General features: G+C 59.3%; 52 protein-coding genes, 1 tRNA gene and 2 pseudogenes (2 of these 55 only partly in view). 31 read left to right on the top strand and 24 right to left on the bottom strand.

What is annotated here, in order from left to right:
* Positions 1-1790, top strand: partial view of a Tc toxin subunit A-related protein gene (locus ACEN8E_RS23785; protein ID WP_495590098.1) — the 3' end only. Its footprint begins 2806 nt before the window's first position; only the last 1790 of its 4596 coding nucleotides appear in the window; its start codon lies off the left edge, out of view; the stop codon is at positions 1788-1790.
* A gap of 79 nt (positions 1791-1869) precedes the next feature.
* The gene (locus tag ACEN8E_RS23780; RefSeq protein WP_495590097.1) at positions 1870-2475 is read left to right on the top strand and encodes a hypothetical protein; all 606 of its coding nucleotides are present in this window, start codon (positions 1870-1872) and stop codon (positions 2473-2475) included.
* A 15-nt stretch (positions 2476-2490) separates the two neighbouring features.
* On the opposite strand, the gene ACEN8E_RS23775 is transcribed toward ACEN8E_RS23780, so the two are convergent.
* From ACEN8E_RS23775 to ACEN8E_RS23750, 6 genes are read right to left on the bottom strand one after another with little or no spacing between them, the layout of a single operon-like run.
* Positions 2491-3822 carry a DUF58 domain-containing protein gene (locus ACEN8E_RS23775; protein WP_495590096.1) on the bottom strand — a complete coding sequence of 444 codons (1332 nt, stop codon included), beginning with the start codon at positions 3820-3822 and terminating at the stop codon, positions 2491-2493.
* Complete coding sequence (locus ACEN8E_RS23770; RefSeq protein WP_495590095.1) at positions 3819-4820, bottom strand: AAA family ATPase; 1002 nt, start codon at positions 4818-4820, stop codon at positions 3819-3821. The genes ACEN8E_RS23775 and ACEN8E_RS23770 overlap by 4 nt, the downstream gene beginning before the upstream one ends.
* On the bottom strand, positions 4817-5959 hold the full coding sequence (locus ACEN8E_RS23765; protein WP_495593385.1) for a DUF4350 domain-containing protein: 1143 nt from the start codon (positions 5957-5959) through the stop codon (positions 4817-4819). The genes ACEN8E_RS23770 and ACEN8E_RS23765 overlap by 4 nt, the downstream gene beginning before the upstream one ends.
* Before the next feature lie 17 nt (positions 5960-5976).
* Positions 5977-7521, bottom strand: a complete 1545-nt coding sequence (locus tag ACEN8E_RS23760; protein ID WP_495590094.1) for a DUF4129 domain-containing protein — start codon at positions 7519-7521, stop codon at positions 5977-5979.
* On the bottom strand, positions 7508-8485 hold the full coding sequence (locus tag ACEN8E_RS23755) for a stage II sporulation protein M (RefSeq protein ID WP_495590093.1): 978 nt from the start codon (positions 8483-8485) through the stop codon (positions 7508-7510). Before ACEN8E_RS23755 ends, ACEN8E_RS23760 begins: the two co-directional genes overlap by 14 nt.
* Positions 8482-9207, bottom strand: coding sequence for an RDD family protein (locus ACEN8E_RS23750; protein WP_495590092.1), 726 nt, complete (start codon positions 9205-9207; stop codon positions 8482-8484). The genes ACEN8E_RS23755 and ACEN8E_RS23750 overlap by 4 nt, the downstream gene beginning before the upstream one ends.
* 197 nt (positions 9208-9404) lie before the next feature.
* On the opposite strand from ACEN8E_RS23750, the gene sbcB reads away from it, so the two are divergent.
* A complete protein-coding gene (sbcB, locus tag ACEN8E_RS23745; RefSeq protein WP_495590091.1) occupies positions 9405-10835 on the top strand; it encodes an exodeoxyribonuclease I in 1431 nt (476 codons plus the stop codon).
* A gap of 99 nt (positions 10836-10934) precedes the next feature.
* Here the strand turns inward: sbcB and mvaT are convergent, their stop codons facing one another.
* A complete protein-coding gene (gene mvaT / locus ACEN8E_RS23740; RefSeq protein WP_007933316.1) occupies positions 10935-11312 on the bottom strand; it encodes a histone-like nucleoid-structuring protein MvaT in 378 nt (125 codons plus the stop codon).
* A 337-nt stretch (positions 11313-11649) separates the two neighbouring features.
* Between mvaT and purU the strand changes: the two genes are divergently transcribed.
* A complete protein-coding gene (purU, locus tag ACEN8E_RS23735; protein WP_007993692.1) occupies positions 11650-12498 on the top strand; it encodes a formyltetrahydrofolate deformylase in 849 nt (282 codons plus the stop codon).
* A gap of 283 nt (positions 12499-12781) precedes the next feature.
* On the opposite strand, the pseudogene gpgD reads toward purU, so the two are convergent.
* The 4 genes and pseudogenes from gpgD to ACEN8E_RS23715 form a co-directional block, all read right to left on the bottom strand.
* A pseudogene (gpgD, locus tag ACEN8E_RS23730) lies at positions 12782-13555 on the bottom strand (N-acetylglucosaminyl phosphatidylglycerol deacetylase); the annotation flags it as partial.
* On the bottom strand, positions 13548-14660 hold the full coding sequence (gene gpgS, locus ACEN8E_RS23725; protein ID WP_495590090.1) for an N-acetylglucosaminyl phosphatidylglycerol synthase: 1113 nt from the start codon (positions 14658-14660) through the stop codon (positions 13548-13550). The pseudogene gpgD and the gene gpgS, both read right to left, overlap by 8 nt.
* A 187-nt stretch (positions 14661-14847) precedes the next feature.
* On the bottom strand, positions 14848-15612 hold the full coding sequence (locus ACEN8E_RS23720; protein ID WP_495593384.1) for a methyl-accepting chemotaxis protein: 765 nt from the start codon (positions 15610-15612) through the stop codon (positions 14848-14850).
* Positions 15613-15705: 93 nt separating this feature from the next.
* Positions 15706-16737: pseudogene (locus ACEN8E_RS23715) on the bottom strand (HAMP domain-containing protein); the annotation flags it as partial.
* Positions 16738-16925: 188 nt separating this feature from the next.
* Between ACEN8E_RS23715 and ACEN8E_RS23710 the strand changes: the two are divergent.
* Positions 16926-18413 carry a helicase HerA-like domain-containing protein gene (locus tag ACEN8E_RS23710; RefSeq protein ID WP_495590089.1) on the top strand — a complete coding sequence of 496 codons (1488 nt, stop codon included), beginning with the start codon at positions 16926-16928 and terminating at the stop codon, positions 18411-18413.
* Positions 18414-18532: 119 nt separating this feature from the next.
* Here the strand turns inward: ACEN8E_RS23710 and ACEN8E_RS23705 are convergent, their stop codons facing one another.
* The gene (locus ACEN8E_RS23705; protein WP_495590088.1) at positions 18533-18988 is read right to left on the bottom strand and encodes a DUF721 domain-containing protein; all 456 of its coding nucleotides are present in this window, start codon (positions 18986-18988) and stop codon (positions 18533-18535) included.
* Positions 18989-19295: 307 nt separating this feature from the next.
* Between ACEN8E_RS23705 and secA the strand changes: the two genes are divergently transcribed.
* The 4 genes from secA to ACEN8E_RS23685 all read left to right on the top strand — a co-directional run bounded on the left by secA (position 19296) and on the right by ACEN8E_RS23685 (position 25084).
* On the top strand, positions 19296-22031 hold the full coding sequence (gene secA, locus ACEN8E_RS23700) for a preprotein translocase subunit SecA (protein ID WP_495590087.1): 2736 nt from the start codon (positions 19296-19298) through the stop codon (positions 22029-22031).
* A gap of 120 nt (positions 22032-22151) precedes the next feature.
* Positions 22152-23369, top strand: coding sequence for a bifunctional glutamate N-acetyltransferase/amino-acid acetyltransferase ArgJ (gene argJ, locus ACEN8E_RS23695; protein ID WP_495590086.1), 1218 nt, complete (start codon positions 22152-22154; stop codon positions 23367-23369).
* 147 nt (positions 23370-23516) lie between these two features.
* The gene (locus ACEN8E_RS23690; RefSeq protein ID WP_495590085.1) at positions 23517-24143 is read left to right on the top strand and encodes a glutathione S-transferase family protein; all 627 of its coding nucleotides are present in this window, start codon (positions 23517-23519) and stop codon (positions 24141-24143) included.
* A complete protein-coding gene (locus tag ACEN8E_RS23685) occupies positions 24140-25084 on the top strand; it encodes a Nudix family hydrolase (RefSeq protein WP_495590084.1) in 945 nt (314 codons plus the stop codon). Before ACEN8E_RS23690 ends, ACEN8E_RS23685 begins: the two co-directional genes overlap by 4 nt.
* Positions 25085-25211: 127 nt before the next feature.
* Here ACEN8E_RS23685 and ACEN8E_RS23680 read toward each other — a convergent pair whose 3' ends face one another.
* The 3 genes from ACEN8E_RS23680 to ACEN8E_RS23670 are packed head-to-tail and all read right to left on the bottom strand — an operon-like array spanning position 25212 to position 28795.
* Entirely contained in the window at positions 25212-25793 is a 582-nt protein-coding gene (locus ACEN8E_RS23680) for a cob(I)yrinic acid a,c-diamide adenosyltransferase (RefSeq protein WP_495590083.1), read from the bottom strand.
* Between the two features lie 2 nt (positions 25794-25795).
* The gene (locus tag ACEN8E_RS23675; RefSeq protein WP_495590082.1) at positions 25796-27832 is read right to left on the bottom strand and encodes a sensor histidine kinase; all 2037 of its coding nucleotides are present in this window, start codon (positions 27830-27832) and stop codon (positions 25796-25798) included.
* 45 nt (positions 27833-27877) lie between these two features.
* Positions 27878-28795: a putative 2-dehydropantoate 2-reductase gene (locus tag ACEN8E_RS23670; protein ID WP_495590081.1), complete on the bottom strand. Its 918-nt coding sequence runs from the start codon at positions 28793-28795 to the stop codon at positions 27878-27880.
* A 135-nt stretch (positions 28796-28930) separates the two neighbouring features.
* On the opposite strand from ACEN8E_RS23670, the gene ACEN8E_RS23665 reads away from it, so the two are divergent.
* Together ACEN8E_RS23665 and ACEN8E_RS23660 are read left to right on the top strand one after the other, a co-directional pair.
* A complete protein-coding gene (locus ACEN8E_RS23665; RefSeq protein ID WP_007977344.1) occupies positions 28931-29416 on the top strand; it encodes a YajQ family cyclic di-GMP-binding protein in 486 nt (161 codons plus the stop codon).
* Between the two features lie 135 nt (positions 29417-29551).
* The gene (locus tag ACEN8E_RS23660) at positions 29552-30394 is read left to right on the top strand and encodes a mechanosensitive ion channel family protein (RefSeq protein WP_495590080.1); all 843 of its coding nucleotides are present in this window, start codon (positions 29552-29554) and stop codon (positions 30392-30394) included.
* Positions 30395-30535: 141 nt separating this feature from the next.
* Here the strand turns inward: ACEN8E_RS23660 and ACEN8E_RS23655 are convergent, their stop codons facing one another.
* Positions 30536-31864 (bottom strand): OprD family porin, encoded by a 1329-nt coding sequence (locus ACEN8E_RS23655; RefSeq protein ID WP_495590079.1) that lies wholly within the window; start codon positions 31862-31864, stop codon positions 30536-30538.
* Between the two features lie 909 nt (positions 31865-32773).
* On the opposite strand from ACEN8E_RS23655, the gene ACEN8E_RS23650 reads away from it, so the two are divergent.
* On the top strand, positions 32774-33199 hold the full coding sequence (locus ACEN8E_RS23650) for an HIT domain-containing protein (protein ID WP_495593383.1): 426 nt from the start codon (positions 32774-32776) through the stop codon (positions 33197-33199).
* Between the two features lie 3 nt (positions 33200-33202).
* Positions 33203-33409 carry a SlyX family protein gene (locus ACEN8E_RS23645; RefSeq protein WP_023966910.1) on the top strand — a complete coding sequence of 69 codons (207 nt, stop codon included), beginning with the start codon at positions 33203-33205 and terminating at the stop codon, positions 33407-33409.
* Positions 33410-33473: 64 nt separating this feature from the next.
* On the opposite strand, the gene ACEN8E_RS23640 is transcribed toward ACEN8E_RS23645, so the two are convergent.
* Positions 33474-34076 carry a cold-shock protein gene (locus ACEN8E_RS23640; protein ID WP_495590078.1) on the bottom strand — a complete coding sequence of 201 codons (603 nt, stop codon included), beginning with the start codon at positions 34074-34076 and terminating at the stop codon, positions 33474-33476.
* Between the two features lie 589 nt (positions 34077-34665).
* On the opposite strand from ACEN8E_RS23640, the gene ACEN8E_RS23635 reads away from it, so the two are divergent.
* From ACEN8E_RS23635 to ACEN8E_RS23555, 17 genes are all read left to right on the top strand, one after another.
* Positions 34666-35001 carry a ribbon-helix-helix domain-containing protein gene (locus ACEN8E_RS23635; protein ID WP_495590077.1) on the top strand — a complete coding sequence of 112 codons (336 nt, stop codon included), beginning with the start codon at positions 34666-34668 and terminating at the stop codon, positions 34999-35001.
* Positions 35002-35137: 136 nt separating this feature from the next.
* Positions 35138-35359 (top strand): FmdB family zinc ribbon protein, encoded by a 222-nt coding sequence (locus ACEN8E_RS23630; RefSeq protein ID WP_007977333.1) that lies wholly within the window; start codon positions 35138-35140, stop codon positions 35357-35359.
* A 109-nt stretch (positions 35360-35468) separates the two neighbouring features.
* Entirely contained in the window at positions 35469-37244 is a 1776-nt protein-coding gene (gene aspS, locus ACEN8E_RS23625) for an aspartate--tRNA ligase (RefSeq protein ID WP_102670359.1), read from the top strand.
* Positions 37245-37372: 128 nt separating this feature from the next.
* Positions 37373-38119: a YebC/PmpR family DNA-binding transcriptional regulator gene (locus ACEN8E_RS23620; RefSeq protein ID WP_007995641.1), complete on the top strand. Its 747-nt coding sequence runs from the start codon at positions 37373-37375 to the stop codon at positions 38117-38119.
* A 159-nt stretch (positions 38120-38278) separates the two neighbouring features.
* Positions 38279-38803, top strand: a complete 525-nt coding sequence (ruvC, locus tag ACEN8E_RS23615; protein ID WP_008015799.1) for a crossover junction endodeoxyribonuclease RuvC — start codon at positions 38279-38281, stop codon at positions 38801-38803.
* A 114-nt stretch (positions 38804-38917) separates the two neighbouring features.
* Positions 38918-39526: a Holliday junction branch migration protein RuvA gene (gene ruvA / locus ACEN8E_RS23610; RefSeq protein ID WP_007995640.1), complete on the top strand. Its 609-nt coding sequence runs from the start codon at positions 38918-38920 to the stop codon at positions 39524-39526.
* Positions 39527-40588, top strand: coding sequence for a Holliday junction branch migration DNA helicase RuvB (gene ruvB / locus ACEN8E_RS23605; RefSeq protein ID WP_495590076.1), 1062 nt, complete (start codon positions 39527-39529; stop codon positions 40586-40588). It abuts the gene before it with no gap.
* 127 nt (positions 40589-40715) lie between these two features.
* Positions 40716-41183, top strand: coding sequence for a tol-pal system-associated acyl-CoA thioesterase (ybgC, locus tag ACEN8E_RS23600; protein ID WP_085714501.1), 468 nt, complete (start codon positions 40716-40718; stop codon positions 41181-41183).
* Positions 41173-41868 (top strand): protein TolQ, encoded by a 696-nt coding sequence (tolQ, locus tag ACEN8E_RS23595; RefSeq protein WP_007995636.1) that lies wholly within the window; start codon positions 41173-41175, stop codon positions 41866-41868. Before ybgC ends, tolQ begins: the two co-directional genes overlap by 11 nt.
* Before the next feature lie 23 nt (positions 41869-41891).
* Entirely contained in the window at positions 41892-42344 is a 453-nt protein-coding gene (gene tolR / locus ACEN8E_RS23590) for a protein TolR (RefSeq protein ID WP_162130292.1), read from the top strand.
* A complete protein-coding gene (gene tolA / locus ACEN8E_RS23585; RefSeq protein WP_495590075.1) occupies positions 42344-43423 on the top strand; it encodes a cell envelope integrity protein TolA in 1080 nt (359 codons plus the stop codon). The genes tolR and tolA overlap by 1 nt, the downstream gene beginning before the upstream one ends.
* Positions 43424-43440: 17 nt before the next feature.
* Positions 43441-44721, top strand: coding sequence for a Tol-Pal system beta propeller repeat protein TolB (gene tolB / locus ACEN8E_RS23580; protein WP_177323544.1), 1281 nt, complete (start codon positions 43441-43443; stop codon positions 44719-44721).
* A gap of 52 nt (positions 44722-44773) precedes the next feature.
* Positions 44774-45271: a peptidoglycan-associated lipoprotein Pal gene (pal, locus tag ACEN8E_RS23575; protein ID WP_003178634.1), complete on the top strand. Its 498-nt coding sequence runs from the start codon at positions 44774-44776 to the stop codon at positions 45269-45271.
* Between the two features lie 6 nt (positions 45272-45277).
* Positions 45278-46126, top strand: coding sequence for a tol-pal system protein YbgF (ybgF, locus tag ACEN8E_RS23570; RefSeq protein ID WP_495590074.1), 849 nt, complete (start codon positions 45278-45280; stop codon positions 46124-46126).
* 166 nt (positions 46127-46292) lie between these two features.
* Complete coding sequence (gene queE / locus ACEN8E_RS23565) at positions 46293-46940, top strand: 7-carboxy-7-deazaguanine synthase QueE (protein WP_007995628.1); 648 nt, start codon at positions 46293-46295, stop codon at positions 46938-46940.
* Between the two features lies 1 nt (position 46941).
* Positions 46942-47634 carry a 7-cyano-7-deazaguanine synthase QueC gene (queC, locus tag ACEN8E_RS23560; protein WP_495590073.1) on the top strand — a complete coding sequence of 231 codons (693 nt, stop codon included), beginning with the start codon at positions 46942-46944 and terminating at the stop codon, positions 47632-47634.
* A gap of 63 nt (positions 47635-47697) precedes the next feature.
* A tRNA-Lys gene (locus ACEN8E_RS23555) sits at positions 47698-47773 on the top strand.
* A 97-nt stretch (positions 47774-47870) separates the two neighbouring features.
* Here ACEN8E_RS23555 and ACEN8E_RS23550 read toward each other — a convergent pair.
* Entirely contained in the window at positions 47871-48827 is a 957-nt protein-coding gene (locus tag ACEN8E_RS23550) for an alpha/beta fold hydrolase (RefSeq protein WP_495590072.1), read from the bottom strand.
* 352 nt (positions 48828-49179) lie between these two features.
* Here ACEN8E_RS23550 and nadA point away from each other — a divergent pair, with 352 nt between their 5' ends.
* Entirely contained in the window at positions 49180-50238 is a 1059-nt protein-coding gene (gene nadA / locus ACEN8E_RS23545; protein WP_007995624.1) for a quinolinate synthase NadA, read from the top strand.
* A gap of 124 nt (positions 50239-50362) precedes the next feature.
* Here nadA and ACEN8E_RS23540 read toward each other — a convergent pair whose 3' ends face one another.
* The 6 genes from ACEN8E_RS23540 to gcvH form a co-directional block, all read right to left on the bottom strand.
* Positions 50363-50860: an RDD family protein gene (locus ACEN8E_RS23540; RefSeq protein WP_495590071.1), complete on the bottom strand. Its 498-nt coding sequence runs from the start codon at positions 50858-50860 to the stop codon at positions 50363-50365.
* A 94-nt stretch (positions 50861-50954) separates the two neighbouring features.
* Positions 50955-51167, bottom strand: coding sequence for a cold-shock protein (locus tag ACEN8E_RS23535; protein WP_007977299.1), 213 nt, complete (start codon positions 51165-51167; stop codon positions 50955-50957).
* A gap of 403 nt (positions 51168-51570) precedes the next feature.
* Positions 51571-52695 carry a glycine cleavage system aminomethyltransferase GcvT gene (gcvT, locus tag ACEN8E_RS23530; protein WP_495590070.1) on the bottom strand — a complete coding sequence of 375 codons (1125 nt, stop codon included), beginning with the start codon at positions 52693-52695 and terminating at the stop codon, positions 51571-51573.
* 36 nt (positions 52696-52731) lie between these two features.
* Positions 52732-54108, bottom strand: a complete 1377-nt coding sequence (locus tag ACEN8E_RS23525) for an L-serine ammonia-lyase (protein WP_429365676.1) — start codon at positions 54106-54108, stop codon at positions 52732-52734.
* 207 nt (positions 54109-54315) lie between these two features.
* A complete protein-coding gene (gene gcvP, locus ACEN8E_RS23520) occupies positions 54316-57168 on the bottom strand; it encodes an aminomethyl-transferring glycine dehydrogenase (protein WP_495590069.1) in 2853 nt (950 codons plus the stop codon).
* 11 nt (positions 57169-57179) lie between these two features.
* On the bottom strand, positions 57180-57329 hold the 3' end of the coding sequence (gene gcvH, locus ACEN8E_RS23515) for a glycine cleavage system protein GcvH (protein WP_007996035.1). The gene runs 234 nt beyond the window's last position; only the last 150 of its 384 coding nucleotides appear in the window; its start codon lies off the right edge, out of view; its stop codon occupies positions 57180-57182.

The raw sequence follows: 57329 nt of genomic DNA, 5'->3' as shown, positions 1-57329 counted from the left end.
AGATGCTGTTGGACTTGTGGCGGCATATTGAACAATGCCTGTGGAACATGTCGAACAACCTGACCATTGATGGCAAACCGATGTGGCTCCCGTTGTTTGCACCGCCGACCAATCCGCTGGACTTGCTCCGCGCCCAGGCCGGTGGATCGTCCGGAGCTTCGCGCAGTGCGGGTGGCTGGTTGAACATTCCGCACTATCGATTCCGAACCATGCTGGCATCGTCGCAAAATGCGGTGCAGACCTTGATGCGTTTCGGCCAGCAAGTACTGCAGTTCATGGAGCAACGCGATCGGGGACAACTGGAAGAACTTCAGCAAAGTCACTTGATTGAATTGAGTACGTTTGCCAGGGAAATACAACAGGCAACTATCGACCAGTTGAAGGTGGCCAAAGAGGGATTGGGGAAAAGCAGGGCAGTGCTGGAGAAGCGCGAGGCTTTTTACAAGGAGCAGCAAGCATCAGGTTTGTTGGGTCTTGAGGTTGCTGGTGATGTGCTGGGAGGCGCGGGGCGGTTATTGGGGGCGGCGGCGTTCATCCCAAAGGTGGCGGCGGGGGCTGCAACTTTGGCTGGGAAAATTGGGGCATTTGGTGGCACTGTTGCTCCGTTTCCTGTCGCAATCGTAACCAAGGAATCAGGAGATATGGGCGCGCCCTCAAGGAGCGCGGCATCTGTCCTGGCCGGATCAGGGGCACTTTCCTTTGAAATGTCCGAGGCTCTGCGTCTGACGGCTCACTACAATCGACGCTCGGCCGAGTGGAGCTTTCAGGAACAACAGGCTGCCGCAGAAATAGAAGTCATCAACGAGCAAATCCTCGCCCAGGACCATGCCATCGCTGGCGCTCAAGCCAGTCTGCGTCAAGCTGTAAAAGCGGCTGAGCAGGCCCAGGCGATCTATTCCTTCCACAAGACCCGAACCACCAACGTCGAGCTGTATCGCTGGCTGTTGAGCCAGATGGCCACCCACTATTATCAGGCGCACGACGCCGTGGTCGGGCTGTGCCTGAGCGCCCAGGCCTCCTGGCAATACGAAATGGGTGATTACGACACCACCTTCGTTCGGCCCAACGTGTGGATGGACAACTACCACGGGTTGATGGCCGGCGAATCGATGGCCCTGGATCTGTTGCGCATGGAATCGGCTTTCCTCCATCGTCACGAACGGCGTCTGGAGTTGACCAAGACCATTTCTCTGCGCCAGTTGTTCGATGCCAATGCCAAGGAAGACCCCTCCAGGGATGACTGGGCAAAGGCCTTGGACCAATTCAAAGTGGAAGGAAGCCTGGACTTCGAGTTTCCCCAACAACTGTTCGATCGCGATTATCCCGGCCATTACTGCCGCCAGATCACCAGCGTGGATGTGACGTTGCCGGTGACCCTGGGGCCGTATCAAGACGTGCGTCTGATGCTCACCCAGATTTCGAGCACCACGGCGGTCAAGCCTGTGGTGTCTTCACTGGATTATCTCTATGCCCCCGATGCCTCACGTACGCCAGCAGACATCAAGCTCAATTTGCGCAATAGCCAGCAAGTAGCGGTGTCCACCGGCATCGATGACAGCGGCCAGCACATGCAGAATTTTGGTGACGAGCGTTACCAGCCTTTCGAAGGCACCGGCGCAGTTGCGAGGTGGCGGCTTGAGTTGCCGATGGGCAAGGAAGACAACCAGGAGGAACTCAAGAACAGCCTGACGGACATCATTGTGTGTGTTCGCTACCTGGCCTTCGTGGGTAACTCGACATACACGCAGAAAGTGATTGAGAAACTCAAAGGCCAGGTCTTGAGTTCCTGAGTGGCTTGGCCCCCGACAGTACCGAATAAACAGGTTTTTTGAGCCTGGAAATGTCAACGTCTATAGAGGTGTAGCAACCATGAGCAGTGATGAACTGATTGAAGAAAGAAACTTGATTGAAGAAAGAAACTTGATTGAAGGAGGAAACCTGATTGAAGGAAGAAACCTGATTGAGTACGGCGATTTCAGCGATAACTGGCGTACGGTATGGACAGTCACTGGAAACCCGCTTGAGCGTGAAGACAGTGTATCGGGTAAGACTTACCTACAGATGACCAAGGGCGCCACGATCGCGTATACCTTCCCCTTACCGGTTCGCCCCGATACTGATGCGGTTTACTGGTTTTCGTTTGCCTATGAGGTCGTGGGCAAAAAACCGAGCCAGGTGAGCCTGACGACAGACAAAGGCAAAGTGCTCTTCAACGAGTCTTTTCTGAGCAGAAAAAGTACCGCTGATACTGGAATGTCAGACAATCAACCTCTGGTTGACCTCAGGCCCTACGAGCCTATTGCGATTCAGAGGCTTGAGCGAACTAACACGGAGGTGACCCTGCAGGTCACCAGTGCCGACGGGGGGACGCTGGAGGGTATTCACGTGACAGATTTCAAGATTGATTTGCGTCTTGCGCCTTTGGAGTTAAGTGGGCTTTGGATTGATGGTCGGTCGATTCCAGTGACGGCTTAGCGTTGGCACACCAGGTTAAAGTTTTCCGTCCCGCTTCCAGCCCAAATACCGCGTCACCAACTCTGCCCCCAACTCACCGGGCCGCGCATCCATCACCAGCACTCCATGAGCATTCAACCGCTCATGGAGTTCCGCTCGCGCATTCAAATAATCTACCGTGCCGCAATAAGCCAACGCCTCAGGCAAGGTTTGTACCGGGGCCTGACGCAGGTTGTCGAGCACCTCTTCACGCAGGCTCGCGACCAGCACCTGATGCTGCTGGCTCAGGCGTTTGACTGCCGAGAGCAACTCATCATCGTCCTCTTCACGCAGGTTGGTCACCAGCACCACCAGTGCCCGGCGTTTTTGCCGTGCCAGCAGTTGCGTCACCGCTGCTTGATAGTCGGCGCTGCGTTGGGTGCTGTTCAAGTCATAAACGCTGTTGAGCAGTGTGTTGAGATGGCTGGTGCCTTTCACCGGCGCAAGGTAGCGCGGCTGTTCACTGGCAAAGGTACTCAGGCCCACCGCGTCGCCCTGACGTAACGCGACGTAGCTGAGCAACAGACAGGCATTGAGGGCGTGATCGAAGTGCGACAGCTCATCATCCTGGCTGCGCATGTGCCGGCCGCAGTCGAGCATGAAGATGATCTGCTGGTCGCGCTCGTCCTGGTACTCCCGGGCAATTGGCGTGCGCTGGCGGGCGGTGGCCTTCCAGTCGATCTGGCGCAGGCTGTCACCCTCGCGAAATTCGCGCAATTGATGAAACTCCAGGCCCAGGCCCCGTCGTTGTTTCTGGCGAACGCCAAGCTGGCTGAGCCAGTTGTCCACCGCCAGCAACTGCCCTTCATAGAGACGGGCGAAGTCGGGGTAGACGCGGGTGGCGTCGGGCAGCTCGAGTAGGCGCTTGTCCGACCATAGTCCCAAGGGACTTGGCAGGTTGATTTCGCAGCGTTCGAAGCTGAAGTGGCCGCGCTTGAGCGGACGCAGGCGATAACCGGCTAGGCTGTGCTGGCCGGGTTGCAGTTCGACTGACAGTGGCAGGTTTTCGAAGCTCAGGCCCGCTGGCACATGGTCGAAGACTTGCACGTTCAGAGGTTGGGCAAAGTCGTGTTCAAGGGTCAGTTGCACTTCGCTCCATCGGCCCAGCGCCAGGCTGCCGGGTATTTGTCGTTTCAGCCGGGGCGAAGGCAGGCGCTTCACGCGAATACCATCCAGCAGGGCCAAGGCCAGCAGCGCCAGGAGCAACCCCCAGTTGATCGCCATGAGATTCGCCGGCACCGTGAACTCCAGCGCCCGCAAAGTGCCCGACACAATGCCGCAGGCCAGCAGGATCAACAGCCAGGCGAGCATCAGGCGCGACGGTTTCACAGGCGCGGCGCCGGCACTTGGTCGAGCATCTGCTGGAGCACCTGATCGACATCCAGGCCTTCGATATCCAGCTCCGGTGCGATGCGCACACGATGGCGCAGCACGGCCAGGGCGCAACCCTTGATGTCATCCGGAATCACGAACTCACCGCCGCGCAGCAGCGCACGGGCCCGGGCACATCGCACCAGCGCGATGGACGCGCGGGGCCCGGCGCCGAGGATCAAGCCGGGCCAGTTGCGGGTGGAGCGGGCCAGGCGCACGGCGTAATCGAGCACCTGATCGTCCAGTGGCAGGTCGCTGGCGATACGTTGCAAGGCCTGTACATCCCTGGCCTGCAATAACGTGCGCATCGGTTGAACATCGAGCATGTCGGCCCGGGTCGAGCGGCTGACCTGACGCACCATGTTCAGTTCTTGCTCGGCGTCGGGGTAATCCATGCGCACCTTGAGCATGAAGCGGTCAAGTTCGGCCTCCGGCAGAGGGTAAGTGCCTTCCTGCTCGATCGGGTTTTGCGTGGCAAGCACCATGAACGGTTGCGCAATCGGCAATGGACGGCCTTCGAGGGTGACTTGCCGTTCCTGCATGGCTTCGAGCAGCGCCGCCTGGGTTTTCGCCGGGGCGCGGTTGATTTCGTCGGCCAACAACAGGTTGGTGAACAGCGGGCCTTTGCGCAGTTTGAATTGCTCGGTCTGCAAGTCGTACACCGCGTGCCCGGTGACGTCGCTGGGCATCAGGTCGGGGGTGAACTGGATGCGCGCAAATTCGCCGCCGAAGCAGCGGGCGAGGGCGCGCACCAACAGGGTCTTGCCCAAACCCGGTACGCCTTCGAGCAGCACATGACCGCCCGCGATCAGCGCGGTCAGGACGTCGTCGATCACGCTGTCCTGGCCGATCAAGGCTTTTTGCAATTCATTGCGCACGGCCTGGGCCAGTTGGCTGGCACGCTGACGTTGTTGAGCGGCATGGCTCGGTACGTCGGGCTCGATCGGTTGACTCATAGGGCATTCCTCAAGGATTGCAGGTGGGCGACCTGGCGGCTGAATTCAACGCTGGAAAGCCGTTGCTGCGGTCGCGGGCTCATGGCCTGGCTGATAGCGCGTGTGGGTTGGCCGGTCAGGCGTGCGAGCACCAGCCATTGTTCGGCAACGCCGAGTTGTTCAAAGCCGGGATGGCGCCGCCGCACGCGCCGCAGGATGTCTTGCTGCAAGGCTTGCAGCAGGCCGGCCTGACCGTTGCGACGCAACAGGAAGTCGGCACTGGCGCGCAGGTGCTCCTGCAGTTGCCGGCGTGCTTTCGGCGCCGGTTCTTGCAGTGGTCCCTGGCGCACGCCAAAGTGCCAGAAACCCAGGCCGATCAAGGCGAACAATGCGACCAGCGCCTGGGGGAAATAACGCAGCAGCAAGGTCGGCAGGCTGTCGTGATCGCTGTTGAAGATCAGTGTCACGCGGGTGTCGGCGGTCAGGTACCAGAGCAGCCAGGCGTTGTCGTACTGGTCGATGGCCGGGGTTTTCCACAGGTCGGCATCGGTGACCACGATGACCGAGCCGAGCCCGTGATCGAGTTGCATCATGTGCGTGGCCCTGGCGCTGTTGGCCCAGGCCCAGGCGAGGTTTTTCGGGTCTTCGAGATGGAACGCCGTATCGAAACCGGCATAGGCCGGGGCGTCTTCGTCTTCCAGATAGAGCTTGGTCAGTTGCGGGTACGGATCTTCACCGACATCGGGTGGCGGTGCCTTGAGGTCCTTGCTCAGGAACTGCTGCACTTGCACCCGATCGAGCAGCAGGTCAGTGCTGTGGCCGAGCTTTTCATCCCACAGCGACTCGGCGACGAACAGTAGTCGCCCGCCGGCCTGGGTCCAGTTCATCACCTGGTCGATCTGCCGTGGAGTCATGTTGTCGCGGTCACCGAGCAACAGCAGGCTGTGTTGATGCGGATCGAGGCTGGGCAGGATGTCGAGGCCGTTGGCGTGGTCGACGCTCAGGCCTTGCTTGCGCAGGAAGAGTTCCGCTGCCAGATAAGGGTTGGCTTGGGCTTCCGGTGAGGGGCCGTGGTCGATTTCGCGCTGGTAGGGGGTGGCCTTGAGGTACAGATAAACACTCAATGCAGCCACCAGCGCGGCGATCAATGCCCCGGCCATCGCCCCCCAGCGTCGGCTCAACGGACAGCCTGCGAGCCGAACAGAATACGCCAGCCGTTACACAGTTCCTGCTGCACCTGAGCGGGTGGCAAGCGATGACCGTAGGCCATGTTTTGCCAGTGCCCGGTGAGATCCTTGCTGTATGCCAGCAGGGCCGGTCGCTGTATCAGCTCGACGCGCCGAAGTACCTGGCCTTCGGTATCGGCGGCTTTGAGTGCGATGTTGAAATCGTGCGTCAGGCGACTGAGCAGGGCACGATAAAGCAAGCCGAGGGCTTCGCGCGGATGGGTCTGCCAGAGACTTTCAGCGCTGGTGGCGATGTCGGCGGGCAGGGACTCGGGCTTGAGGTCCAGGCCGAACGCCTGCTGTGGTAACGGCCGCGTGGCTTTTATGTCGAGACTCGCTCGTCGGCTGACGAACGCTTGCGACCAGTCGCGATAGCGCCAGATCAACAGGCCGACGGCTCCGATGACGGCGCCCCACAGGACGATTTCAATCAGGCTCGCCAATGCCCCGAAGCGCTGCCCCTCAAGCAGCTTCAGCAGGGCTTTCAACCATTGCGGTGTCTTGCCGTCGTCCGGGGCTTCAGCGCTTGGCTGGTCTTCGCCAAAGCGGTAGCGCGTTACCGTTTCCCGGTTCTTGAAGGGCGGTTGTTCGAGGATCGTCTTGATGCCGTCCCTGGAAGCCTGGCTGGTCAGGGGCTGGCCCAGCAAGCGCGGGCTGTCGGGTGAAAGGGCCGGTTCGGCGGCCCACACGCTGCGTGTGGTCGGCATCAGCAGTATCACACCGATCAACAGGACAGCGGCTGCATTGGTGAGGCGTTGGCGCATGCGGCGGAACACCAGTTCGATATCCCAGGCCTCCAGCACGGTGCGCCGGTTCAGGTAAAGGCTGAAACCGCAGGCGACATAGATAGGTTCACAGACCACCAGCACCAGTGCATAAAAGGCGTTGGTCAGATGTTCCAGCCAACGCCAGTCCTGGCCGGGCGCAGAGATCAGCGACTGCCAGCTCCAGTCGAGCGCGACCTGTTGTGGCAGCAGCAGATAGAACAACACCATCAAGCCGATCCACAACGCGCCCTCCAGGTGCGCACCGATAATCGTCAGCCAGCGCGCGGCGCCGGCGTCTCGCTGCAATAGCACCTGCAGGCGCTGTTGCCGTTGCGGTCCATCGAGGCCTTCAAGTTGCACCACCGGCATCGCGAAACTGCGGTACAGACTCAGGCGCCGCCAGGTCAGGCTGGCCAGCAATTGCGGTTTGAGCAGGCGTAGCCATTGGTAGAGGGCCTGCTTGAGCGAGGGCGTTTCACCGAACATGGCTTTGGACAGAATGTACAAGGGCAGGCGTTCGAACGCCGGCTTCAGCCACCAGAAAATGAACATGGCGAGAGAGGGTGAATCCCACAACCCCCAACTGAGCAGCGCGAACACGGGCAAGGTGACCATGGCCCAACTGGTCATCAACAGGCGTCGGTGGCGCTGACTCAGGAGCACGCCGAGGTCCATGGCTTCCCAGGTCGGGCGCGGGCGGATCACCGCCGTGGCGTCACTCAGGCGCATGGCGGCGGCGCCCGGCAAACACGAGATAAACCACCACCAGCAGCCAGAGCGCAGCGCCCACCAGGTACTTGGTCTGGTGCGACGGGCCAGTCATCGATGACCAGTAGGCTTCGATAAACGCCGCAATCAACAGAAACAGCATGACCCCGCAGATCAGCAGCACACACTTGCGCGCAGCCAGGCGCAAGGCCTCGGCGCGTGGCAGGCACCCCGGGGCGACCAACGCCCAGCCCAGCTTCAGGCCGGCGGCACCGGCCAGGGCGATGGCGCTGAGTTCGAAGGCGCCATGGCCGATCACGAATGACCAGAAGGTTTGCCCGTAGCCGACGTAGGTCAGGTGCCCGGCCAGCGCACCGATCATCAGACCGTTGAAAATCAGGAAAAACACGCTGCCAAAACCCAGCAGCAAACCACTGGCGAAGGTCTGAAAGGCGATGCCGATGTTGTGCATGATGTAGTAGCCGAACATCGCCCAGTCCTCGCTGGCGGCTCGTTGCGCCGTGCGTCCGAGGTGACCGGCAACGGGGTCGTACATGCTTTGCATCTCGCTGACTTGCTCGGCGGGGATCAGGTTGTAGATGAGGTCCGGGTACAGGTACACCAGCAGCGCGAAACCGGCCAGGCTGGCAAAGAACATCAGGCTGGCGGCGAGGACGAACCGCCACTGTTCGCGCACCAGTCGCGGAAAGTCGGCCAGGATGAATGCCAGCACGCTGGCGCCCGGACGGCTGCGGTGACGGTAGAGTTGTTGGTGTCCGCGCAGCGCTTGTTGCTGCAGGGAATCGATCAGAAAACTGCTGTAGCCGCGCTCCCTGGCCAGTGCCAGGTGTTGGCAGAGACGTCGGTAATCCCTTGGAAAACTGCCTGCCCCCGTGACTTTCCTGTTGTGCTCCAATTGCTCGAGCAGGTGAGCGAACTGTTCCCATTCGGTCTTGTGCCGGTTTTCAAAAAGGCTTTGCTTCATGTCGGCCCCAACAAGCTGCGGGCGATGCCGTTGAGCTCGGTCACCGCCTGCTGTGCCGGTATTTGCAACGGCTGGGCGAGGATCGCAGCCAGTTCATCGGCCCGCGCCCGGGAGAGTTCGCCCTGGCGCTCGGCAAACCCGAGAATGGCCCGCTGCTCGGTGAGTGTCAGGGCAAAGGCCGGGCGGCGGGGCTGGGCTTCGGGGAGTTCGGGGCGGGTGTGCGATTGTTCGCGGTAGATCACCAGGGTACCGGCGGCAATATCGCCCAGGCGCTTGAAGTGGGGGTGTTGCAGGCAACTGATGGCCCCGAGGAAGTAACCGAACGGAAGCAAATCGACAACACGCAGCAGGTTGCGTAGCAGCGACGCGGACCAGCCGACCGGGGTGCCATCGTCGTGCACCACCCGTAGTCCCATCCATTGCTTGCCCGGCGAGCGGCCGTGGTTCAGCACCTCGAACAGCACCATGTACCACCAGCTCACCACGAACAGCAGGATCGAGCCGAGTCCGGCACCCAGTTTGCCGAGCATCGCCATTGCAAAGAACAGCACGCCCAGGACCAGGCCGCGCAAACCGAGGTCGATGGAGAATGCCAGCGCACGGACCATCAACCCGGCGGGGCGCAGTGGCAGGTCGACGCCCTCCGGCGTTTCGATCTGGTACCGCGTATCCAGCGGCGGTGACAGCGGCGCATTCCCTGGCAGTGCTGTGGTCTCGAGCATGGGCAACCTGACGATGTGGCCTGGATCGGGATTGTGTCTCCATTCGATGCTAGCAGTCTATGCGGGAGGGGGCGGGGGGAAACGACATGACTATGTAGTGCATGGCGAGTCGCGCAAGGTGCTTGAATGACAAGACTACTGGCCGGAGCGGGAGGTGAACGCCTAGACTTTGCCGATCTTCTGTTCAGGAATCGCCCGTGACCTCCATCTTCTGGTACGACTACGAAACCACTGGCATCAATCCCCGTAATGACCGTCCGTTGCAAATGGCCGGCCTGCGCACCGACTTCGATCTCAATGAAATCGACGAGCCGGTCAATCTTTACTGCCAGCCCAGTGACGACATCCTGCCGCATCCGGCTGCCTGCACGATCACGGGAATTACCCCTGGGCAACTGCAGGCGCAAGGCTTGAGCGAAGCCGATTTCATGACCCGGGTGCATGCCCAGCTCGCCGCGCCCGGTACCTGTGGCGCGGGGTATAACACTTTGCGTTTCGACGACGAAATGACCCGCTACAGCCTGTACCGAAACTTTTTCGACCCTTATGCGCGGGAGTGGCAGGGTGGCAATAGCCGCTGGGACCTGATCGATGTGGTGCGCGCCGCCTATGCCTTACGCCCCGATGGCATGGTCTGGCCGACCGATGACGAGGGGCGGGTCACGCTCAAGCTCGAACGCCTGACCGCGGCCAATGGCATCGATCATGGCAATGCCCACGAAGCGCTGTCGGACGTTCGCGCGACGATCGCCCTGGCACGCCTGATACGGGAAAAACAGCCAAAACTGTATGACTGGCTGTTTCAGTTGCGCAGCAAGCAAAAAGTCATGGACCAGATACGACTGCTGCAACCCATGGTGCATGTTTCCGGGCGTTTTTCCGCCGCGCGCAATTATGTGGGGGTGGTGTTGCCGCTGGCCTGGCACCCGCGCAACAAGAATGCCCTGATTGTCTGTGACCTGCATCTCGATCCCCAGGACCTGCTCGGCCTGGATGCCGAAAGTTTGCGTCAGCGCTTGTATACCCGCCGCGACGAACTGGCCGAAGACGAGTTACCGGTGCCATTGAAGCTGATTCACATCAACAAGTGCCCGGTGGTGGCCCCGTTGTCGGTACTTCGCCAGGAGGATCAGCAGCGTCTGGGGCTGGATATGGCGCTTTATCAACAGAGGGTGTTGCAGCTCAATGACGCCCGGAAAGTTTGGCAGGATAAAATTCTGGCGATTTATGCCCGCGATGATTTTTCCCCGAGTCAGGATCCTGAGCAACAGTTATACGATGGATTTATCGGTGATCGGGATCGACGCTTGTGTGAACAAGTCAGAACCGTTGACCCGATGCAATTGGCCCAAGAGCAGTGGCCTTTCGATGACGAACGTTTGCCGCAATTGCTGTTTCGATATCGCGCACGCAACTTTCCCGATACGTTGAGTTCCGAAGAGCAAGAACGCTGGCGAATATTCTGTCAGAAACGTTTGTCAGATCCAGAATGGGGGGCGCCAAATACCCTTGAAAGTTTTGCAGAGGCCGCGGCCCAATTGAGCGTTAGTGCTACTCCGTTTCAGCAGGAGGTGCTCTGTGAGTGGCAGGACTATGTCCAGGGACTACGCCAGCGTTTGCGTCTTTGAATTCGAAGATGCGAGGGCTTAAATGCCGCGCATAAAAAACGCCAGCATTTGCTGGCGTTATTTTTTTGTCACGGGTCCGTCTGCGACAAGCCCGGGGGCTTAGCCCAGCAGGGTAGCCCAGCCTTCCACCACGTCACCGCCCCACTTGGCTTTCCACTCTTTCAGAGTCTTGTGGTTGCCACCTTTGGTTTCGATGACTTCACCGTTGTGCGGGTTTTTGTATTGTTTAACTTTGCGAGCACGCTTGGTGCCGGTAGTTTTCACTGCACCGCCACGTGGTGCCTTGGTTTTGGATTCTGGATCCAGCAGCGCGATGATGTCACGCAGGGACTTGGAGTATTCACCCATCAGGGTGCGCAGTTTGCCTTCGAATTCCAGCTCGGTTTGCAGTTTGTCGTCTTGGGACAGGTTCTTCAAACGGGCTTGCAGCTCTTTGATAGCTTCTTCGGTGGCGCGATATTCGTTGATCAAGGACATGTGGACTACCTTATGTTGTGCGCTGGAGGGCAGGTGACAGTGCCGCAATAATAGTCATGGTGTTTCATCAAGTAAACATTTAACCGAACTTTATTTAATTTAACTGCTGTGTCTTTGGTGCACATTGGTAATGCAGTTATTAGTGTGGTCCGGGTCTGACAGATATACATAAATTAACAAATGCACGGTACCGCTAGAGCATCCGGGCGAACCGGCACGGGCGCTGTCCGCCCTGTCGCACCGCCCGTCGGGCAGGGTAAAAACGTCAACAATACTGCAGTTTTGCTGCGCAATCGCTAGAATGGCGGCCTTTGCGAAGTTCTGGAGTTTCCCCCTCATGCGCACTTTTCGTCTGGTGATTTCTTGCCCGGACCGTGTTGGCATCGTTGCCAAAGTCAGTAACTTTCTGGCATCACACAACGGCTGGATCACTGAAGCGAGCCATCACTCGGACAATCTCAGTGGCTGGTTCTTCATGCGTCACGAAATCCGTGCCGACTCCCTGCCATTTGGTATCGAAGCTTTTCGCGAGGCCTTTGCTCCGATCGCCGAAGAGTTCTCGATGGACTGGCGCATCACCGATACCGAACAAAAGAAACGCGTTGTGCTGATGGCCAGCCGCGAGTCGCACTGCCTGGCCGACTTGCTGCACCGCTGGCACAGCGATGAACTGGATTGCGAAATCTCCTGTGTGATTTCCAACCATGACGACTTGCGCAGCATGGTGGAGTGGCACGGTATTCCGTACTACCACGTCCCGGTCAATCCGCAGGACAAGCAACCGGCCTTCGCCGAGGTTTCGCGCCTGGTCAAACAGCACGATGCCGAAGTGGTGGTGCTTGCCCGTTACATGCAAATCCTGCCGCCGGAATTGTGCAGCGAATACGCGCACAAGGTCATCAACATTCACCACAGCTTCCTGCCGTCGTTCGTCGGGGCCAAGCCGTATCACCAGGCCTCCCTGCGTGGCGTGAAGCTGATCGGCGCGACCTGCCACTATGTGACCGAAGAGCTGGATGCCGGCCCGATCATCGAGCAGGACGTGGTGCGCGTCAGCCACAGCGACAGCATCGAAGACATGGTGCGTTTCGGCCGTGACGTCGAGAAAATGGTGCTGGCCCGTGGCTTGCGTTATCACCTGGAAGACCGCGTGCTGGTACACGGCAACAAAACCGTGGTCTTCTGACAGACCTGCGGCACAGTTGAAATTCGAAGGGCCTGGGCGTTCAATCGCTTCAGGCCCTTCGCCGTTTCCGCATCGAGGAAAAAATCATGGCCGATCCACTGGACAAAGCCACATCCAAGGCTCCCGCCACGCTGGGCGAAGGTTGTCTGAGTCGCTACGACCCGGATGACATGGGGCCTGAAACGGGGACGGAATTTCCTGACGCCGCGCAGTTGTGGGAACAGTTGCAGCAAGCGCCTGAGGACAAACCCAAGCCTGCCTGAGTTTCATCAACTTCAGCGGCAGCGGCATGGCTCATGCGGTCGTTTTGCAGCGTCAGCCACTGGGCCTTGGTCATCGGAACCCTTCCGTTGTCGAGCAGGCGTTCCAGGGTTTGCAGCCAGTATCGACGCGAGAACTCATGGCGCATGTCCACCGGGTGCAGGCCCAGGCGAATCACCGGGGCCTGCTGCCAGCGTTGTTCGCGGCGGTCGCTGACGAGCTTCGATATGCCCCGGCGCCAGGCACTGCGCGCACTCCAGACCAGCCCGGGTGCCTCGATCGCGGTGAAATCCGGCAACCGGTATAGATGCTGCGAGTCGCTGGTGTAACTCAACGGCAATTGGCGCAATGCCTGGCGAGTGCCTTGGCTCATCAGCCAGGCAGGGGCGACGAACCCCTCAAGCGGCCAGTCATGGCGGTGGAACATTTCGATGCCCGAGCGCAGGCGGGTGAGGGCGGCTTCGGCTGACAAACGGTAAAACTCGCCTTCGTGGGTGTAGACCCGACACATGAACCAGTCGCGGGGATTGCCGGGCATCGTCCCGTCATCGCAGTGGAAGTAGCCATGCAGGGCCAGTTCGTCGCCGCGGGCAACCCTGGCACTGAGCTGGCGGCGAAATTGCGGATGGGCGTCCAGATCGTTGTGTTTGTGGAAGTTCGGTACCACCAGCCAGGTGATCGGAACGCCACCCAGCACGTCGACGGCTTTGACGAACGGCTGGTAATCGGCCCAGGTTGGCGGTGCCACGTCGTGCATTACCAGTAGCAATCCGGAATTGTTCATGGGCTCAACCATTGGCGGTCAACGACCATTGGCTACCAAGCACGGCGTGGTAGTGACGCAGCAAGCTGTTGACCACCGTGTCCCAGGCGTAATGCCGCTCGACATGCAATCGTGCCTGTTTGCCCAGCGTTGTGTTGCCCGACCCGAATAGTTCTCGAACGGCGGCGGCCATCGCGGCAGGATTGTTCGGTGCACAGAGGCGACCGCAGTCCTCGGCGATGATTTCCTCGAAAGCCCCGGCGGCCACGGCCACCACCGGTATGCCGCTGGCCATGGCCTCCAGAATGACCAGACCGAAGGTTTCATGATCGCCGGCGTGCAGCAATGCGTCGGCGCTGGCCATCAGCCGGGCCACCTGCGCCGCCGGACGGAAATCGTCGATCACCGTCACGTTGGATGGCACGGTCGTGGGCATCGACGAGCCCACCAGCAGCAGGTGATAGCATCGACCCAGGCGTTCCATGCAGTCGAGCAACACCGGCAGGTTTTTTTCCTTGGAGCCGCGCCCGGCGAAGATCAGCAACCGGGTGTTTTCGTCCAGGCCTAATTCGGCCCGTAGTCCGGGGTCCCTGGCTTCGGGATTGAAGGTTTGCAGGTCGACACCGAGCGGCTGCACGAAGACATTCCTGACCCCAAGCCCGGCAAGTTTGTCGGCCATGACCCGGCTGGGCGCCAGGACCCGGTCGAAGTTGCCGTAAAGCTTGCTGACATAGGCCTCGACGTTGTTGGTCACCCAGTTGCCCATGCGGTTGCGGACCAGTAGCGGCAGGTCCGAGTGATAAAAGCCGATGACCGGCACGTCAAGTTGGCGCCGCGCATCCAGTGCCGCCCATGCGGTGAGATAGGGGTCGCCGACTTCGATCAGATCGGGTTGCAAGTCATGCAGGACATTGCGCCAGGGTGCGAGACGCAGAGGGAAACGATAGCCCTTGCCGAAGGGCAGGGCAGGGGCCGGGACGGTGAAGATGCCATCCTGCTCGCTCAATGAGGGTCCGGGGATCAGCAAACTGTGGCGAATGCCCGGCTTGATGCCCAGGCGACGGTGCTTTGCATCCAGATAAGTACGCACGCCACCGCTGGCTGGGGCATAGAACATGGTGACGTCAGCGATATGCACGATGAACGGTCCTCCAGTCCCGGTACTCCCTTGGTTGGCCTATATGAAGGATAGATGTTCGGTTGGGGGTGCGCGGTTGGGGGGGGCAGCGGGGGTGTTTGGCAGGCCGCTATCGCGAGCAGGCTTCCACAGGTTCAGTGACAACTTTGTGGGAGCGAGCCGGCTCGCGATGGGACCGGTTCAGACGCTAGATACGGAAACTGCCTACCAACTGCTTCAACCGCGCCGCCTGCTGCTCAAGGTCCGAGCATGCGCGCAATGTCGATTGCAGGTTTTCCACACCTTCCTGGTTCAGCGTGTTGATCTCGGTGATGTCGACGTTGATCGACTCCACCACGGCGGTCTGTTCTTCCGTCGCGGTGGCGACCGACTGGTTCATGCCGTCGATTTCACCAATACGCAGCGTCACGCTGTTCAGGCGTTCACCCGCCAGGTTGGCGATTTCCACGCTGTCCTGGCTGTGGCGCTGGCTGTCGCTCATGGTGCTGACCGATTCCCGGGCGCCGACTTGCAGCTCCTCGATCATCGTCTGCACTTGCTGCGCCGATTCCTGCGTGCGGTGTGCCAGGTTGCGCACCTCGTCCGCCACCACGGCAAAACCACGACCGGCTTCACCGGCGCGCGCGGCTTCAATCGCGGCGTTGAGCGCCAGCAGGTTGGTTTGTTGGGAAATGCTGGTGATCACTTCGAGAATCTGCCCGATGTTCACCGTTTTGCTGTTCAACGATTCGATATTGGTGCTGGAAGCGCTGAGCATGGTCGACAGCTGATTCATCGCGACAATGCTGCGATCCACCACTTGCTGGCCGTCTTCGGCGAGGCTGCGGGCATCGCTGGCCTGGCTCGACGCCTGGGCGGCATTACGCGCGATTTCCTGGGCGGCGGCGCCGAGCTGGTTGATGGCGGCCGCGACGCTGCTGGTGCGCGAGGCTTGCTGGTCGGAGTTGAACATCGACGAGTTGGAGGCTGCGACCACGCGTAATGCCACTTCGTTGACCTGCCCGGTGGCCGAAGATACTTCGCGGATCGAACCGTGGATACGCTCCACGAAACGGTTGAACGCGGTGCCGAGGCTACCGAATTCATCGTTGTTCACGATGGTCAGGCGTTTGGTCAGGTCGCCTTCGCCGTCGGCGATGTCGGCCATGGCCCGGGTCATGACGTGCAACGGCTGAATCAGGATGCGAATCAGCATGCCGAGCAGGGCGATGATGATGGCCACGGCGATGATGGTCGCGATGACCGCCGAGGTGCGGAACTGGCTGAGCATCGAGAAGGCCTTGTCCTTGTCCACCGACAGGCCGATGTACCAGTTGACCGACGACAGGCCCTTGATCGGGGTGAAGGTCACGATGCGGGTTTTGCCATCGACCTGGATTTCACTCATGCCACTGCTGATCGCGGGCGTATCTTGCGGGTAGACGTCCTTGAGCGTCTTCATCGCCAGCGCTTTGTCGGGATGTACCAGGATCTTGCCATCGGCGCTGACCAGGAAGGCGTAGCCCATGCCATCGAAATCCAGCGCATTGAGGCTGTCGGCGATCACCTGCAGACTCAGGTCGCCACCGACGACACCGATGTTCTGTCCATCCTTGATCACGCTGTTGACGATGGAAATCACCAGTTGGCCGGAGGCCAGGTCCACATAGGGTTCAGTCAGCGCCGAACCGCTGGTGCCTTGGGCGCTCTTGTACCAAGGGCGCGCACGAGGGTCATAGCCGTCGGGCATCTTGCTGTCCGGGCGAATGATGAAAGAACCGTCCTTGCTGCCCAGGTAGGCACCCATGAAGGTCGAAGTCACGGCTTTTTGCACCAGCAGGCTGGATACGTTGCCCGCCTCGGGATTGAGTGCGACGGTTTGCGCGAGGTTTTCTATCAACAGGCTGCGCCCGTTCAACCAGGTCTGGATGTTGTTGGCAGTGACTCTGCCCATTTCCTGCAGGTAATTGTCCAGGTCCTCACGAATGGCATTGCGCTGCAAATAGTCGTTGTACAGCGTGAATGAGGCGAAGGCGGCAATGACGATGAGGGCGGCGGCAAGCAGGATTTTATGGCTGAAACGCAGATTTTTGTTCATGGCTTGGGGTTCCGCTAAGGTCTTAATGTCCAGCGCGTGCTTTTATGAAGAGACGCACAACGGGCAAGGTTGAAAGCAAGTGAATTTTCCGACTCTCCTTAGGGAAATTTCTGACCAGATCGTGTCTGTCTGCTTTGTCGTTATTTCTATCGGCCGCGTAGGACCAAAGATTAATCATGGGTGACCAAATGCCTGATTCATTGCAACTCGTTATCGGTGCCGATCCCAAGGGACAGCCGATCGCCCAGGCCATGCGCCTGGCGAACCGCCACGGTTTGATCGCGGGCGCGACCGGTACCGGCAAAACCGTCACTTTGCAACGACTGGCCGAAGCCTTCAGCGATGCCGGGGTGGCGGTGTTCGCCGCCGACATCAAGGGTGACCTGTGCGGCCTCGGCGCCGCCGGCAACCCCCAGGGCAAGATCGCCGAGCGGATTGCCGGGATGCCGTGGCTCAACCACAAGCCTCAGGCTTATCCGGTGACGTTGTGGGACGTACACGGTCAGTCCGGTCATCCTTTACGCACAACCTTGAGTGAAATGGGACCGCTGCTGCTGGGCAGCCTGCTGGAACTGACCGACAGTCAGCAGTCGGCGCTGTACGCCGCGTTCAAGGTGGCAGACCGCGAAGGCTTGTTGTTGCTCGATCTCAAGGATCTGAAGGCGTTGCTCAATCATCTGCGGGACAACCCCCAGTTGCTGGGCGACGATGCAGCATTGATGACCACCGGTTCCAGCCAGGCGCTGCTGCGGCGTCTGGCGACCCTCGAGCAACAGGGGGCCGAAGCCTTGTTCGGCGAGCCGGCGTTGCAACTCGAAGACATCCTTCAACCCGCCGCGGATGGCCGCGGGCGCATTCATTTGCTCGATGCCAGTCGTCTGGTGCATGAAGCGCCGAAGGTCTACGCGACGTTCCTGCTGTGGCTACTGGCCGAACTGTTCGAGCAACTGCCTGAGCGGGGCGATGCCGACAAGCCGTTGCTGGCGCTGTTCTTCGATGAAGCCCACCTGTTGTTCAACGGTACGCCGCAGGCATTGCGTGACCGTCTGGAACAAGTCGTGAGGCTGATTCGTTCGAAAGGCGTGGGCGTGTATTTCGTCACCCAGTCGCCGGGTGACCTGCCGGATGACGTGCTGGCTCAGTTGGGTTTGCGCATCCAGCACGGTTTGCGTGCGTTCACCGCCAAGGAGCAGAAGTCCCTGCGTGCGGTGGCCGAAGGTTTCCGGCCGAATCCGGCGTTCGAGACGTTGTCGGTGTTGACCGAACTCGGGATCGGCGAAGCACTGGTCGGCACCCTGCAGGAAAAAGGTACGCCGGAAATGGTCCAGCGGGTGCTGGTAGCACCGCCGCAATCACGGATCGGGCCCTTGACCGGTGCCGAACGTACGGCGCTGATCGCCTCTTCGCCGTTGCAGGGTCGTTATGACAAGCCGATTGACCGTGAATCAGCCTATGAGGTGCTGATGGGGCGCAAGGGCCTGGCACCGGACCCTGAAGCGGCGCCAAGCAAACCAGCAGCTGAAGAACCGAGTTTCACCGAGCAGGCCGGGGAATTCCTCGGCACGGCGGCGGGGCAGGCGTTGAAATCGGCGATGCGCCAGGCGGCCAATCAACTTGGCCGACAGTTGGTGCGCGGGTTGATGGGGTCGTTGCTAGGTAGCAAAAAACGACGGTAGCGAGTGGACACAATCTAACTGTGGGAGCGAGCCTGCTCGCGAATTGGTGTGTCAGGCAACATCAATCTTGAATGTTACGCCGCCTTCGCGAGCAGGCTCGCTCCTACATGTGATCTATGTCAGGTTCTGGTTTTGGCGTGCGCCGCCAGTCGCTCCAGTGCAGCCCGCAGATTCGGGTCACTAATGCCATCAGCCGTGGCCTGAATGGTCGCGGCAGCATCATTGGACAAGTCCATGGTGTGCCCGACTGCACCCCGCTGAACGGTAGGCGGCTGGACCTTGAACAGAATTCGCGTGAGATTGTTGAACTCGTCAAACATCTGCAATTGCCGCTGCAGACGCTTTTGCTGGTAACGCAGGCGGGTTGCCCAATGGCCGTCGGTGACAATCAGCAACAAACTGCCTTCGCGCCAGGACGCCACGTGGCAATGTTCGCGCGCGGCGGGCTGCAATTGGCTTTCGAGCAAACGCTGCAGATGACCCAGGCGTTGAGCGTGGCCGAGAATGGCTTTCAGCGGCTTGGCTTCGCGTAGTAGAACGGCAGGTACTTTGGCCGTAAGTGGGCGAAATGCCATGATCAGACACCTGAAGTAACAGAGACGCCATGGTAGCAGAAAGCACCGAATGCACCCGCCCATTGCTTTTGTGAACGCTTTACCCATTAAATCAACAACTAACTTCTGCCTTGAACGGCTTGAAGTTGAGCAAAACGCCCTTATTTTAAGTGAGCCCCGTCAAAGCGCTGTGCCAGCATCGTGGAATATCGCCACTTTCCTCTCCTTCGTTTCCGGGTAGAATGCTCGTTCGCATGCGGCCATGAGGGCTGCACGGGCGACTCACGGGGCCGCCCTCCATCCCTTTAGTGTGGAAGATCCTGCCGATATGTTTGCGCCTTTGTTAAAGAAACTTTTTGGAAGCAAGAACGAGCGTGAAGTCAAACGCATGCTCAAGACGGTGCAACTCGTCAATGCCTTCGAAGAGCGAATGGTGGCCCTTTCGGACGATCAATTGCGTGCCAAGACCAGCGAGTTCAAGGCCCGCATCGCCAAAGGGGAAACCCTCGACAAACTGCTGCCAGAAGCCTTTGCGGTCGCCCGCGAAGCCGGCAAGCGTGTCATGGGCATGCGCCACTTCGATGTCCAGCTGATCGGCGGCATGACCTTGCATGAAGGCATGATCGCGGAAATGCGTACCGGTGAAGGCAAGACCCTGGTGGCAACACTGGGCGTTTACCTCAATGCGCTGTCCGGCAACGGCGTGCACGTTGTGACGGTGAACGACTACCTGGCCCGCCGTGACGCCAACTGGATGCGCCCGCTGTATGAATTCCTCGGCCTGACGGTCGGCGTTGTCACGCCGTTCCAGCCGCCGGAAGAGAAGCGCGCTGCCTACGCCGCCGACATCACCTACGGCACCAACAACGAATTCGGTTTCGATTACCTGCGCGACAACATGGCGTTCAGCATGGAAGAAAAATTCCAGCGCGAACTCAATTTTGCCGTGATCGACGAAGTCGACTCGATCCTCATCGACGAAGCCCGTACGCCGCTGATCATCTCCGGTCAGGCCGAGGACAGCTCCAAGCTGTACATCGAGGTCAACAAGCTGATCCCGCAGTTGAAGCTGCACGTCGAGGAAGTCGAAGGCGAAGTGACCCAGGCCGGTCACTACACCATCGACGAGAAGACCCGTCAGGTCGAACTCAACGAAGCCGGTCACCAGTACGTCGAAGAAACGCTGACCGGCATCGGCCTGCTGGCTGAGGGCGAGAGCCTGTACTCGGCGCATAACCTGAGCCTGCTGACTCACGTTTACGCCGGCCTGCGCGCGCACAAGCTGTTCCATCGCAACGTCGAATACATCGTGCAGGACGGTCAGGTCGTACTGGTCGACGAGCACACTGGTCGTACCATGCCGGGCCGCCGTTTGTCCGAAGGTCTGCACCAGGCCATCGAGGCCAAGGAAAACCTGAATATCCAGGCCGAAAGCCAGACGCTGGCGTCGACCACCTTCCAGAACTACTTCCGTCTGTACAACAAGCTGTCCGGCATGACCGGTACGGCCGACACCGAAGCGTTCGAATTCCACCAGATCTATGGCCTGCAGGTCATGGTGATTCCACCGAACAAGCCGCTGGCCCGTAAAGACTACAACGACCTGGTGTTTCTGACTGCCGACGAGAAATACGCGGCAATCGTGGCCGACATCAAGGAAAGCATGGCCGCCGGTCGTCCGGTGCTGGTGGGTACTGCCACCATCGAAACCTCCGAGCACATGTCCAGCCTGCTCGTGAAGGAAGGCATCGAACACAAGGTTCTGAACGCCAAGTTCCACGAAAAGGAAGCCGAGATCATTGCCCAGGCCGGTCGCCCGGGCGCACTGACCATCGCCACCAACATGGCCGGTCGTGGTACCGACATCCTGTTGGGCGGTAACTGGGAAGTGGAAGTGGCTTCCCTGGAAAACCCGACCCCTGAGCAGATTGCCCAGATCAAGGCCGACTGGCAGAAGCGTCACCAGCAAGTGCTCGAATCGGGCGGTTTGCAAGTGATTGCGTCCGAGCGTCACGAATCGCGCCGTATCGACAACCAGCTGCGTGGCCGTGCCGGTCGTCAGGGCGACGCTGGTTCCAGCCGCTTCTACCTGTCGCTGGAAGACAGCCTGATGCGCATCTTCGCCTCTGACCGGGTGAAGAACTTCATGAAGGCCCTGGGCATGCAGCCTGGCGAAGCGATCGAGCACCGTATGGTGACCAACGCCATCGAAAAGGCCCAGCGCAAGGTCGAAGGCCGCAACTTCGACATTCGCAAGCAACTGCTCGAGTTCGACGACGTCAACAACGAACAGCGTAAAGTGATCTATCACATGCGTAACACGTTGCTGGCCGCCGACAACATCGGTGAGACCATCGCCGACTTCCGTCAGGACGTGCTCAACGCCACCGTCAGCGCCCACATTCCTCCGCAATCGCTGCCTGAGCAGTGGGACGTGGCCGGCCTGGAAGCTGCGCTGCAGAGCGATTTCGGTGTGACGCTGCCGATCCAGCAATGGCTCGACGAAGACGATCACCTATACGAAGAAACCCTGCGCGAAAAGCTCATGAACGAGCTCATCGCGGCGTACAACGAGAAAGAAGACCAGGCGGGCGCCGAAGCGCTGCGCAGCTTCGAGAAGCAAATCGTTCTGCGCGTTCTGGACGACCTGTGGAAAGACCACCTGTCGACCATGGACCACCTGCGTCATGGCATCCACTTGCGTGGTTATGCCCAGAAGAACCCGAAGCAGGAATACAAGCGCGAGTCCTTCACCCTGTTCTCCGAGTTGCTGGATTCGATCAAGCGCGATTCGATCCGTGTGTTGTCCCACGTTCAGGTTCGCCGCGAAGACCCGATCGAAGAGGAGCAGCGCCTGCGCCAGGAAGCCGAGGCATTGGCCGCTCGCATGCAGTTCCTGCATGAAGAGGCTCCAGGCCTGGAGCAACCGGAAGTATTGGGCGAAGAGATTGACGTTGCTCTCGCTGCCGCACCGGTTCGCAACGAGCAGAAGCTGGGTCGCAACGAGCTGTGCTACTGCGGTTCGGGCAAGAAGTTCAAGCATTGCCACGGGCAGATTCAGTAAAACCCGTTTCAAACGCTGAAATACCCGCGCCGCGACCGGCTTCTGCCGTCGCGGCGTTTTACCATTCGAACCACCGTTTCCCTTGAGCGGTGCTGACATCATTTATAAAGGAGCGCATTCATGGCTGTTGGTCTTGGTCCTTTGCCAACGTTGCACCCGGTTGCCGGTTTTGAACTCGGTATCGCCTCGGCTGGCATCAAGCGCCCGGGGCGCAAGGATGTTGTGGTCATGCGCTGTGTCGAAGGCTCCACGGTTGCCGGCGTGTTCACCTTGAACGCCTTTTGCGCCGCACCGGTGATCCTGGCCAAGCAACGCGTACAAGGCCCTGTGCGTTACCTGCTGACCAACACCGGCAATGCCAACGCCGGCACGGGCGAACCTGGCCTGGCCGCCGCCGAGCGCACCTGTGCCAAACTGGCTGAACTGACCGGTGTCGATGCCAGCCAGGTGCTGCCGTACTCCACCGGTGTGATTGGCGAGCCGCTGCCTGTGGAGAAGATCGAAGGTGCGCTGCAAGCCGCCCTCGATGATCTGTCGATCCACAATTGGGAAGCTGCCGCTACCGGCATCATGACCACCGACACCCTGCCAAAGGGTGCCAGCCGTCAGTTCCAGCACGACGGTGTGACCATCACCGTGACCGGCATCAGCAAAGGCGCCGGCATGATTCGCCCGAACATGGCGACCATGCTCGGTTACATCGCCACTGACGCCAAGGTTTCCCGCGACGTATTGCAAAACCTGATGCTCGATGGCGCCAACAAGTCGTTCAACCGCATCACCATCGATGGTGATACGTCGACCAACGACTGCTGCATGCTGATCGCCACGGGTCAGGCAGCGCTGCCGGAAATCACCCGTGCCGAAGGCGAGTTGTTCGCCAAATTGAAACAAGCGGTGTTCGAAGTGTGCATGGACGTGGCCCAGGCCATCGTTCGCGATGGCGAAGGCGCGACCAAGTTCGTCACCGTTGAAGTCAACGGCGGCGGCAATCACCAGGAGTGCCTGGACGTCGGCTACACCGTGGCTCACTCGCCGCTGATCAAGACCGCACTGTTTGCTTCCGACCCGAACTGGGGCCGTATCCTGGCGGCTGTTGGCCGTGCCGGCGTTCCGGACCTGGACGTGAGCAAAATCGACGTATTCCTCGGTGAAGTGTGCATTGCCAGCCGAGGCGCGCGCGCGGCTACCTACACCGAAGCCCAGGGCGCGGCGGTGATGCAGCAGGAAGAAATCACCATCCGTATCGAGTTGGGTCGTGGTGATTGCAGCGAAACCATCTGGACCACCGACCTGTCCCACGAATACGTGAAGATCAACGCCGAGTACCGTACGTAAGACCGAGTTACCCCATTCGCGAGCAGGCTCGCTCCCACACTGGATTTGTGTACACCTCGAACCACTGTGGGAGCGAGCCTGCTCGCGATGGCGGTCTGTCAGTCACTCGCTAGACTGGCTTGTCCCCTTCATCAAAAGGTCCCGAACATGAGCCTGCACCTGATCATCGGCGACAAACTGCTTTCTTCCTGGTCCCTGCGTGGCGCCCTGGCTCTGGATCTGACCGGCGCGACCTACACCGAAGAACTGATCAAACTGAACCAGCCGGACACCCGCGAGCGTCTGCTCAAGCATTCGCCGACGGGCAAGGTCCCGCTGCTGAAAACCGAACACGGCACCATCGCCGACTCCCTGGCGATTGCCGAATACCTGGCAGAACAGTTCCCGGGTCTCTGGCCGAACGACATCACCGCCCGCACCCAGGCGCGCTCGGCGTGTGCGCAAATGCACAGCGGATTCTTCGCCATGCGCGGCAATATGCCGTTTGACCTGAGCCATGACGCCCCGTTGTCGCCGGTTCCAGCTGACGTTCAGGCCGACATCGAACGCATGTCGGCACTGTGGGCCGAGTGCCGTGCTGCCGCGACGGAAACCGGGCCGTACCTGTTTGGTCGCATCAGTCTGGCGGATGTGTTCTTTGCACCGATTGCCGTGCGCTTGCGCACCTATCAGGTGAAACTGTCTGCCATAGACGAAGCCTATGTCGAGACCCTCTACCAATGGCCGGCGTTCAAGGCCTGGCAGAAGGCCGGACTGGAGGAGTTGCAAAGGTGAAACGAGTTCATGTCGCTGCTGCCGTCATTCGCAATGGCAGTGGCCAGATCCTGATCGCCCGGCGTGCCGACTCGCAGCACCAGGGCGGCCTGTGGGAGTTTCCCGGGGGCAAGGTCGAGGCCGACGAGTCGGTCGAAACCGCACTGGCCCGCGAACTCCATGAAGAACTGGGCATCGTGGTCGGCGCGGCGCGCCCGCTGATCAGGATTCGGCACGATTACCCGGACAAGCAGGTGTTGCTGGATGTCTGGGAAGTCTCGGCATTTTCCGGCGAGCCCCACGGGGCGGAGGGGCAACCGCTGGCCTGGGTTACACCGCGTGATTTGTCGAATTACGAGTTCCCGGCGGCCAATCTGCCGATCGTCGCGGCTGCAAAATTGCCCGCTCAGTACTTGATCACTCCGGAAGATCTGGAAACTCCAGCGTTGCTGCGCGGTATTCAGAAGGCCATTGCCGGCGGCATCAAGCTTATCCAGTTGCGTGCACCGAACGGTTACGACCCGAAATATCGCGACCTGGCTGTCGATGCGGTGGGTTTGTGTGCCGGCAAGGCGCAATTGATGATCAAGGGGCCATTCGAATGGCTGGGCGACTTCCCGGCCGCGGGTTGGCACATTACCTCGGCGCAACTGCGCAAATACGCAGCGGCCGGGCGCCCGCTACCGGCATCGCGCTGGCTGGCGGCCTCGTGCCACAACGCTGAAGAGCTGGCATTGGCCGAACAGATGGGGGTGGATTTCGTGACCCTGTCGCCGGTTCAACCTACCCTGACTCACCCAGGCGCCGAGCCGTTGGGTTGGGAACAGGCGTCGAGCTTGATCGACGGGTTCAGCAAACCGGTGTTCCTGCTGGGTGGGGTTGGCCCGGCGGAGGTCGAGAAAGCCTGGGCGGCGGGTGCGCAGGGGGTGGCAGGGATTCGGGCGTTTTGGCCTGAGGCCTGATTCTGTGCTGTAGCTTCTGACGCCATCGCGAGCAGGCTCGCTCCCACAGGTGACCGCATTGTTGCCGAAGAAATGCGATCCCCTGTGGGAGCGAGCCTGCTCGCGAAGGCGGCCTGACAGCCGCCGACTAAACCTCAGGTTTCGCCGCAGGCTGCCAAAGAATCTCCGCCACACCCTGTCGCTTGGCAATCAACCGCGCGGCAACAAACAACAAATCCGACAACCGATTGATGTATGCCAGGCCAACCCCGGCCAACGGCTCAATCGCATTGAGTTGCTGACACCGTCGCTCTGCGCTGCGCGCCAGGCTGCGGCAGACATGAGCCTGGGCAATCAGCGTCGAGCCGCCGGGCAATATGAAGTTTTCCAGCGGCCCCAACTCTTCATTCCACACATCGATCGCGGCTTCCAGGCGTTCAATTTCCGCTGCATTCAGCGCCTGATACGCCGGCATCGCCAGTTCGCCACCGAGGTCAAACAATCGGTGCTGGCAAGGCGCCAAAACATCGATCACTTCCTGCAAACCTGCAAAGGCATGCGTTTGCGCCGCCAACCCGGCCAGCAACACGCCGACCTGACTGTTCAGTGTATCGACTTCGCCAATGGCCTCGATCCGCGGGTGATCCTTGGGGACGCGACGGCCATCGCCCAGTCCGGTCTCGCCTTTGTCGCCAGTGCGGGTGTAAATCTTCGACAAGCGAAAGCCCATGGTTACCTCGATAGCAGATTGAGTTCTTGCGAGACAGGCGGCGTGCTCGCCAGGGGCAGGCGCAAGGTGAAACAAGTGCCTTGGCCCAGGGTCGATTGCACTTCCATCTGTCCCTTATGGTTATTGGTGATGATGAAGTACGACACCGATAGCCCGAGTCCGGTGCCCTGGCCGATTTCCTTGGTGGTGAAGAACGGCTCGAAAGTCCGTTTGCGCACACTCTCGCTCATGCCGATGCCGTTGTCCTCGACCTGGATTTCCGCCCACGGCGGATTCAACCTGGTGCGCAGGATGATCCGCCCCGGCTCGCTGTCGTCTTCACGCTGGTGAATGGCTTGCGCGGCGTTTTTCAACAGGTTGAGCAGCACTTGCTCCAGTTCGTTGGCAGTGCCGGGGACCGGTCCCAGCGCCGGATCGAACTGACGAATGATGGCCTGGCCCTTGAAGTCGAAGCCGATCGCCAGGTCGAAATCGTTACCGGCGATCTCCACCGCCTGGTCGATCAGGGCGGGCAGATCGCAGGGGGCCATTTGCCGGGTGCTGCGACGGCTGAAACTGAGCATGTGGGTCACGATTTTGGCGGCCCGGGCCCCGGCCTGCTGGATGCCGTCGAGCAACTGCGGCACTTCGCGGGTTTGCAGATACTGATTGACCGTCGCCAGTTCGATTCCGGCCTGTTCGGCCATTTCAAGGTTCTTCGGCAGATCGGGCGACAGACGTCGACGAATGTTTTGCACGTTGTGCAGGATCGCACCCAGCGGGTTGTTGATTTCGTGGGCCATGCCGGCGGCAAGCCCCCCGACCGAAAGCATTTTCTCCGACTGCACCATCATCTCTTCCAGGGACAGGCGCTGGGTGATGTCGTCGATCCGGATCACCACACCACGCCCGGCACCGCCCATCAACGGATAGAACGTCAGGGCGTAGTGGCGGGGTTCGTCGTCCTTGAGCCAGGTGACACGTTCTATTTTGGCCACCGTATGCTGCTCGACCGTCTGCTTGAGTTGCGGCAAAAACGGCTTGAGCGGTTCGAAGGCAAGGAAGATGGGCTGGTTCAGGGCTTCATCGAGGCGTGTGCCGGACAGGGCGCTGGCTTCCTGGTTCCATTGAGTTACGTAGAGCTGTTCGTCGAGGGCGATCAGCGCCGACGGCATGGAGTCGATGATGCTGTTGAGGTAGTTCTGAAAGCCCGTGAGCTTTTTCTCGATCTTGCTGCGCACCTGGACTTCGAGCTCCAGTTTGCGGTTGGTATGGCGGGTTTCTTCGGCCAGACCCTGGGCCTGGTCGTAGGCCGCTTGGGAGTCGTCCCGAGCCCGCTTGAGCTGCTGCTCCCTGGCTTCGATTCGCGAGAGCATGGTGTTGAACGCTTCGGCGAGGCTGCCGATTTCATCGTGGTTTCCTCGCGAAGCGCGCAGTGCGTAGTTTTCTTCCCGGGTTACCTGACGGGACAACTCTTCGAGTTGGTGGATCGGCCGGGTAATCAGGCGCTTGATCTGGCGGGCAATGATCAGCCACAGCAGCACACTGAAGATCAGAATGCCCAGGCTGGCCGTCAGGGTCCCGGTGTAGAACGCCACCGGCAGTTCGCTCGTGGCCACCAGCAGCAGGTGCCCGGGTGCTGCACCGGGGCGGGGCAGGGTGATGACTTGATTGGTACGAAACTCGGTGGCCTGCCAGTCTTCGATATGCCGGAAACGCTTGGGCAGGTCCAGGTTGTCGCCATGCTGCAATTGCGCCAATTGCTCGCCCTTGCCGTCATACAGGGCGGCCGCGCGCAGCGGCGAATAGCTGTTGAGTTCCTGTAGCAGGCGCTCGGCGCTTTGTGGTGACGCCAGGGCTTCAGAGGCCAGGCTCGGGTTGGATACCAGTCGGCCAATGGTCTGCAGGGCCTGGGGCGCCATGCTTTCCTGGGAGATATAGTACGCGGCGCTGATAAAGGTCAGGTTGGCAACCAGCAGGACGGTGACCATCAGTACCAGCAGGGCGGCCAGCAGTTTCTGGCCGACGGGCAGGTTTTCAAGGCGCTGGCGCAATGGCATCTGATTCATCGCAAAGAAGGAACAAGTGGCCAGCGTAGCCGCTGCTCAGTCGCTGGGCAATCCAAGGCTTTGCAGGCGAGCAATCAACCTTGACTCAAGCTGATTGAGGTGAGGCAGGTTCAGTTGATGACGCCCGGCAACTTTACAGGCGTAACCCAGCAGGTAGCTGATTTCCGTGCGGCGCTGGCTGGTGACGTCCTGATGCATCGAGGAGTAGTTGGCTGCTGTGGCATGAATCACCCGTTCGACTTCCTGCTGCAGGTTTTCGGCCGCTGCCGGCTGACCGCAACGCTCAAGCAACTCCACCAGTTCGCCACACAGGGTGGCAACTTCGCAGTGATGTTGCTGCAAACCGCCGTTGCGGCAATCGTGCAGCACCGTCAGCGGGTTGATCGCACAGTTGAGGGCGAGCTTGCGCCACAGCCGGGTCAGGATTTCGGTGCTCCACTCGTGGGGGATGCCGGCAGTGCCCAGGTCGTCGAGCCAGATCGGCGCAACCGGATGGCTCGCATCCCCCAGCCAGGTGAAACCATGCCCGGCAAACACCACGCGCCAATCGCCATCGCGGAAGGCGCCTTCGGTGCTCGACGCATAGATGCAGCGTGCCTGAGGAACCTGTGCGGCCACCGCATCCTGACTGCCCAGGCCATTTTGCAGCAGGATCAGTTCGGCGCCTGGGGCCAGGCGTGACGCCACTCGCGCCACCGCACTTTCGGTATCGTAGGCTTTGCACGCCACCAGCAGGCGGTGGATCGGTTGGCTGCTGTCGGCTGTCTCGGCTGGCACGGCATAGTGTTGCGCCTCGCCGTGTTCCACCAGTGTCAATCCACCGGCCGCCTCATAGGCCTGCAGTCTCGCGGTGTCCCGCAGGATCAGCCTGACCGGCACTCCAGCCCGTACCAGACGTGTTGCCCATAAAGTGCCGAGGCTGCCGGCGCCCAGAACATGCCAGGTGGTAGACATCAGCTTTTTGCTCTGTTTAAGGCGTGCATCGGCAGCTCACAGTGAATGATGGGAAAGACCCGTTATAATCAGCGCGGATTTTAACCGCAAGCCAGGCGTGCTCCATCAGTGCGCCTTTAAATTTGGAGAGATTACATGCCGTCGTTCGACGTGGTATCCGAACTGGACAAACACGAAGTCACCAACGCGGTCGAGAACGCCGTCAAGGAACTCGATCGTCGTTATGACCTGAAAGGCAAAGGCAGCTTCGAGTTCAAGGAAAAAGACCTGACCGTCAACCTGACCGCCGAGGCGGATTTCCAGCTCGAAGCAATGATTGAGATCCTCAAGCTGGCTCTGGTCAAGCGCAAAATCGACGTGCAGTGCCTTGAAGTCAAGGACGCGTTCGCTTCGGGCAAGCTGATGAAACAGGAAGCCGTCCTCAAGGAAGGCATCGACAAGGAGCTGGCGAAGAAAATCGTCGCTCACGTCAAAGACGCCAAGCTCAAGGTCCAGGCTGCCATTCAGGGCGAGCAGGTGCGTATTACCGGCAAAAAGCGTGATGACCTGCAAGAAGCCATTGCAGTGCTGCGCGCCAAGGAATTCGGTATGCCGCTGCAGTTCAACAACTTCCGCGACTAAGCTTGAATGCGGAACTTCTTGGCGTTTGCGACGTCGCAGGCCCAGGCAACGGCAGAAACGATTGAGCCCGTCGCGGTTCAATCTTTCTGCCGCTTTTTTTTACGCATGCCGGATAGCCGGAAAAGGAGCAAGCAGATGGACTTAAATGCTGAGGTAGACAACCTGGTCAAGGTCTCCCAGACCTGGATCCCGATGATCATGGAGTACGGCAGTCGTGTACTGCTGGCGGTCATCACCCTGGCCATCGGCTGGTGGCTGATCAACAAAGTCACGAAAAAGCTCGGCGGCCTGATTGCATTGCGTAATGCCGACCTGGCGCTGCAAGGTTTCATCAGTAGCCTGGCGAACATCATCCTCAAGATCCTGCTGATCGTCAGCGTGGCATCGATGATCGGTGTGGAGACCACTTCGTTTGTCGCGGCGATTGGTGCGGCGGGCCTGGCCATTGGCCTGGCCTTGCAGGGCAGTCTGGCGAACTTCGCGGGCGGCGTGCTGATTTTGCTGTTTCGTCCGTTCCGTATTGGTGACTGGATCGAGGCTCAGGGTGTCGCCGGTACTGTCGACAGCATCCAGATTTTCCACACCGTACTGCGCACCGGTGATAACAAAACCATCATCGTGCCCAACGGCAATCTGTCGAACGGCATCATCACCAATACCAACCGTCAACCGACCCGCAAAGTAGTGTTCGACGTGGGTGTGGATTACGAAGCGGACTTGCAGAAGGCCCGTGAAGTATTGTTGGAACTGGCCAGGGATCCACGCGTATTGGCAGATCCGGCACCTCAAGCGGTGGTTTCTACTCTGGGTGACAGTTCGATCACTCTTTCGCTTCGGGTCTGGGTAAAGACGGCGGATTACTGGGATGTAATGTTCATGTTCAACGAACTGTCCCGTGATCGTTTGAAATCAGCCGGTGTTGATGTTCCTTTCCCACAGCGGGTTATTCGCGTGGTTCAGGAGTCTGCGGTGCAGTGATGGGGCATTCCATTAGTGCCTGACTTTAAAGTCAGGCGCGTACCGCAAGAGTTTCATCAGTATGCGCTGTACGGCAGACAACGAAAAAGGCCCATCCGAAGATGGGCCTTTTTTTGATTACCGCAAACTAACTTTCTGTGATTACAGAATGTTGAGCGGGTAGTCGGTGATCAGGCGGAACTCAGAGATATCGCCTTCGCCTTCGTCAGCATTGGCGGTGTGCCATGCTTGACGGATGCGGAAGGACAGATCCTTGGCTGGGCCGGATTGAATGACGTACTTGGCTTCCACGTTGGTTTCGTGGTGCTTGCCGTCTGCACCGTACAGGCCGGCGTAGGCGCTGTTCGATGGAGTGTTGGTGCCGTCGATGTTCCAGCCATTCACGTAACGGACCATGAAGCTCAGGCCAGGTACGCCGTACTCGGCCATTTTCAGGTCGTAACGGGCTTGTACCGACTTCTCGCCAGGGGCGTTGAAGTCAGAGTACTGAATGGAGTTGGCGAGGAAAATCGAGTCGCCACCACGGTTGTTGTCACCCACACCGATGTAGTCGAACGGGGTATCGCCGTTGACCTTCTGGAACGCCAGGGTCAGGGTGTGTGCTTTCAGGAACGAGTAGGCAGCGGCCAGGGAGTAGGCGGTGTTGTTGATGTCGCCTGCTTTAGCGTTACCGGTGTCGCGAGTGTTGTAGATGTTACCGTCGAAGTTGATCGAGTTGTCGCCGCCCAGTGCGAGGGTGTAGTTCGCGTTGGCGTAGTACTGGTTCCAGACGTCTTCGAGCTTGGCACCGTACAGCGATACGCTCAGGTCCGGGGTAATGCCGTACTTGCCACCGAAGTAGTCGATGGAGTTGGCAGTCACGCCAGCGTAAGTAGCGAACAGTTCGCCATCACGAGCGTTGCGGTCCTGGCTGGTTGCCGAGTAGAAGTGGCCGGCTTCGAGGTCGAGGTCAGTAACTTCGCTGCTCTGCAGTTGGATACCGCTGGCAGTTTGGTGAAGGATACGGGAACCACCTACAGCGAACACTGGAGAGGTGCTTGGCTGCATGTCGCCGATTTTCAGCTCGGTCTTGGAGATGCGGAACTTGGCGGCAGCGCCGGCTTTGCCCTGGCTGTTGTTGACTTCGCCATCAGAGTCCACGGACATGTTGCCGGAACCTGCATATTTGTCGGAACCGTCCAGCTTGATGGCCAGTTGGCCCCAGGCTTCAACGCCAACACCGATCAGACCTTGGGTGTAGCCCGAGCTGTACATGCCCTGGATGCCCTGGGTCCAGTCTTTGTCATCGACTTGGCCGTTTTTCTTGTTACGGTTGTAGTAGTAGTTGCGAACCAGCAAGTCGAGTTTGCTGTCTTCAACGAAACCTTTGGCTTCGGCCTGGTCGCTTACGAAAGGTGCGGCTACTGCCAACTGAGTACTGGCTGCTGCTGCAACTGCCAGTGCGATCATGCTCCACTTCATCACGCGCATCGTGATTTGCTCCTTTGGTTTTAGAAGAGTACTGCCGTCCCACCTGATTTATTATCTGGGCGGCTCTTTCTTTTTGTGTCGGCGCAAACTTATATCACGCCGACAATGTTGGCGATACTTGCGTATCTAACCTTTCGCCTTCTTTACGACCCTGTCGCAAACAGCGAGATAGATGTCGCAAATTTCCAGCTCCAACGCAACCGGGCTGACAACTTTAATGCTGTTTTCTGAGCCTTGGCGTCGGTAAAAAGAGTCCTGGTGAAACGTTTGAATCTCCATCGGGCTACCTTGCCACTGTCTTTTTTGCCTGAAGACCCCCGCTTCCAACGGGTGTCACATCAGGTGATGCTGGGTATGAATGCAATAAGCATGCGCAAAATCCGGCTTTGTTACATTTTTTTTAATTTAATGGTCTGGCGCTGTAAAAACCTCATGAAACCGGGGGGGTCAAGCGCGTTTAGCATGGGCTTGACGCCTTGCCTGGCATCATGTTGCACCCTTCTGGTCGACTGCCTGACAACCAAAATGTTACCGGTTCACCCCACCAGTGAGTAAATGGCGGATGTCGAAGCGTTCAGCGTAGACCCACTGTGCAGTTTTGGTGCAAAAAAATTTTCGCCCTGTACCGGGTACATCCCTGTCGGTCACTTGTCTTGCGCGAACATTTCGTTGTGGATCAGTCATTTCGGCGTTTTTTGCCGGTTGATCGGTGCTGTCATGGTGCTCGGCAGCGAAAAATGTGTCATCCGGGGGCGGGTGTCAGCGTTTCGCTTGCGCCTGAGGGCGCTGTGCAAGGTTCACCGTGAAGCGTACGCCGTTCGCAGGTATGCTGCCGTCCGGTCGCTTGGTGCGCTGTCCCTCTGGATGGGCGCTAAGCTGAAAAATGATGATCCGGCGGGAGTGCACGCAGTGTTCGCTTTAGATCCACGACTTCAACAAGACACGTTACCGATCGGGGACTTTCCGCTCTGCCGGTTGCTGTTGTCCAACGATTCGAACTATCCCTGGTTCATCCTGGTACCTCGTCGTGAGGCTATCAGTGAGATATTTCAGTTGGATGTCGCAGACCAGCAGCAGCTTTGGCAAGAGACGACGATGCTTTCGCAAGTGCTCAAGGACTCGTTCGACGCGGACAAATTGAACGTTGCGGCGCTGGGCAATGTCGTCAGCCAGTTGCACATGCATGTGATTGTGCGCAAGCGCGAAGATGCCGCCTGGCCAGCGCCGGTTTGGGGTAAGCATCCGGCAAAACCCTATGGTTCGGAGCAGGTCGCCGCCATTCGCGAACGTTTGCGCCTGATATTGACCGATGATTTTACGTTTCTGGAGGGCTGAATCATGAGCCTGGAAGAACGCGTTACCGATCTTGAAAGCCGCCTGGCCTTTCAGGATGACACCATCCAGGCATTGAATGATGTCCTGGTCGAGCAGCAACGGGTGGTCGAGCGTTTGCAACTGCAAATGGCTGCGCTGCTCAAGCGGCAGGAGGAAATGGTCGGCCAGTTCGAGTCGTTCGAAGAGGAAGCGCCGCCGCCGCACTATTGAGCGACGCGCAGGCATGAAAAAACCGCGGACAGCTCAGCTGTGCGCGGTTTTTTTTAGTGTTGAATCAGCGACGTGGCAGTGCCGCGATCACATCTTCGGCTTGCAGGCCCTTGTCACGATTCATGACGGAGAACTCCACGCGCTGGCCTTCTACCAGGACGCGGTGACCTTCACCGCGAATGGCCCGGAAGTGGACGAAGATATCGTCGCCGGAATCGCGGGAAATGAAGCCGAAGCCTTTGGACGTGTTGAACCATTTCACGGTGCCGGTATCGCGGTTGCTCATGTCGTAGCTTGGCGAAGCGGCAACGGGTGACGATTTGTAGAAGCTGATACCCAGATGCAGGGCGACAGCGATCAGGGTTGCAACCAGGCTGAACAGAACGGCGGGTTGACCGGCGATGACAGGCATCGGTGCGATCAGCGTCAGGGTTTGCAGAACTACCGCCAGAACCAGCAGGGCGCTGACCAGGTTTTGCAGTTGGTGGCGCGGACCTTTGTTCCAGTAAGGGATGACAGGCGCAAGTGTGAGATTGAGCAGGCCGAAAAAGGCCAGGTACAGCGCGTCAGGTTGTTGCAGGTAAGGTAAGGCTTCTGAGTGCAGGCTAGGGATGAAGGACAGCAGCAAGGCCGCTGCGCCTATCAGTAGATGGACGATTTTCAACATTTTGATTAACTCACGTTAAGACAGTTCACAAGGAAGAGCTGATGGCGCACGGTTCGCTTCAAAACAATAAAGAGGCGTTGGACACGTGCCCGGTATCAGCCTATGCGCCATACCGGGAAAAATAGGTGCTGGCGACACGCCGTCTATTTAACAGCAAAGCGGCAGGCTACTCAAATCAGGGCGTCCGGCGGCTCTTTTACGGAGGGTTTGCCGCAGGTTGCCCGAAGTTTCGCGGCTGGGGTAAGGCGGCAGGCTTGCTGGAGTGGTCGGGCACTCATTGCTCGACAAGGTCGGTGACGACCCTGTGGCTGACCTGCTGGCCCAGCGCATGCAGGCGTTAAAAATGCGGCCTGTATGCTTCGGGCTTTTGGTTCCTACACCATCGATACTGTGATTCTGAAGGGAGTGTCACTTCACTGCGTGGGAAATTGTACGGAGTAGGACGTTCTCCAGGGTCTGCCAAAAGTTGTTGGCTTATCCTACGTCGACGGCCATAAAGTCGTCTGGATATACCTTTGCACCTGCGTTTTTATAAGTCGGCAGACAGTTGCTCTTAATGAAACCAGGATGGCAAAGGAGTGTCAGCGTTATGGTTTATGAAAGGCAAGAAGAGGGGCGATACGGTTCGCACAGGGATGTAAGGGTTGATCCATTCGTTCGCGAGTTCGATATGGGCCTGGCCCAGCCCTTGTCCCGCTCCGTACGATTGAATGGCTTCGCCACCTGTTTGCGGCTTGAACAGGTTTATTGGGATATTTTGGGGGGATTGGCCCGGGTCAACGGTTGCTCGGTCAATAGCCTGTTATCTCATCTGGATCGCGAAGTTCACTTGCGTCACGGCGGCGTCAGGAATTTCAGTGGGTTGGTGCGGGTTGTCTGTGTCGTGCACAGCCTCAAGGAAGGAGGGTGCATCGTCACGGCCTAGTCCGGGCGGCGAAAGCAACAGAGTGTCGGCCTGTGCAGTCTTACGGCTGCACAGGCCGCATTTAATGGATATAATCCCGCTCTTTGCCGCAAAACCCTGCGTGTGCGGTAGCAATCTGATCGCCGAGACAACCTCCATGCCGATGTACGATTATCAATGTGCTTCCTGTGGTCATCAGTTGGAAGCCATTCAAAAGATCAGCGATGCACCGCTGGTCGACTGCCCTGCCTGTCAGGCGCCAGAGCTTAAAAAAATGCTGTCCATGCCGGGCTTTCGCCTCAGCGGCACGGGTTGGTACGAAACCGATTTCAAGACCGGTTCCAAGAAGAACCTGGCCGGCGGCGACAAAGCTGACTAAGGTCCTGAACCTGAGTTGAACGACACGCGCGAGCTCTTGCATCATCCCACGGCGGATGTGCCCAAGGCCTCCAACCGAATTTCGAATTACGAGAAGTGAAACCACGACCATGATGCGCAGCCATTATTGCGGCCAACTGAACGAAAGCCTGGACGGCCAGGAAATTACCCTTTGCGGATGGGTCCATCGTCGCCGTGACCACGGTGGGGTGATTTTCCTCGATATCCGTGATCGTGATGGTCTGGCCCAGGTCGTGTTCGATCCGGACCGCGCTGAAACCTTCGCCGCAGCCGACCGTGTACGCAGCGAGTACGTCGTGAAGATCACCGGCAAGGTTCGCCTGCGTCCGGCTGGTGCGACCAACGCCAACATGGCGTCGGGCATGATCGAAGTCCTTGGCTACGAACTGGAAGTGCTGAACGAATCGGAAACCCCGCCGTTCCCGTTGAACGAGTTCTCCGACGTTGGCGAAGAAACCCGCCTGCGTTATCGCTTCCTGGACCTGCGTCGCCCGGAAATGGCCGAGAAGCTGCGCCTGCGTTCGCGCATGACCACCAGCATCCGCCGCTTCCTCGACGAGAACGGCTTCCTCGACGTGGAAACGCCGATCCTGACCCGCGCCACCCCTGAAGGCGCGCGCGACTACCTGGTGCCGAGCCGTACTCACGCCGGTTCGTTCTTTGCCCTGCCGCAATCGCCGCAGTTGTTCAAGCAACTGCTGATGGTGGCCGGCTTCGACCGCTACTACCAGATTGCCAAGTGCTTCCGTGACGAAGACCTGCGTGCCGACCGCCAGCCGGAATTCACCCAGATCGACATCGAGACCAGCTTCCTCGATGAAAAAGAGATCATGGGCCTGACCGAACAAATGATCCGCAACCTGTTCAAGGAAGTGCTGGGTCTGGAGTTCGGCGAGTTCCCGCACATGACCTTCGAAGAAGCCATGCGCCGCTACGGTTCCGACAAGCCAGACCTGCGTAACCCGCTGGAACTGGTTGACGTTGCCGACCAGCTCAAGGAAGTCGACTTCAAGGTGTTCAGCGGCCCGGCCAACGACCCGAAATGCCGCATCGCCGCCTTGCGCGTTCCAGGCGGGGCAAGCATGCCGCGCAAGCAGATCGACGATTACACCAAGTTTGTCGGTATCTACGGTGCCAAGGGCCTGGCGTACATCAAGGTCAACGAGCGCGCCAAGGGCGTCGAAGGCCTGCAGTCGCCAATCGTGAAGAACATTCCTGAAGCCAACCTCAACGTGATCCTCGATCGCGTCGGTGCGGTCGATGGCGATATCGTGTTCTTCGGTGCCGACAAGGCGAAGATCGTCAGCGAAGCCCTGGGCGCGCTGCGGATCAAGCTCGGCCACGACCTGGACCTGCTGACCTGCAAGTGGGCACCGATGTGGGTTGTCGACTTCCCGATGTTCGAAGAGAACGACGACGGCAGTTTCACCGCCTTGCACCACCCGTTCACCGCGCCGAAGTGCACCCCGCAAGAGCTCGAAGCCAACCCGGCTGGCGCTCTGTCCCGTGCCTACGACATGGTGTTGAACGGTACCGAGCTGGGTGGCGGTTCGATCCGTATCCACCGCAAGGAGATGCAGCAGTCGGTGTTCCGTCTGCTGGGTATCAACGAAGCGGAACAGGAAGAGAAATTCGGCTTCCTGCTCGACGCCCTGAAATACGGTGCACCGCCGCACGGTGGTCTGGCCTTCGGTCTGGACCGTCTGGTGATGCTGATGACCGGTGCCCAGTCGATCCGCGAAGTGATCGCCTTCCCGAAAACCCAGAGCGCGGCAGATGTCATGACTCAGGCGCCGGGCCAGGTGGATGCCAAGGCATTGCGCGAACTGCACATTCGTCTGCGTGAAACGCCCAAGGCTGAGTAAGCTTGACCTGAAGGGCGCATCTCGGGATGCGCCCTTTCCTTTTAGACAGAGTTGTTCAAGACTTTTGTTTGTCGGCTGGCGCAATGCAGCGCAGCGGGCAATGTTTCAAAGAAAATTCGGAGCGAGTTATGGCAGGTCATTCCAAGTGGGCGAACATCAAGCACCGCAAAGAACGTCAGGATGCCAAAAGGGGCAAGATCTTCACCAAGTGGATTCGTGAGCTGACCGTTGCAGCCCGCCAGGGCGGCGGCGATCCGGGCTCCAACCCGCGTCTGCGTCTGGCCCTGGACAAGGCCCTGGGTGCCAACATGAGTCGCGATATCATCGACCGTGCTGTCGCTCGCGGTACCGGCGCTGCCGACACGGACGACGTGGTCGAGCTGACTTACGAGGGCTACGGTCCGGGCGGTGTGGCAGTGATGGTCGAATGCATGACCGACAACCGCAACCGCACCGCAGCCGCTGTTCGTCACGCGTTCAGCAAGTGCGGTGGCAACCTTGGGACTGACGGTTCGGTGGCCTATCTGTTCGAGCGCAAGGGGCAGATCTCCTTTGCTGCCGGCGTTGACGAAGACGCGCTGATGGAAGCAGCCATGGAAGCCGACGCCGATGACGTGGTGACCAATGAAGACGGTTCGATCGACGTTTTCACCTCGTTCGCCGGCTTCTATTCCGTGCGCAACGCTCTGGAAGCGGCGGGTTTCAAAGGTGACGACGCGGAAATCGTCATGTTGCCGACCACCAGCGCCGAACTCGATCTGGAAGGTGCCGAGAAAGTCCTCAAGCTGATCGATATGCTCGAAGACCTGGATGACGTGCAAAACGTCTATTCCAACGCGGAGATTCCCGAGTCGGTGGCCGCACAGCTCGGTTGATCCGCTTCCTTCTGTAGGAGCGAGCCCTGCTCGCGAAAAACCCGAGAGCGACGCTGATTTCAAACGTTGCGTTATCGTTAAGGTCCATCGCGAGCGAGCTCGCTCCTACAACGAGCAGCGCCCCGGCCGACGCGTTATTTCAATTTATCCGCAGGCGCTATGACTTTAATTCTTGGTATCGACCCCGGTTCGCGCATCACCGGTTACGGTGTGGTTCGTGATACCGGCCGTGGCTGTGAGTACGTCGCCTCCGGTTGTATCCGCACCGGTGCTGGCGAGCTGCATGAGCGACTGCAGATTGTCTATCGCGGAGTGCGGGAGATCATCCAGACTTACCATCCGGTAACCATGGGGATCGAAAAGGTGTTCATGGCCCGTAACGCCGATTCCGCCCTGAAGCTGGGGCAGGCCCGTGGCGCCGCGATCGTGGCAGGTGCCGAGGAGAGCCTGGAAATTGCCGAATACACCGCAACCCAGGTCAAGCAGGCGGTCGTCGGCACCGGTGCGGCCAACAAGGAGCAGGTGCAGATGATGGTCATGCACATGCTCAAGCTGACCAGCAAGCCGCAGATCGATGCCTCGGACGCCCTGGCCATTGCCATCTGCCACGCTCATACCCGTTCCAGTCTGTTGCCCCATGGTCTGGGAGCCGCACGCAGTCGTGGCGGGCGCCTGCGTCTCTGATAGCATCAGCAATCATTTTTATGCAGTGGGGGCGTTTCGCCTGGGTTGTCGGCGGTATTCCCTTGCTCTATCAGTCGCTGGCCCAGAGCTGGCCAACGCTCAAGGATTTGTAACGTGATTGGACGTTTGCGCGGCACCCTGGCTGAGAAGCAGCCTCCACATCTGATTCTGGATGTAAATGGCCTGGGCTATGAACTTGAAGTGCCCATGACGACCCTTTACCGTTTGCCGTCGGTCGGTGAACCGCTGACCTTGCACACCCATTTGGTCGTGCGTGAAGACGCACAGCTACTTTATGGTTTTGTCGGCAAGCGTGAGCGCGACTTTTTTCGTGAGTTGATCCGCCTCAACGGTGTCGGGCCGAAACTGGCGCTGGCCTTGATGTCGAGCCTGGAAGTCGACGAACTGGTTCGTTGCGTACAGTCCCAGGACACTTCGGCGCTGACCAAGGTCCCGGGCGTCGGCAAGAAAACCGCCGAACGCTTGCTGGTCGAACTCAAGGATCGCTTCAAAGCCTGGGAAACCGTACCGGCCATGTTCGCCCTGGTACCGAACCAGCCGGATGGACCCGCACCGGTGAACACAGCTGAGAATGACGCCGTCAGCGCCTTGATTTCCCTGGGTTACAAACCCCAGGAAGCCAGCAAGGCAGTGTCTGCGATCAAGGAGAAAGGTTTGAGCAGTGAAGACATGATCCGCCGTGCCTTGAAGGGAATGATCTAAGTGATTGAAGCTGATCGTCTGATCGCTGCCACGCACAGCCCGCGTGAGCGCGAAGAAGTCCAGGACCGGGCGATTCGTCCGGTCAGCCTGGCCGAATACATTGGCCAGCCGACCGTTCGCGAGCAGATGGAGTTGTTCATTCAAGCCGCTCGCGGTCGTAACGAGTCCCTGGATCACACGCTGATCTTCGGGCCACCTGGCCTGGGCAAGACCACCCTCGCCAACATCATTGCCCAGGAAATGGGGGTGTCGATCAAGAGCACCTCGGGGCCGGTGCTGGAGAGGCCTGGTGACCTGGCGGCGCTGTTGACCAACCTTGAGCCTCACGATGTGCTGTTCATCGACGAAATCCATCGTCTGTCGCCCATCGTCGAGGAGGTGTTGTACCCGGCCATGGAGGATTTCCAGCTCGACATCATGATCGGGGAGGGGCCGGCCGCGCGTTCGATCAAGCTGGATCTGCCGCCGTTCACCCTGGTTGGCGCCACGACGCGGGCGGGGATGCTCACCAACCCGTTGCGTGACCGTTTCGGGATCGTCCAGCGCCTGGAGTTCTACAACAACGCCGATCTGTCGACCATTGTCAGCCGCTCGGCAAGCATCCTTGGTTTGCCGCTGGATCCGGAGGGCGCCTTCGAAATCGCCCGCCGTGCCCGTGGCACGCCACGGATTGCCAACCGGCTGCTGCGCCGGGTGCGCGATTACGCTGAAGTCCGCGCCAAGGGGCATATCACCAAGCCGATCGCCGACCTCGCGCTGAACCTGCTGGACGTCGACGAGCGCGGTTTCGATCACCAGGACCGGCGCCTGTTGCTGACCATGATCGAGAAATTCGACGGCGGGCCGGTCGGGGTCGACAGCCTGGCCGCCGCCATCAGCGAAGAGCGTCACACTATTGAAGACGTGCTGGAGCCGTACCTGATCCAGCAGGGCTACATCATGCGCACGCCACGGGGGCGGGTGGTGACGCGTCATGCCTACCTGCATTTCGGTTTAAACATTCCGTCACGATTGGGCGAAATGCCCGTGGCAGACGAGTTCCTCGATGCCAGTGACGATTAATTAACGTTGCGTGCTGATTTTTTCGGGCAATGTAGGGTCCCAGGACCGTACTTTCGCGAGAAAGCCGCAGATCAATGAAAAACAGTTGCCTGGCCGGATTGGCAACCTGAGGAGTAAGCACTAGAGTATGCGCGCGCAAAACGGGCTTGAGCCTTTCGCACATCGTTGTCGCGTTTATTACGAGGACACCGATGCGGGCGGCATCGTGTATTACGTCAATTACCTCAAGTTTATGGAACGGGCTCGAACCGAGCGGCTACGAGATCTGGGCTTTGCCCAATCGCAGCTGGCAGGGGAGGACCTGTTGTTCGTCGTGCATTCCAGCGAAGCGCGCTACCACGCGCCGGCGCGACTGGACGACGAGCTTTTGGTAAGCGCTGAAGTAATCGAATTGAACCGTGCCAGCCTGCGCTTCAAACAACAGGTCAGGCGGGCAACGGATAATGCACTGCTCTGCGAAGGGCAGTTTTTGGTGGCCTGTGTGCGCACCGACAGTTTGAAACCCCGGGCCATTCCCGAAGCTCTACGAGCGGCCTTTGCCGACGTGAGCGGCGCGGGTACACACTCAAAGCAGGAGATAAAGCGTGGAAGCTAACGTCGTCGACCATTCCTCCATGTGGAGCCTGGTCAGCAATGCCAGTATCGTGGTGCAACTGGTAATGCTGACCCTGGTAGCCGCATCGGTGACCTCGTGGATCATGATCTTTCAGCGCAGCAACCTGCTGCGCGCCGGTCGACGTGCCCTGGAGAGCTTTGAAGAGCGCTTCTGGTCGGGTATCGACCTGTCCAAGCTGTACCGTCAGGCCGGCAGCAACCCGGACCCTGATTCGGGTGTCGAGCAAATTTTCCGTGCCGGCTTCAAGGAGTTCTCCCGTCTGCGCCAGCAGCCAGGCGTTGATCCGGAAGCGGTCATGGAAGGCGTGGCCCGTGCCATGCGCGTCGCCATTTCCCGCGAAGAAGAAAAGCTCGAGCAGAGCCTGCCCTTCCTGGCCACCGTCGGTTCCGTCAGCCCGTACATCGGTCTGTTCGGTACCGTCTGGGGGATCATGAACTCCTTCCGTGGTCTGGCAACCGCCCAGCAAGCGACCCTGGCCACTGTGGCCCCGGGTATCGCCGAAGCACTGATCGCCACGGCCATCGGTCTGTTTGCCGCGATTCCAGCCGTTATCGCTTACAACCGTTTTGCTGCTCGCAGCGAAACCCTGCTGGGCCGCTACTACACCTTCGCCGACGAGTTCCAGGCGATCCTGCACCGCAAAGTGCACACCAGCGAAGAATAAGCAGGTAATTACCAATGGCTTTAATCGCTCGAGCTCGCAAAAAGCGCAAGCCGGTCGCCGAGATGAACGTGGTGCCTTACATCGACGTGATGTTGGTGCTGCTGGTCATCTTCATGGTGACCGCGCCGATGCTCAATCAGGGCGTGAAAGTTGATCTGCCCAAGGTTTCCAGCGAAGCCTTGCCGCAGGACAACAACACCCAGGTCCTGACCATTTCCATCAAATCCGACAAGACCTACTACTGGAACCTTGGCAGCGAAGTCGACACAGACAAGCAGCAGGACCGGGCCATGACGTTGCCGCAGATGACCGACGCCGTGACCAAGATCATTCGCGTCGGCAATGAAAACGGCAAACACACCCAAGTCTTCATTCGCGGTGACAAATCCGTCGATTACGGCTCCGTCATGGGGGCCATGGGCGGGTTGCAGAAAGCCGGGGTCGGTAATGTTGGCTTGATTACCGAGGCGCCCTGATGCAGCAACAGCGAGAGCCGTCCGCCTCGGAAAGCTACTTCTGGCCTAGTGTCTGGGCGATTGGCTTGCACGTGCTGGTGTTCGGCATGCTGTTCGTCAGTTTTGCCTTTACCCCGGAGCTGCCGCCGGCCAAGCCGATTGTCCAGGCGACCTTGTACCAGCTGAAATCGAAAAGTCGGGCGACCACCCAGACCAATCAGAAGATTGCCGGTGAAGCGCAGAAATCCGCTGCGCGTCAGACCGAAGTCGAGCAGATGGAACAGAAAAAGGTCGAGCAGGAAGCGGTGAAGGCTGCGGAACAAAAGAAAGAAGAGGCAGCTCAAAAGGCCGAAGAAGCCAAGAAGGCCGACGAAGCCAAGAAAGCGGACGAGGCGAAAAAGGCTGATGAAGCCAAGAAAACCGACGACGCGAAGAAAGCCGCGGAAGCCAAGAAGGCAGAAGAGAAACAATTGGCTGATATAGCCAAGAAGAAAGCGGAAGAAGAAGCCAAGAAGGCTGCTGAAGAAGAGGCCAAGAAAGCGGCCGCTGAAGAAGCCAAGAAAAAGATCGTCGAAGACGCGAAGAAGAAAGCCGCGGAAGACGCCAAGAAGAAAGCTGAAGCTGAAGAGGCGAAGAAGAAAGTCGCCGAGGAAGCGAAGAAGAAAGCTGCTGCAGATGCTGCGAAGAAGAAATCGCAGGATGCGGCGCGTAAATCCGCCGAAGACAAAAAGGCTCAGGCCCTGGCAGATTTGCTTTCCGACACGCCGCAGCGTCAGCAGGCCTTGGCCGATGAGCAGGGTGACGAAGTCGCCGGCAGTTTCGATGACCTGATTCGTGCTCGTGCAGCAGAAGGCTGGGCTCGTCCACCTTCGGCACGCAAAGGCATGACGGTCGTGTTGCAAATCGGCATGTTGCCGGACGGTACGGTGACTTCGGTCAGTGTGGCCAAGTCCAGTGGTGATGGTCCGTTTGACGCCTCGGCTGTAGCGGCGGTGAAGAATATTGGACGTTTGACAGAAATGCAGGGAATGAAGCCGAGTGATTTCGCTCCGTATCGTTCATTCAAGATGACATTCACACCTGAGGATCTAGCCTTGTGAGAAACCTTCTACGAGGAATGCTGGTCGTTATCTGCTGCATGGCAGGGATCGCGATGGCAGATGAGAAAAACATTCTGGTTACCAGCGGCAGCGATCGGGCGACCCCGATCGCCGTTGTGCCGTTCGGCTTCCAGGGCGGCAGCGTGCTGCCGGATGACATGGCCGAAATCATCGGTAACGACCTGCGCAACTCGGGTTACTACTCGCCGATCCCAAAGCAGAACATGATCAGCCAGCCTAGCCAGGCCAGCGAGATCATCTTCCGTGACTTCAAGGCACTGGGCGCCCAATACGTCATGGTCGGCAGCATCGTTCCGGCGGGCGGTCGCCTGCAGGTGCAATACGCACTGTTCAACGTGGCCACCGAGCAGCAAGTGCTGACCGGCAGCGTGTCGGGCGGCGTCGATCAGTTGCGCGACATGGCGCACTACATCTCCGACCAGTCGTTCGAAAAACTCACGGGTATCAAGGGTGCCTTCTCGACTCGCCTGCTGTACGTGACGGCCGAGCGTTTCTCCGAGAACAATACTCGCTACACCCTGCAACGTTCGGACTACGACGGTGCCCGCGCCGTGACCCTGCTGCAATCGCGCGAGCCGATCCTGTCGCCGCGTTTCGCACCGGATGGCAAGCGCATCGCCTATGTCTCCTTCGAGCAGAAGCGTCCGCGGATCTTCATGCAGAACATCGACACCGGTCGCCGTGAGCAGATCACCAACTTCGAAGGCCTGAACGGTGCACCAGCCTGGTCGCCGGATGGCAATCGCCTGGCGTTCGTGCTGTCGAAAGACGGCAACCCGGACATCTATGTGATGAACCTGGGCTCGCGTCAGATCTCCCGCGTCACCAACGGTCCTGGCATCAACACCGAACCGTTCTGGGGCAAGGATGGCTCGACCATCTACTTCACTTCCGACCGTGGCGGCAAACCGCAGATCTACAAGACCAGCGCGGGTGGTGGCGGTGCCGAACGTGTGACTTTCGTCGGCAACTACAACGCCAACCCTAAATTGTCGGCTGATGAAAAGACGCTTGTCATGATTCACCGTCAGGATGGCTTCACCAATTTCAAGGTGGCGGCCCAGGATTTGCAACGCGGTAGTGTAAAAATCCTCACTGATAGCACTCTGGACGAGTCGCCTACTGTCGCGCCCAACGGCACCATGGTAATCTACGCCACCCGCCAGCAGGGCCGGGGAGTCTTGATGCTCGTGTCCATCAATGGACGCGTAAGGCTCCCGCTTCCTACCGCACAAGGCGAAGTCAGAGAACCTTCCTGGTCCCCTTACCTGAACTGACGCGGCGCTATACGTTGTACTTAACACACTGGGGTTCATTAGGAGTTTCACGATGGAAATGCTGAAGTTTGGTAAATTTGCTGCGCTGGCACTGGCCATGGCTGTAGCTGTAGGTTGCTCGTCCAAAGGCGGCGACAATGCCGGTGAAGGCGCGGTAGATCCAAACGCTGGTTATGGCGCAAACACTGGTGCAGTTGACGGCTCCCTGAGCGAAGAAGCTGCTCTGCGCGCAATCACCACTTTCTACTTCGAATACGACAGCTCGGACCTGAAGCCAGAAGCCATGCGCGCTCTGGACGTTCACGCCAAAGACCTGAAAGCAAACGGCGCTCGCGTTGTTCTGGAAGGCAACACCGACGAACGTGGTACTCGTGAGTACAACATGGCACTGGGCGAGCGTCGTGCGAAAGCCGTTCAGCGTTACCTGGTACTGCAAGGTGTTTCCCCAGCTCAGCTGGAACTGGTTTCCTACGGCGAAGAGCGTCCAGTTGCTACCGGCAACGACGAGCAGTCCTGGGCTCAAAACCGTCGCGTCGAACTGCGTAAGTAATTCGTCATGCGAACGTGCCGTCGTGCTGTAACTGTTCTGGCTCTCAGCCTCGCGCCGCTTGCGGTGTGGGCTGCGGTTCCTGTGGTCGATGACAACTCCGGTTATAACAATAGCGGGAGCAGTTATCCGCCTGCAGGTTACGGTACGAACGGCGCCTATGCCGGGGGAGGGGTTTCGACCCCTGTCTCGGCACAGGGCGAGCTGTTCAACCAACTGCAATCAATGCAGCAACAGATCGAGCGCCAGCAAGGTGCGATTGAAGTTCTGCAAAACGATATAGCGCGCATGAAGCAGGAAAACCTGGAGCGATACCAGGATCTTGATCGGCGCATAGGAACCGGCATTGCACCAGCCGCGACTCCTGAACATTCTTCCGCCGGTGGTGATGTGAACACCCCCGGTGCAGCCGCAGGTGCGGCAGCAGGCGCAGCCGCTGCAGCCGCCGCTCAAGCACCTGCCGCGGGTAGCGAGCCGGCAGATCCGGCGAAGGAAAAGCTCTATTACGATGCTGCCTTCGACCTGATCAAGGCCAAGGACTTCGACAAGGCCAGCCAGGCTTTCTCGGCGTTCCTGCGCAAATACCCGAACAGTCAGTACGCGGGCAATGCCCAATACTGGTTGGGCGAAGTGAACCTGGCCAAAGGCGATCTGCAAGGTGCCGGTCAAGCGTTTGCCAAGGTTTCGCAGTTGTATCCCAAGCACGCCAAAGTGCCAGACTCGCTGTACAAGCTCGCTGATGTAGAGCGTCGCCTGGGTCACACCGACCGGGTCAAAGGCATTCTGCAGCAGGTGGTGTCCCAGTATCCGGGCACGTCCGCGGCCCAGTTGGCCCAGCGCGATCTGCAGAAAATGTAAGGCTGCCTGACCCGTTTTGAAGAAACCCGCGCTTGTCGCGGGTTTTTTCGTTAGAATTCATCCCCTTTTTCTGAAACACGCTTTTTGGGATCTGCGCATTGTCGGGGTTCCTTGAAGTGCCTGACGGAGGCGGACAGCCTGTTTAGCTGTTACGCCCGTGGCGACTATGCAAGACACATTGAGAATCACCGAAGTTTTCTACTCGTTGCAGGGTGAAACTCGGACTGCCGGCCTGCCCACTGTTTTTGTGCGCCTGACCGGTTGCCCGTTGCGTTGCCAATACTGCGACAGCGCCTACGCGTTCACAGGCGGAACCATACGCACGCTCGACGACATCCTCGAGCAGGTCGCCGGTTTCCGTCCACGATACGTCTGCGTCACGGGCGGCGAGCCCCTGGCGCAACCCAACGCCATTCCCTTGCTCAAGCGCTTGTGTGACGCCGGTTACGAAGTGTCGCTGGAAACCAGTGGCTCTATTGATATCTCGGCGGTAGATTCCCGGGTCAGTCGCGTTGTCGACCTGAAAACCCCGGGTTCGAAGGAAGCGCACCGCAATCGCTACGAAAACATTGAGCTGCTCACGCCCAACGATCAGGTGAAGTTTGTCATCTGCTCGCGGGAGGACTATGACTGGTCCGTTTCCAAGCTGATCCAGTACGGTCTGGACCAGCGTGCCGGTGAAGTCCTGTTCTCGCCAAGCCACCATGATCTCAATGCTCGGGATCTGGCGGACTGGGTGGTGGCGGACAACCTGCCAGTGCGTTTGCAATTGCAGCTGCATAAATATCTATGGAATGACGAGCCAGGGCGCTGAAATGACTGAACAACTGAACACTCCTGAAAAACGCGCGGTCATCCTGCTGTCCGGTGGCCTGGACTCGGCGACCGTCGTGGCCATGGCGCGCGCCGAAGGCTACAGCTGCTACACCATGAGCTTCGACTACGGTCAGCGGTCTCACGCCGAACTGCACGCCGCCGAACGCGTGGCCCGGGACCTGGGTGTGGTCGAGCACAAGGTGATCGGTCTGAACCTGAACGGCATGGGCGGCTCGGCGCTGACCGACACCAGCATCGATATTCCGGAGGAGTTGGGTGAGGGCATTCCGGTGACTTACGTGCCTGCACGTAACACGGTGTTCCTGTCCCTGGCCCTGGGCTGGGCGGAAGTGCTCGGTGCCCGGGACATCTTCATCGGCGTCAACGCGGTGGATTACTCCGGTTACCCGGACTGCCGTCCCGAGTTCATCGAGTCGTTCGAGCGCATGGCCAACCTGGCAACCAAAGCCGGCGTGGAAGGCAATGGCTTCCGGATCCAGGCACCGCTGCAAAACCTCAGCAAGGCGCAGATCGTCCAGGCAGGTGTGAAGCTTGGCGTGAACTACGGGCTGACCGTTTCCTGCTATCAGGCAGACGATGATGGCCGTGCGTGTGGCAAGTGCGACAGCTGCCGACTGCGTGCAGAAGGCTTTGCCGCGGCCGGAATCAGCGATCCAACACCTTATTTTTGATTTATTTCAAAATAGGTGTTGAATAGTCCTTAAAAATCAGTATTATACGCGCCACCACACAGCGGGTCGTTAGCTCAGTTGGTAGAGCAGTTGGCTTTTAACCAATTGGTCGTAGGTTCGAATCCCACACGACCCACCATTTTTAGCTGTTTTAAAAGTCTGGAAGGCCCACGCAAGTGAGGATTTCCGGATTTTTTTTTGCCCGCAAGAAAGTGCCGTGCCACCGCTGCATTGGGCTAGTCACTCATTGCGATGAAGGCGCCCAGTGCTTGAAGCGTCTCTGCGGGGCGTTCGATCATTGGCAGGTGGTTGCACCCGTCAAGGATGACCGAGTCGTTCGCTGAGTTGGCAGGAAGACCGTTGCGCAACGTGTCCAGCGCCGAGACATCAATCACTTTATCTTCGCGACACCAGATGCCGAGTACCGGCATGTTCAATTTTGTCAGCCGATGGTCGAGGGCGAGCCATTGCGAGGAGGGGCGAATCTGCGCCAGGGTGGATTCGATAAACGCTCGCTGTGCGCGGTTGGCAAGGATTGCATCCTGCACTTGCCGGTCAGACATCTGAGGAGGGTTCAGATAGACGAGGCGAGCAGTGCGTTCGACGCCTGCGCGATCATCGTAGATAAATGGATTGCCTCCAGCATTCAACTCCCGCATGAAATCATTGTCTTCGAAGCTCAGCCCCAGCGCGCCTACCAATACCAGCCGACTGACGCGCTGCGGTTGATCGGCTGCATACACGCCGGCGATGGCTCCACCCATTGAATGTCCGATGAGGGTGATGTTCTCGGCGTCGAGCGCCAGGATAAACTCATGGAGCCGGGTCGCTTGCGACTCGATGTCGTAGTTGGAATGTTCATTGTCAGTGGAGGCTCCCCAGCCCGGGAGGTCGGGGATGATGACGTGTAAACGCGAACTCAAAGCCTTGCCAGGTTCGAACCAGGCTTGCTTGCTTGATGAAAAACCATGGATCAGGATCACCGTTGGCCCCTGTCGCTCGCTTTCGTAATACGACCAGGTGCTGTTGCCTGCCTGGATCAGGCGCTCGCAGAGAGGTGGGGTTTCACAGTGCCGGGTTGTCGAGGCTGGATTCAGGTCAGTGTCCGCCAGGACGAGCGTTGAAGACATCAGCCATGCTGTGAGCAGCAAGATTGAGGCGATCATGAATTTGATCGGGCGTTGGAGCGACATGTGTTCAGTCCTTTGGTTGTTCCAGTTTCGGTTAGGCGGTTTCCTTTGGCCGGTGTCACACTTCTATCCGCCCTTGCACAGGTTAGTGGCAAAGCCATTCAGGTTTTGTGCGGTAACTGCAACGGAAAATGTTTTTCCTGAAGGATCAAGGTCATAGGCCTTGTATCAGGGCGCGTCTATTCATCACCCTGGTCAGAATCATCTTTTGCATCCGTCGGATATTCTGTAGCCTTGCGCAGCTTCAACGCTGTCCGTGCCTGATGAATACCCACTTTCCCGGCGGTACCCCGAAGGGTCCGGAGCCGGGTGTATACTCGACTTTCGCGCGAATGCGCCTGCAGGTCTTGCGAACATGACGCAAATTTCCGAACGCCTTCTGGTTCAAGCCCACCTCGACGCGAAGCAGCCCAAGCCGCTGACCGCCGATGAAGAGGCTTATTACCGTGCTGCCATCGCTGCCGAGCTCAAGGCTCAGGACGCGGTGCTGGTGGCCCACTTCTATTGTGATCCTGTCATTCAGGCGCTGGCCGAAGAGACGGGCGGCTGTGTCTCCGACTCGCTGGAGATGGCCCGCTTCGGCAACGCACATCCAGCCAAAACCGTAGTCGTCGCCGGCGTGAAGTTCATGGGCGAGACCGCCAAGATCCTCAACCCGGAAAAGCGCGTACTGATGCCGACGCTCGAAGCGACCTGCTCGCTCGACCTGGGGTGCCCGGTGGACGAGTTTTCCGCGTTCTGCGATCAGCACCCGGAGCGCACGGTGGTGGTGTACGCCAACACTTCCGCTGCGGTAAAAGCCCGAGCGGATTGGGTTGTGACTTCAAGTTGTGCGCTGGAAATCGTCGAAAGCCTGATGGATAACGGCGAGACCATCATCTGGGGCCCGGACAAACATCTGGGTACCTATATCCAGCGCCAGACCGGTGCCGACATGCTGCTGTGGGACGGTGCCTGCATCGTTCACGAAGAGTTCAAGTCCAAGCAGCTTGAAGACATGAAGGCGCTGTACCCGGATGCGGCGATTCTGGTGCACCCTGAGTCGCCGACATCGGTGATCGAGTTGGCCGATGCCGTGGGCTCCACCAGTCAGTTGATCGCGGCGGCACAGAGCCTGCCGAACAAGACGCTGATCGTTGCGACCGATCGCGGCATCTTCTACAAGATGCAGCAGCTGTGCCCGGACAAGGTCTTTATCGAAGCCCCGACGGCAGGTAACGGCGCGGCATGCCGCAGTTGTGCGCATTGCCCGTGGATGGCCATGAACACCCTTGAGCGCACGCTGAAGGCGTTGAAAGAAGGGGCGAACGAGATCTTTGTCGATCCGGCGCTGATTCCGCAGGCAATTCGACCGCTCAAGCGCATGCTTGATTTCACTCAGGCTGCGCGGATGAAGCTGGCCGGTAACGCTTAATAGCCGTCAGATCGCAAAAAACCTGTGGGAGCGAGCCTGCTCGCGAAGAGGGAGTGCCAGCCAACATAAACGTTGCTGATACACCGCTTCGCGAGCAGGCTCGCTCCCACATTGATTTGTGTGTTCAGGGACTATTTTTGGTCTTCTTCGGAATCCGCACCAGTTCGGTATTGGAATACATGTCATGCCAGCTGCGTTTCTGCTTGTCGAACAGCGACCAGAAAAAACCCAGGCCAACACACAGCAGTGAAGCGATCGACACGACAAAGCGCAGCAGCGCCTGCCACAGGCTGATGGACGAGCCGTCGGCATTCTGCACCCGGATACACCACACCTGCATGCCCAGGGTCTGACCGGACCAGGTCCAGAATTTGGCGAAAAAGCCGAACAGTACGAACAACAGGATTGTGGAGAGCAGGGGGTCGCCGTCCAGCGCACCCGCTTCGGTCAGGGCACGCATCCTTTCTTCGCCGATGATCGCCATCTGGATCATCTTGTAAATGCCGCTGGTGACGATCAGCAGGGCGGTGCACAGCAGGAAGTCATAGAACATGGCTGCCAGACGACGACCCAGGCCAGCGGCAGGAAAGTCGCCCTGGGGAGTAAGCAGGTGTTTCGACATGACAGGCTCTCGGCGAAAAAGAAGCCATTTTACGGATTTACGCGCACAAAAAAGCCCCTGATGTCAGCATCAGGGGCTTTTTCGTTACAGAAGATTAGGCTTCTGCTTGTACTTCGTCAGCCTGCATGCCTTTCTGGCCCTGCACGGCGATGAAGGTCACTTTCTGGCCTTCTTTCAGGCTCTTGAAACCGTTGCCCTGAATAGCGCGGAAATGCACGAACAGATCCGGACCGCTTTCTGGAGTGATAAAACCAAAACCTTTCTCGTCGTTAAACCACTTGACGGTACCGCTCTGACGTTGGGACATTTCTTATTTCCTTTGACGCAAAAAATTAATGACAGTCTCTTTCTCATGAAAGAGTACTGGGGCTGGTTGCAGGAGAGTAAGAAGGCGTCGAACGGGATGTAGCTAACTTGTAGGCTACTGCCCAGGTCACGATTCCAAGCGACCCATGCAAACACAGTGAACAAACTCTACGCCAACTACGGGAGAAAAAACAAGCCCTGTGAAGGCCCCGTATTTCCTCAGGTTGATGGCAAAGTCAGGCCACTAGTGGCGCCTTATACGCTAACGTTGTTCAAATGCTTTCGATCGTTATAAGCAAAGTTCATAATCGAAGCTTAGAGTCAAACAATGCACTATTTTATGGCGGTTGCGTTACACATTAGTGCGCTGTTAACGCAACCGCGTTACTTATAGGAACATTCAATCAGCCACGATAGTAGCGTTGTGGAACGAATGGCATTTTGCTTACAAGCAAAGGCACCTTTTTCCCTCGAACGATCGCCCAGACGGGGGTGTCCAGTGCGATGTAAGCGCTGTCGACATAACCCATGGCCAGCGGCCCGCCCAGTGTCGGCCCGAAACCGCCGCTGCAGACGCTACCGATGATGTCGCCGGCTTCGTTGACGATCTCTGCGCCTTCACGCACTGGCGTGCGCTCTTGCGGTAACAGGCCGACGCGCTTGCGGCTGACACCTGCCTGTTGCTGGGCGAATACGCTTTCGGCACCCGGGAAGCCGCCGGCACGAGCGCCATCGGCACGACGTGGCTTGGAGATGGCCCACAGCAGGCTTGCTTCGATCGGGGTGGTGTCGGTGTTCATGTCATGGCCGTACAGGCACAAACCCGCTTCCAGGCGCAGCGAGTCGCGGGCGCCAAGGCCGATGGCAGCCACTTCCGCTTCAGCCAGCAGTGCGCGAGCCAGGGCTTCGGCATTGGCGGCAGGAACGGAAATTTCGTAACCGTCTTCACCGGTGTAACCCGAGCGGCTGACAAAGCAGTCCACACCCAGCAGCTTCACGCGGGCGAACTGCATGAAGGTCATTTTTGCCACTTCGGGGGCCAGACGCGCCAGTACAGTGACTGCGGCCGGGCCTTGCAGGGCGAGCAGGGCGCGCTCTTCGAACAACGGCTCGATCGTGCACTGGTCGCCAATGTGCTGGCGCAGGTGTGCCAGGTCCTGATCCTTGCAGGCGGCGTTGACCACCAGGAACAGCTCGTCGTTGCCCAGGTTGGCGACCATCAGGTCGTCGAGAATGCCGCCGGTCTCATTGGTGAACATCGCGTAACGCTGCATGCCCACCGGCAGGTCGATGATGTCCACTGGCACCAGGGTTTCCAGGGCCTTGGCGGCATTGGCGCCGGTCAGGCGGATCTGGCCCATGTGCGAGACGTCGAACAGCCCGGCCTGGTCGCGGGTGTGCTGGTGTTCTTTCATCACGCCCAGCGGATATTGCACGGGCATGTCGTAGCCGGCGAACGGCACCATGCGCGCGCCAAGTTCGATGTGCAGTGCGTGCAGCGGGGTTTTCAACAGTTGTTCGGTGGACATATTCAGCTCCTGAAGAAGGGTGCAGATGAGCGCACATCAGCACTCGATAATGTTGACCGCCAAACCGCCACGGGCGGTTTCCTTGTATTTGCTTTTCATGTCTGCGCCGGTCTGGCGCATGGTGCGGATGACCTTGTCGAGGGAGACGAAGTGTTGCCCGTCGCCGCGCATGGCCATGCGCACGGCATTGATGGCCTTGACCGAGCCCATGGCGTTGCGCTCGATGCAAGGCACTTGCACTAGCCCGCCAATCGGGTCGCAGGTCAGCCCGAGGTTGTGTTCCATGCCGATTTCCGCGGCGTTCTCCACTTGTTGCACGCTGCCACCCAGCACTTCGCACAAGGCACCGGCGGCCATCGAGCAGGCAACGCCGACTTCACCCTGGCAGCCGACCTCGGCGCCGGAAATCGAGGCGTTTTCCTTGTACAGAATGCCGATGGCGGCGGCAGTGAGCAGAAAGCGCACCACGCCGTCGTCATTCGCTCCGGGGATAAAGCGCATGTAGTAGTGCAACACTGCCGGAATGATCCCCGCCGCACCATTGGTGGGCGCCGTCACGACGCGCCCGCCATTGGCGTTTTCTTCGTTGACCGCCAGGGCGTAGAGGTTGACCCAGTCGAGCACCGACAGCGGATCGCGCAAAGACGATTCCGGGTTCTTGCACAATTGCCGATGCAGCGCGGCGGCGCGGCGTTTGACCTTCAGCCCGCCGGGCAGGATGCCTTCATTGCGGCAACCGGCGGCCACGCAGTCCTGCATCACTTGCCAGATGTTCAGCAGGCCGGCGCGGGTTTCCGCTTCCGGTCGCCAGGCGCTTTCGTTGGTCAGCATCACCTGGCTGATGGACAGCCCGTACTTGACGCAATGACCGAGAAGATCCTTGGCACTTTTGAACGGGAAGGTCAGGGGCGTGGCGTCTTCGACGATGCGGTCGGCGCCGGCGGCGTCCTCGTCAACCACAAAGCCGCCGCCGACCGAGTAGTACTCGCGGCTGCGGACTTGCAGGCCGGCGGCGTCGAAGGCGCGAAAAATCATGCCGTTGGGGTGATAGGGCAACGGTTTGCGAATCATCGCCAGGTGTTCTTTCTCGTTGAACGCAATGCTGTGTTCGCCGAGCAGGTTCAAGCGACCGCTACCGCGAATGTCTTGCAGACGGGCGGCGACGGTTTCAGTGTCCACGGTGTCCGGATGCTCGCCTTCCAGGCCGAGCAATACCGCCTTGTCGCTGCCGTGGCCCTTGCCGGTGGCACCGAGCGAGCCGTAGAGCTCGACTTTGACGCAGGTGGTGGCCGTCAGCAGCCCTTCACGACGCAAACCTTCGACGAAACGCGCAGCGGCGCGCATCGGGCCGACGGTGTGGGAGCTGGAGGGGCCGATGCCAATCTTGAACAGGTCGAACACGCTTAACGACATGGTGGTTCTCCGGTTTCTTGTTATAGGAATTCACGGAATCCGAGACTTGGGGGCAGTCCACTGTGGGAGCGAGCCTGCTCGCGATAGCGGTCGTTCAGTCGACACACAAGTTGGCTGTCAGTCCGTCATCGCGAGCAGGCTCGCTCCCACAGGGGGCTGTGGAATTCTTGAGATTGGGGGGGCGGACGAATCCGCCCCCTCATTCGTTTAAGCGTAGCTTTCGATCGACGGGCAGGCGCAGACCAGGTTGCGGTCGCCAAACACGTTGTCGACGCGACCGACCGGTGGCCAGTACTTGCCTTCGATCAGCGACGCAACCGGGTAAACCGCTTGCTCACGGCTGTACGGGTGCGACCATTCACCGACCAGTTCCTTGGCGGTGTGCGGAGCGTTTTTCAGCGGGTTGTCGTCCTTGTCCAGGGTGCCGTTTTCCACTGCGCGGATTTCTTCGCGGATGCGGATCATGGCGTCGCAGAAGCGGTCCAGTTCTTCCTTGGATTCGCTTTCGGTCGGCTCGATCATCAGCGTGCCGGCTACCGGGAACGACATGGTCGGCGCATGGAAGCCGAAGTCGATCAAGCGCTTGGCGACGTCATCGACGCTGATGCCGCTGCTGTCTTTGAGCGGACGCAGGTCGAGGATGCACTCGTGCGCCACCAGGCCGTTGCTGCCGGTGTACAGCACTGGGTAGTGCTCTTCGAGGCGACGGGAGATGTAGTTGGCATTGAGGATCGCCAACTGCGATGCACGCTTGAGACCCGCGCCACCCATCATGCGAATGTACATCCAGGTGATCGGCAGAATGCTTGCGCTGCCGAACGGTGCCGCGCAAACGGCGCCTTCCTTGCGCTCCATCTGTGCGTGGCCCGGCAGGAATGGCGCCAGGTGCGATTTCACGCCGATCGGGCCGACACCCGGGCCGCCACCGCCGTGCGGAATGCAGAAGGTCTTGTGCAGGTTCAGGTGCGAAACGTCGCCGCCGAACTTGCCCGGTGCGCAGAGGCCGACCATGGCGTTCATGTTGGCGCCGTCGATGTACACCTGGCCGCCGTTGTCATGGATGATGCCGCAGATTTCGCGGATGCCTTCTTCGAACACGCCGTGGGTCGACGGGTAGGTGATCATCAGCGCAGCGAGGTGTTCGCGGTGCTCGATGGCCTTGGCGCGCAGGTCTTCGATGTCGACGTTGCCACGGGCATCGCACGCAGTGACGACCACACGCATGCCGGCCATTTGTGCGGTGGCCGGGTTGGTGCCGTGGGCCGACGACGGGATCAGGCAGATGTCGCGACGGTCTTCGCCACGGCTCTGGTGGTAGGCACGAATCGCCAGGAGACCGGCGTATTCACCCTGAGAACCGGCGTTTGGTTGCAAGGACACCGAGTCATAGCCGGTTGCAGCGCAAAGCATGGCTTCCAGTTCGTCGGTCAACTGCTGATAACCGGCGCTTTGCGCGGCCGGGGCGAACGGGTGCAGGGCGCCGAACTCGGCCCAGGTCACCGGGATCATTTCGCTGGCGGCGTTGAGTTTCATGGTGCACGAACCCAGCGGGATCATGGTGCGGTCCAGCGCCAGGTCCTTGTCCGCCAGTTTGCGCAGGTAACGCATCAGCTCGGTTTCCGAGTGATAGCGGTTGAACACCGGGTGGCTGAGGATCGGCGACTGACGCACCAGCGCGGCCGGGATGGTGCTCTGCACCGAGGCGGCGAGGGCGGCGAAGTCCGGCAGGGCCTTGCCGTCGGACAGCAGGCTCCACAGGGTTTCAACGTCGGCCTGAGTGGTGGTTTCGTCCAGGGACAGGCCCAGGCGTTCGCCATCGACCACGCGCAGGTTGATGCGCTGGGCGTGTGCCTTGTCGTGCAGGGCGGCTGTTTGAGCGCCGGTCTTCACGGTCAGGGTGTCGAAGAAGCTTGCTTGCTCGACGTTCAGACCCAGTGCGCTCAAGCCTTTTGCCAGGATTGCAGTCAGGTGATGCACGCGATTGGCGATTTGCGTCAGGCCTTTTGGACCGTGGTACACGGCATACATGCTGGCGATGTTGGCCAGCAGTACTTGCGCGGTGCAGATGTTGCTGGTGGCTTTCTCGCGACGGATGTGTTGCTCGCGGGTTTGCATGGCCAGGCGCAGGGCCGGGTTGCCGAAACGGTCTACCGAAACACCGACCAGGCGGCCCGGCATGTCACGCTTGAAGGCGTCCTTGGTGGAGAAGTACGCCGCGTGCGGGCCACCGAAGCCCAGCGGTACGCCGAAGCGTTGTGCGCTGCCGATGGCCACGTCGGCACCGAATTCGCCCGGCGCGGCCAGCACGGTCAGGGCCAGCAGGTCGGCTGCCACGGCAACGAGGGCGTTGGCGGCATGGAAGCGCTCGGTCAGCTCGCGGTAATCGAACACGTCACCGTTGCTCGCCGGATATTGCAGCAGGGCGCCGAAGAACGGCGTCACGTCGCTCAGTTCACGCTCGTCACCCACCACCACGTCGATGCCCAGAGGCTCGGCACGGGTGCGCAGTACGTCGAGGGTCTGCGGGTGGCAATGCACGGAGGCGAAGAAAGCGTGGCTGCTTTTGTTCTTGCTCAGGCGTTTGCAGAAGGTCATGGCTTCGGCAGCGGCGGTGGCTTCGTCGAGCAGGGAGGCGTTGGCGATCGGCAGGCCGGTGAGGTCGCTGATCAGGGTCTGGAAGTTCAGCAGCGCTTCGAGACGGCCCTGGGAAATTTCTGGCTGGTACGGGGTGTAGGCGGTGTACCAGGCCGGGTTTTCCAGCAGGTTGCGCAGGATCGGCGACGGCGTGTGGGTGCCGTAGTAACCCTGGCCGATGTAGGTCTTGAACAGCTGGTTTTTAGTTGCAATGGACTTGATCAAGGCCAGGGCATCGGCTTCGCTCAGGCCGTCTTCCAGGCCGAGGACGCTGGTGCCCTTGATGCTGTCGGGAATCACGCTGGCGCTCAGGGCTTCCAGGGAGTCGAAACCGAGGCTGTTGAGCATCGCTTGCTCGTCACCGGCGCGCGGGCCGATGTGACGGGCGATGAATTCGTTGGCAGTAGTCAGATTGATTTGAGTCATGTCAGTGCTCCTCAGGCTTCGGCTTGGGCTTTGATCAGGCGGTCGTAGGCGTCCTGATCGAGCAGTTGGCCGACGGCGGCGGCGTCGCTTGGTTTGAAGCGGAAGAACCAGCCTTCACCCAGCGGATCTTCGTTGACCAGTTCCGGGCTGCTGTCGAGTGC

The organism is Pseudomonas sp. Pseusp9 (assembly GCF_059491265.1).
This window is presented reverse-complemented; position numbering and strand designations above follow the sequence as displayed.

Coding starts and splice junctions, on each gene's coding strand:
- gcvP (WP_495590069.1), bottom strand. CDS start 57,168: ATGACTCAAATCAATCTGACTACTGCCAACGAATTCATCGCCCGTCAC.
- secA (WP_495590087.1), top strand. CDS start 19,296: ATGTTTGCGCCTTTGTTAAAGAAACTTTTTGGAAGCAAGAACGAGCGT.
- ACEN8E_RS23710 (WP_495590089.1), top strand. CDS start 16,926: ATGCCTGATTCATTGCAACTCGTTATCGGTGCCGATCCCAAGGGACAG.
- tolA (WP_495590075.1), top strand. CDS start 42,344: ATGCAGCAACAGCGAGAGCCGTCCGCCTCGGAAAGCTACTTCTGGCCT.
- queE (WP_007995628.1), top strand. CDS start 46,293: ATGCAAGACACATTGAGAATCACCGAAGTTTTCTACTCGTTGCAGGGT.
- ACEN8E_RS23645 (WP_023966910.1), top strand. CDS start 33,203: ATGAGCCTGGAAGAACGCGTTACCGATCTTGAAAGCCGCCTGGCCTTT.
- ACEN8E_RS23675 (WP_495590082.1), bottom strand. CDS start 27,832: ATGCCATTGCGCCAGCGCCTTGAAAACCTGCCCGTCGGCCAGAAACTG.
- ACEN8E_RS23535 (WP_007977299.1), bottom strand. CDS start 51,167: ATGTCCCAACGTCAGAGCGGTACCGTCAAGTGGTTTAACGACGAGAAA.
- mvaT (WP_007933316.1), bottom strand. CDS start 11,312: ATGTCCTTGATCAACGAATATCGCGCCACCGAAGAAGCTATCAAAGAG.
- pal (WP_003178634.1), top strand. CDS start 44,774: ATGGAAATGCTGAAGTTTGGTAAATTTGCTGCGCTGGCACTGGCCATG.
- ACEN8E_RS23780 (WP_495590097.1), top strand. CDS start 1,870: ATGAGCAGTGATGAACTGATTGAAGAAAGAAACTTGATTGAAGAAAGA.
- ACEN8E_RS23680 (WP_495590083.1), bottom strand. CDS start 25,793: ATGGGCTTTCGCTTGTCGAAGATTTACACCCGCACTGGCGACAAAGGC.
- ACEN8E_RS23660 (WP_495590080.1), top strand. CDS start 29,552: ATGGACTTAAATGCTGAGGTAGACAACCTGGTCAAGGTCTCCCAGACC.
- nadA (WP_007995624.1), top strand. CDS start 49,180: ATGACGCAAATTTCCGAACGCCTTCTGGTTCAAGCCCACCTCGACGCG.
- ACEN8E_RS23655 (WP_495590079.1), bottom strand. CDS start 31,864: ATGCGCGTGATGAAGTGGAGCATGATCGCACTGGCAGTTGCAGCAGCA.
- ACEN8E_RS23755 (WP_495590093.1), bottom strand. CDS start 8,485: ATGAAGCAAAGCCTTTTTGAAAACCGGCACAAGACCGAATGGGAACAG.
- ACEN8E_RS23525 (WP_429365676.1), bottom strand. CDS start 54,108: ATGTCGTTAAGCGTGTTCGACCTGTTCAAGATTGGCATCGGCCCCTCC.
- ACEN8E_RS23665 (WP_007977344.1), top strand. CDS start 28,931: ATGCCGTCGTTCGACGTGGTATCCGAACTGGACAAACACGAAGTCACC.
- ACEN8E_RS23720 (WP_495593384.1), bottom strand. CDS start 15,612: ATGTTCAACTCCGACCAGCAAGCCTCGCGCACCAGCAGCGTCGCGGCC.
- ACEN8E_RS23640 (WP_495590078.1), bottom strand. CDS start 34,076: ATGTTGAAAATCGTCCATCTACTGATAGGCGCAGCGGCCTTGCTGCTG.
- gcvT (WP_495590070.1), bottom strand. CDS start 52,695: ATGTCCACCGAACAACTGTTGAAAACCCCGCTGCACGCACTGCACATC.
- argJ (WP_495590086.1), top strand. CDS start 22,152: ATGGCTGTTGGTCTTGGTCCTTTGCCAACGTTGCACCCGGTTGCCGGT.
- ACEN8E_RS23670 (WP_495590081.1), bottom strand. CDS start 28,795: ATGTCTACCACCTGGCATGTTCTGGGCGCCGGCAGCCTCGGCACTTTA.
- ruvC (WP_008015799.1), top strand. CDS start 38,279: ATGACTTTAATTCTTGGTATCGACCCCGGTTCGCGCATCACCGGTTAC.
- ybgC (WP_085714501.1), top strand. CDS start 40,716: ATGCGCGCGCAAAACGGGCTTGAGCCTTTCGCACATCGTTGTCGCGTT.
- ACEN8E_RS23705 (WP_495590088.1), bottom strand. CDS start 18,988: ATGGCATTTCGCCCACTTACGGCCAAAGTACCTGCCGTTCTACTACGC.
- ACEN8E_RS23750 (WP_495590092.1), bottom strand. CDS start 9,207: ATGCTCGAGACCACAGCACTGCCAGGGAATGCGCCGCTGTCACCGCCG.
- tolB (WP_177323544.1), top strand. CDS start 43,441: ATGCTGGTCGTTATCTGCTGCATGGCAGGGATCGCGATGGCAGATGAG.
- purU (WP_007993692.1), top strand. CDS start 11,650: ATGCGCACTTTTCGTCTGGTGATTTCTTGCCCGGACCGTGTTGGCATC.
- ACEN8E_RS23630 (WP_007977333.1), top strand. CDS start 35,138: ATGCCGATGTACGATTATCAATGTGCTTCCTGTGGTCATCAGTTGGAA.
- ACEN8E_RS23760 (WP_495590094.1), bottom strand. CDS start 7,521: ATGCGCCTGAGTGACGCCACGGCGGTGATCCGCCCGCGCCCGACCTGG.
- ACEN8E_RS23765 (WP_495593385.1), bottom strand. CDS start 5,959: ATGGCCGGGGCATTGATCGCCGCGCTGGTGGCTGCATTGAGTGTTTAT.
- ACEN8E_RS23635 (WP_495590077.1), top strand. CDS start 34,666: ATGGTTTATGAAAGGCAAGAAGAGGGGCGATACGGTTCGCACAGGGAT.
- ACEN8E_RS23540 (WP_495590071.1), bottom strand. CDS start 50,860: ATGTCGAAACACCTGCTTACTCCCCAGGGCGACTTTCCTGCCGCTGGC.
- queC (WP_495590073.1), top strand. CDS start 46,942: ATGACTGAACAACTGAACACTCCTGAAAAACGCGCGGTCATCCTGCTG.
- ACEN8E_RS23770 (WP_495590095.1), bottom strand. CDS start 4,820: ATGAGTCAACCGATCGAGCCCGACGTACCGAGCCATGCCGCTCAACAA.
- aspS (WP_102670359.1), top strand. CDS start 35,469: ATGATGCGCAGCCATTATTGCGGCCAACTGAACGAAAGCCTGGACGGC.
- ACEN8E_RS23550 (WP_495590072.1), bottom strand. CDS start 48,827: ATGTCGCTCCAACGCCCGATCAAATTCATGATCGCCTCAATCTTGCTG.
- ybgF (WP_495590074.1), top strand. CDS start 45,278: ATGCGAACGTGCCGTCGTGCTGTAACTGTTCTGGCTCTCAGCCTCGCG.
- ACEN8E_RS23620 (WP_007995641.1), top strand. CDS start 37,373: ATGGCAGGTCATTCCAAGTGGGCGAACATCAAGCACCGCAAAGAACGT.
- ACEN8E_RS23690 (WP_495590085.1), top strand. CDS start 23,517: ATGAGCCTGCACCTGATCATCGGCGACAAACTGCTTTCTTCCTGGTCC.